50 protein-coding genes, 1 tRNA gene, 1 other RNA gene and 1 pseudogene (1 of these 53 cut by a window edge) are annotated in these 55,345 nt (G+C 64.8%); 24 read left to right on the plus strand and 29 right to left on the minus strand.

From position 1 onward, the window contains the following. On the plus strand, window positions 1–851 hold an 851-nt coding region (locus XcyCFBP4188_RS22930), incomplete at its 5' end, for a hypothetical protein (RefSeq protein WP_104592563.1). Window positions 852–1,097: 246 nt separating this feature from the next. Here XcyCFBP4188_RS22930 and XcyCFBP4188_RS17985 read toward each other — a convergent pair. Both XcyCFBP4188_RS17985 and XcyCFBP4188_RS17990 read right to left on the minus strand, forming a co-directional pair. Then, on the minus strand, window positions 1,098–2,282 hold the full coding sequence (locus tag XcyCFBP4188_RS17985; RefSeq protein ID WP_104592579.1) for a tyrosine-type recombinase/integrase: 1,185 nt from the start codon (window positions 2,280–2,282) through the stop codon (window positions 1,098–1,100). Between the two features lie 163 nt (window positions 2,283–2,445). Next, a tRNA-Arg gene (locus XcyCFBP4188_RS17990) sits at window positions 2,446–2,522 on the minus strand. A gap of 228 nt (window positions 2,523–2,750) precedes the next feature. On the opposite strand from XcyCFBP4188_RS17990, the gene ubiA reads away from it, so the two are divergent. Beyond that, window positions 2,751–3,656, plus strand: coding sequence for a 4-hydroxybenzoate octaprenyltransferase (gene ubiA, locus XcyCFBP4188_RS17995; protein ID WP_046931860.1), 906 nt, complete (start codon window positions 2,751–2,753; stop codon window positions 3,654–3,656). A 267-nt stretch (window positions 3,657–3,923) separates the two neighbouring features. Here ubiA and XcyCFBP4188_RS18005 read toward each other — a convergent pair whose 3' ends face one another. Then, window positions 3,924–4,649, minus strand: coding sequence for a ComF family protein (locus tag XcyCFBP4188_RS18005; RefSeq protein WP_006452455.1), 726 nt, complete (start codon window positions 4,647–4,649; stop codon window positions 3,924–3,926). 49 nt (window positions 4,650–4,698) lie between these two features. Here XcyCFBP4188_RS18005 and bioB point away from each other — a divergent pair, with 49 nt between their 5' ends. The 5 genes from bioB (at window position 4,699) to bioC (ending at window position 10,017) form a co-directional block, all read left to right on the plus strand. Continuing rightward, window positions 4,699–5,733, plus strand: a complete 1,035-nt coding sequence (gene bioB / locus XcyCFBP4188_RS18010) for a biotin synthase BioB (protein ID WP_104592564.1) — start codon at window positions 4,699–4,701, stop codon at window positions 5,731–5,733. A gap of 97 nt (window positions 5,734–5,830) precedes the next feature. Then, window positions 5,831–7,036 carry an 8-amino-7-oxononanoate synthase gene (bioF, locus tag XcyCFBP4188_RS18015; RefSeq protein ID WP_006452457.1) on the plus strand — a complete coding sequence of 402 codons (1,206 nt, stop codon included), beginning with the start codon at window positions 5,831–5,833 and terminating at the stop codon, window positions 7,034–7,036. A 294-nt stretch (window positions 7,037–7,330) separates the two neighbouring features. Next, window positions 7,331–8,092 (plus strand): pimeloyl-ACP methyl ester esterase BioH, encoded by a 762-nt coding sequence (gene bioH / locus XcyCFBP4188_RS18020; RefSeq protein ID WP_006451971.1) that lies wholly within the window; start codon window positions 7,331–7,333, stop codon window positions 8,090–8,092. A 44-nt stretch (window positions 8,093–8,136) separates the two neighbouring features. Then, on the plus strand, window positions 8,137–8,919 hold the full coding sequence (locus XcyCFBP4188_RS18025) for an SDR family oxidoreductase (RefSeq protein WP_006451970.1): 783 nt from the start codon (window positions 8,137–8,139) through the stop codon (window positions 8,917–8,919). A 213-nt stretch (window positions 8,920–9,132) separates the two neighbouring features. After that, the gene (bioC, locus tag XcyCFBP4188_RS18030; RefSeq protein ID WP_006451969.1) at window positions 9,133–10,017 is read left to right on the plus strand and encodes a malonyl-ACP O-methyltransferase BioC; all 885 of its coding nucleotides are present in this window, start codon (window positions 9,133–9,135) and stop codon (window positions 10,015–10,017) included. 171 nt (window positions 10,018–10,188) lie between these two features. On the opposite strand, the gene XcyCFBP4188_RS18035 is transcribed toward bioC, so the two are convergent. Then, window positions 10,189–10,266: non-coding RNA, sX9 sRNA (locus tag XcyCFBP4188_RS18035), on the minus strand. 96 nt (window positions 10,267–10,362) lie between these two features. Between XcyCFBP4188_RS18035 and lpxO the strand changes: the two genes are divergently transcribed. Further along, window positions 10,363–11,268, plus strand: coding sequence for a lipid A hydroxylase LpxO (gene lpxO, locus XcyCFBP4188_RS18040; RefSeq protein WP_006451968.1), 906 nt, complete (start codon window positions 10,363–10,365; stop codon window positions 11,266–11,268). A 217-nt stretch (window positions 11,269–11,485) separates the two neighbouring features. Here the strand turns inward: lpxO and XcyCFBP4188_RS18045 are convergent, their stop codons facing one another. The 3 genes from XcyCFBP4188_RS18045 to XcyCFBP4188_RS18055 form a co-directional block, all read right to left on the minus strand. Next, window positions 11,486–11,905 carry a nuclear transport factor 2 family protein gene (locus XcyCFBP4188_RS18045; RefSeq protein ID WP_006451967.1) on the minus strand — a complete coding sequence of 140 codons (420 nt, stop codon included), beginning with the start codon at window positions 11,903–11,905 and terminating at the stop codon, window positions 11,486–11,488. A gap of 79 nt (window positions 11,906–11,984) precedes the next feature. Next, a complete protein-coding gene (locus XcyCFBP4188_RS18050; RefSeq protein WP_006451966.1) occupies window positions 11,985–12,602 on the minus strand; it encodes a YdcF family protein in 618 nt (205 codons plus the stop codon). After that, window positions 12,587–13,546 (minus strand): pyridoxal-phosphate dependent enzyme, encoded by a 960-nt coding sequence (locus XcyCFBP4188_RS18055; RefSeq protein ID WP_046931859.1) that lies wholly within the window; start codon window positions 13,544–13,546, stop codon window positions 12,587–12,589. The genes XcyCFBP4188_RS18050 and XcyCFBP4188_RS18055 overlap by 16 nt, the downstream gene beginning before the upstream one ends. A 156-nt stretch (window positions 13,547–13,702) precedes the next feature. Between XcyCFBP4188_RS18055 and XcyCFBP4188_RS18060 the strand changes: the two genes are divergently transcribed. From XcyCFBP4188_RS18060 to XcyCFBP4188_RS18075, 3 genes are all read left to right on the plus strand, one after another. Continuing rightward, window positions 13,703–14,185, plus strand: coding sequence for a hypothetical protein (locus tag XcyCFBP4188_RS18060; RefSeq protein WP_043910088.1), 483 nt, complete (start codon window positions 13,703–13,705; stop codon window positions 14,183–14,185). A gap of 581 nt (window positions 14,186–14,766) precedes the next feature. Continuing rightward, complete coding sequence (gene mnmG / locus XcyCFBP4188_RS18065; protein ID WP_006451964.1) at window positions 14,767–16,671, plus strand: tRNA uridine-5-carboxymethylaminomethyl(34) synthesis enzyme MnmG; 1,905 nt, start codon at window positions 14,767–14,769, stop codon at window positions 16,669–16,671. A 444-nt stretch (window positions 16,672–17,115) separates the two neighbouring features. Next, window positions 17,116–17,826, plus strand: coding sequence for a DUF2490 domain-containing protein (locus tag XcyCFBP4188_RS18075; protein WP_080949638.1), 711 nt, complete (start codon window positions 17,116–17,118; stop codon window positions 17,824–17,826). On the opposite strand, the gene XcyCFBP4188_RS18080 is transcribed toward XcyCFBP4188_RS18075, so the two are convergent. The 3 genes from XcyCFBP4188_RS18080 to XcyCFBP4188_RS18085 form a co-directional block, all read right to left on the minus strand. Then, on the minus strand, window positions 17,823–18,794 hold the full coding sequence (locus XcyCFBP4188_RS18080) for an alpha/beta hydrolase (protein ID WP_006451962.1): 972 nt from the start codon (window positions 18,792–18,794) through the stop codon (window positions 17,823–17,825). The two genes, XcyCFBP4188_RS18075 and XcyCFBP4188_RS18080, sit on opposite strands and share 4 nt — an antisense overlap. A 45-nt stretch (window positions 18,795–18,839) precedes the next feature. Beyond that, the gene (locus XcyCFBP4188_RS22685) at window positions 18,840–19,079 is read right to left on the minus strand and encodes a hypothetical protein (protein ID WP_139051610.1); all 240 of its coding nucleotides are present in this window, start codon (window positions 19,077–19,079) and stop codon (window positions 18,840–18,842) included. Between the two features lie 72 nt (window positions 19,080–19,151). Further along, a complete protein-coding gene (locus XcyCFBP4188_RS18085; protein ID WP_006451961.1) occupies window positions 19,152–20,012 on the minus strand; it encodes a PA4780 family RIO1-like protein kinase in 861 nt (286 codons plus the stop codon). A gap of 147 nt (window positions 20,013–20,159) precedes the next feature. Here XcyCFBP4188_RS18085 and XcyCFBP4188_RS18090 point away from each other — a divergent pair, with 147 nt between their 5' ends. After that, window positions 20,160–21,020: an IclR family transcriptional regulator domain-containing protein gene (locus XcyCFBP4188_RS18090; protein ID WP_055828399.1), complete on the plus strand. Its 861-nt coding sequence runs from the start codon at window positions 20,160–20,162 to the stop codon at window positions 21,018–21,020. Between the two features lie 16 nt (window positions 21,021–21,036). Here the strand turns inward: XcyCFBP4188_RS18090 and XcyCFBP4188_RS18095 are convergent, their stop codons facing one another. The 9 genes from XcyCFBP4188_RS18095 to XcyCFBP4188_RS18135 form a co-directional block, all read right to left on the minus strand. Then, the gene (locus XcyCFBP4188_RS18095) at window positions 21,037–21,963 is read right to left on the minus strand and encodes an alpha/beta hydrolase (protein WP_104592566.1); all 927 of its coding nucleotides are present in this window, start codon (window positions 21,961–21,963) and stop codon (window positions 21,037–21,039) included. A 278-nt stretch (window positions 21,964–22,241) separates the two neighbouring features. After that, the gene (gene pcaC, locus XcyCFBP4188_RS18100; protein ID WP_006449044.1) at window positions 22,242–22,628 is read right to left on the minus strand and encodes a 4-carboxymuconolactone decarboxylase; all 387 of its coding nucleotides are present in this window, start codon (window positions 22,626–22,628) and stop codon (window positions 22,242–22,244) included. 73 nt (window positions 22,629–22,701) lie between these two features. Next, window positions 22,702–23,484 (minus strand): 3-oxoadipate enol-lactonase, encoded by a 783-nt coding sequence (pcaD, locus tag XcyCFBP4188_RS18105; protein ID WP_104592567.1) that lies wholly within the window; start codon window positions 23,482–23,484, stop codon window positions 22,702–22,704. Window positions 23,485–23,498: 14 nt separating this feature from the next. Continuing rightward, window positions 23,499–24,848, minus strand: coding sequence for a 3-carboxy-cis,cis-muconate cycloisomerase (locus XcyCFBP4188_RS18110; RefSeq protein ID WP_104592580.1), 1,350 nt, complete (start codon window positions 24,846–24,848; stop codon window positions 23,499–23,501). 117 nt (window positions 24,849–24,965) lie between these two features. Beyond that, window positions 24,966–25,529 (minus strand): protocatechuate 3,4-dioxygenase subunit alpha, encoded by a 564-nt coding sequence (gene pcaG, locus XcyCFBP4188_RS18115; protein ID WP_006449041.1) that lies wholly within the window; start codon window positions 25,527–25,529, stop codon window positions 24,966–24,968. Window positions 25,530–25,533: 4 nt separating this feature from the next. Beyond that, window positions 25,534–26,262, minus strand: a complete 729-nt coding sequence (gene pcaH / locus XcyCFBP4188_RS18120; protein ID WP_006449040.1) for a protocatechuate 3,4-dioxygenase subunit beta — start codon at window positions 26,260–26,262, stop codon at window positions 25,534–25,536. A gap of 114 nt (window positions 26,263–26,376) precedes the next feature. Continuing rightward, entirely contained in the window at window positions 26,377–27,585 is a 1,209-nt protein-coding gene (gene pcaF / locus XcyCFBP4188_RS18125; RefSeq protein WP_074058469.1) for a 3-oxoadipyl-CoA thiolase, read from the minus strand. Next, window positions 27,582–28,370 (minus strand): CoA-transferase subunit beta, encoded by a 789-nt coding sequence (locus XcyCFBP4188_RS18130; protein WP_006449038.1) that lies wholly within the window; start codon window positions 28,368–28,370, stop codon window positions 27,582–27,584. Before XcyCFBP4188_RS18130 ends, pcaF begins: the two co-directional genes overlap by 4 nt. Beyond that, the gene (locus XcyCFBP4188_RS18135; RefSeq protein WP_104592568.1) at window positions 28,367–29,230 is read right to left on the minus strand and encodes a CoA transferase subunit A; all 864 of its coding nucleotides are present in this window, start codon (window positions 29,228–29,230) and stop codon (window positions 28,367–28,369) included. The genes XcyCFBP4188_RS18130 and XcyCFBP4188_RS18135 overlap by 4 nt, the downstream gene beginning before the upstream one ends. 256 nt (window positions 29,231–29,486) lie before the next feature. On the opposite strand from XcyCFBP4188_RS18135, the gene XcyCFBP4188_RS18140 reads away from it, so the two are divergent. The 7 genes from XcyCFBP4188_RS18140 (at window position 29,487) to glpK (ending at window position 37,745) form a co-directional block, all read left to right on the plus strand. Further along, window positions 29,487–30,563 carry an aromatic ring-hydroxylating dioxygenase subunit alpha gene (locus XcyCFBP4188_RS18140; RefSeq protein ID WP_104592569.1) on the plus strand — a complete coding sequence of 359 codons (1,077 nt, stop codon included), beginning with the start codon at window positions 29,487–29,489 and terminating at the stop codon, window positions 30,561–30,563. Window positions 30,564–30,584: 21 nt separating this feature from the next. Then, complete coding sequence (locus XcyCFBP4188_RS18145; RefSeq protein WP_006449035.1) at window positions 30,585–31,388, plus strand: GntR family transcriptional regulator; 804 nt, start codon at window positions 30,585–30,587, stop codon at window positions 31,386–31,388. Next, window positions 31,381–32,364 (plus strand): PDR/VanB family oxidoreductase, encoded by a 984-nt coding sequence (locus XcyCFBP4188_RS18150; RefSeq protein WP_006449034.1) that lies wholly within the window; start codon window positions 31,381–31,383, stop codon window positions 32,362–32,364. Before XcyCFBP4188_RS18145 ends, XcyCFBP4188_RS18150 begins: the two co-directional genes overlap by 8 nt. Window positions 32,365–32,524: 160 nt before the next feature. Continuing rightward, a complete protein-coding gene (locus XcyCFBP4188_RS18155; protein WP_006449033.1) occupies window positions 32,525–33,352 on the plus strand; it encodes a DeoR/GlpR family DNA-binding transcription regulator in 828 nt (275 codons plus the stop codon). Window positions 33,353–33,578: 226 nt separating this feature from the next. After that, entirely contained in the window at window positions 33,579–35,093 is a 1,515-nt protein-coding gene (glpD, locus tag XcyCFBP4188_RS18160) for a glycerol-3-phosphate dehydrogenase (RefSeq protein ID WP_104592570.1), read from the plus strand. 196 nt (window positions 35,094–35,289) lie between these two features. Further along, window positions 35,290–36,111, plus strand: a complete 822-nt coding sequence (locus tag XcyCFBP4188_RS18165; RefSeq protein WP_104592571.1) for an MIP/aquaporin family protein — start codon at window positions 35,290–35,292, stop codon at window positions 36,109–36,111. Window positions 36,112–36,245: 134 nt separating this feature from the next. Next, window positions 36,246–37,745, plus strand: a complete 1,500-nt coding sequence (glpK, locus tag XcyCFBP4188_RS18170) for a glycerol kinase GlpK (protein ID WP_104592572.1) — start codon at window positions 36,246–36,248, stop codon at window positions 37,743–37,745. Between the two features lie 135 nt (window positions 37,746–37,880). Here glpK and XcyCFBP4188_RS18175 read toward each other — a convergent pair whose 3' ends face one another. Further along, on the minus strand, window positions 37,881–38,393 hold the full coding sequence (locus tag XcyCFBP4188_RS18175; RefSeq protein WP_043907893.1) for a nuclear transport factor 2 family protein: 513 nt from the start codon (window positions 38,391–38,393) through the stop codon (window positions 37,881–37,883). A gap of 374 nt (window positions 38,394–38,767) precedes the next feature. Then, window positions 38,768–39,955, minus strand: coding sequence for a 4-hydroxybenzoate 3-monooxygenase (pobA, locus tag XcyCFBP4188_RS18180; protein ID WP_006449585.1), 1,188 nt, complete (start codon window positions 39,953–39,955; stop codon window positions 38,768–38,770). A gap of 98 nt (window positions 39,956–40,053) precedes the next feature. Here pobA and XcyCFBP4188_RS18185 point away from each other — a divergent pair, with 98 nt between their 5' ends. Beyond that, window positions 40,054–40,950, plus strand: a complete 897-nt coding sequence (locus tag XcyCFBP4188_RS18185) for a helix-turn-helix domain-containing protein (protein WP_104592573.1) — start codon at window positions 40,054–40,056, stop codon at window positions 40,948–40,950. A gap of 538 nt (window positions 40,951–41,488) precedes the next feature. Here the strand turns inward: XcyCFBP4188_RS18185 and XcyCFBP4188_RS18195 are convergent. From XcyCFBP4188_RS18195 to XcyCFBP4188_RS18220, 6 genes are all read right to left on the minus strand, one after another. Further along, complete coding sequence (locus tag XcyCFBP4188_RS18195) at window positions 41,489–42,970, minus strand: benzaldehyde dehydrogenase (protein WP_104592574.1); 1,482 nt, start codon at window positions 42,968–42,970, stop codon at window positions 41,489–41,491. A 27-nt stretch (window positions 42,971–42,997) separates the two neighbouring features. Next, window positions 42,998–43,765: a coniferyl-alcohol dehydrogenase gene (locus XcyCFBP4188_RS18200; protein ID WP_006451711.1), complete on the minus strand. Its 768-nt coding sequence runs from the start codon at window positions 43,763–43,765 to the stop codon at window positions 42,998–43,000. A 33-nt stretch (window positions 43,766–43,798) separates the two neighbouring features. Then, window positions 43,799–44,818, minus strand: coding sequence for a SphA family protein (locus XcyCFBP4188_RS18205; protein WP_006451710.1), 1,020 nt, complete (start codon window positions 44,816–44,818; stop codon window positions 43,799–43,801). 138 nt (window positions 44,819–44,956) lie between these two features. Then, complete coding sequence (locus tag XcyCFBP4188_RS18210; protein ID WP_006451709.1) at window positions 44,957–45,433, minus strand: MarR family winged helix-turn-helix transcriptional regulator; 477 nt, start codon at window positions 45,431–45,433, stop codon at window positions 44,957–44,959. Between the two features lie 369 nt (window positions 45,434–45,802). Further along, window positions 45,803–47,047 carry an HD-GYP domain-containing protein gene (locus XcyCFBP4188_RS18215; protein WP_104592581.1) on the minus strand — a complete coding sequence of 415 codons (1,245 nt, stop codon included), beginning with the start codon at window positions 47,045–47,047 and terminating at the stop codon, window positions 45,803–45,805. A gap of 138 nt (window positions 47,048–47,185) precedes the next feature. Continuing rightward, window positions 47,186–48,496, minus strand: coding sequence for an MFS transporter (locus tag XcyCFBP4188_RS18220; RefSeq protein ID WP_043909821.1), 1,311 nt, complete (start codon window positions 48,494–48,496; stop codon window positions 47,186–47,188). Window positions 48,497–49,032: 536 nt separating this feature from the next. Here XcyCFBP4188_RS18220 and XcyCFBP4188_RS18225 point away from each other — a divergent pair. Beyond that, window positions 49,033–49,578 (plus strand): gamma carbonic anhydrase family protein, encoded by a 546-nt coding sequence (locus tag XcyCFBP4188_RS18225; protein ID WP_043909818.1) that lies wholly within the window; start codon window positions 49,033–49,035, stop codon window positions 49,576–49,578. Between the two features lie 46 nt (window positions 49,579–49,624). Here XcyCFBP4188_RS18225 and XcyCFBP4188_RS18230 read toward each other — a convergent pair whose 3' ends face one another. Continuing rightward, window positions 49,625–49,891, minus strand: coding sequence for a YkgJ family cysteine cluster protein (locus XcyCFBP4188_RS18230; protein WP_046933061.1), 267 nt, complete (start codon window positions 49,889–49,891; stop codon window positions 49,625–49,627). Between the two features lie 294 nt (window positions 49,892–50,185). On the opposite strand from XcyCFBP4188_RS18230, the gene ilvD reads away from it, so the two are divergent. Continuing rightward, complete coding sequence (gene ilvD, locus XcyCFBP4188_RS18235) at window positions 50,186–52,024, plus strand: dihydroxy-acid dehydratase (protein WP_104592575.1); 1,839 nt, start codon at window positions 50,186–50,188, stop codon at window positions 52,022–52,024. 115 nt (window positions 52,025–52,139) lie between these two features. On the opposite strand, the pseudogene XcyCFBP4188_RS18240 reads toward ilvD, so the two are convergent. Further along, window positions 52,140–53,158 (minus strand): annotated as a pseudogene (locus tag XcyCFBP4188_RS18240) (integron integrase). Window positions 53,159–54,023: 865 nt separating this feature from the next. On the opposite strand from XcyCFBP4188_RS18240, the gene XcyCFBP4188_RS18255 reads away from it, so the two are divergent. Beyond that, the gene (locus tag XcyCFBP4188_RS18255) at window positions 54,024–54,464 is read left to right on the plus strand and encodes a hypothetical protein (protein WP_104592577.1); all 441 of its coding nucleotides are present in this window, start codon (window positions 54,024–54,026) and stop codon (window positions 54,462–54,464) included. A gap of 462 nt (window positions 54,465–54,926) precedes the next feature. Next, window positions 54,927–55,345 carry the 5' portion of a DUF2846 domain-containing protein gene (locus tag XcyCFBP4188_RS18260; protein ID WP_006451699.1) on the plus strand. Its footprint extends 22 nt past the window's final position, so only the first 419 of its 441 coding nucleotides appear in the window; it begins with the start codon at window positions 54,927–54,929; its stop codon lies off the right edge, out of view.

Below are 55,345 nucleotides of genomic sequence, written 5' to 3' on the forward strand. Positions count from 1 at the left end.
TTGGCCGGTTTGCACTTTGTCGTCTTCACGATCCTGATGCTTGGAAATGCAGCCGCTCTATTTCAAAGTTCATAACACGCTCTAATCAGATCCTTGCCACAAAGATCATCCTAGATTTTCGGCGTGTCCTTGCGGAGACGAAGAAGAAATACGCGAAGATCAGGGTTGCGCAGTTGTCTGACTGCGCTTTTCTTTGGTCGTCAGACGCCAAGACAGTCTCCAAGGCTGGGAAGTTTCTGATGAGAGAGGCAGCTTCGAGGGGTCTTCTTTGCAGGGGCGGCCTAGCGTATGGCGATATTCATGAGCCTAACAAGCTCAACCAATCTCTCGGCGCGTTTGTTGTTGGTGATGCAGTGACTCGTGCTGCAAATAGCGAGTCAATGGGCAAAGGCATGCGCGTTTTCACAGATGCGGAAACGGTCCATCACTTTTCTGAAAGCTGCCAGCACGAGGTGTTCAAGGAGCTTAAGAACTCGCTGACAGGAGAGATCGTTGACGAGTGGAGTTGGTACGCGCTGTCCAGAGAGGAACTGGGTGCGGACAAATCAACTATGGCCGCTGCGCTGCTGAAGCTTGCGACCTGTCACGCCACTCTTCGGTACTCGCCGAAACTTGCATGGAGTGCGACAACCACTGAAGGTCTTCGTCAAATTTCGTGTTCCATTGCTGCCGTATCGGATCACATGTACGAGTTATCGGGCGGGCGTAGTGATTTCGGGTTCACAGTTGACGGACTTATGCAGTCCGACATGAAGCGTTCGGATAAAACCGTAAGGATTGTCAGCAAAGATTTTGCACGCGAACTCGTAGCCGCAAGGAGCCTCAGACGCACTAAGAGCAAGAAGGGCTGACACCTCGTTGCCGCGGATCTGTGGTCTTGGAATACGGGCGGCGCCCGCGCAGTCTTGCATTGCTGGCCTGAATAGTGCAGGCCATCCGCTACATCGGCCAGCTGGAGGTAGCTTGCGGCAGATTCTTCGAACGACAGCTCTCGTGTCGGGCCATGCGCTGCTTACTCATCGATCAGGTATCAGTGAGCATGGGCATAGGTCAGCGACATATGCGGGTATCGCCCACCTACCTCATAGTAAAGCTGCCTACTTCTGTGTCCGTAAACCTTCTAGATAGTCAGCCCAAGCCTGCATCATCTTTCGGCGCTCGGTGAGATGAGCTGTGCGGTTGTATGCCCTGCCATTTGGGTCACGCACAGCGTGTGCGAGCTGATGTTCGATGTAGTCGGGGCGGAAGCCAAGCACCTCATCCAAGATCGTACGAGCCATTGCGCGAAACCCGTGACCAGTCATCGTCTTTGAGTCGAACCCCATCCGCCTCAGGGCGGAATTAATAGTGTTATCGCTCATCGGCCTGCCTTTTCCATGAAGGCTAGGAAATACGAACTCGCTGCTCCTGGTAATAGGCTGAAGCTCACGAAGGATTTCGACTGCTTGCGAGGCAAGCGGGACAATATGTGGAGTACCTGTCTTGGACGCGACGTACCGCCACTCTCTTGCAGCAAGATCGATATTTTTCCATTTGGCGGTTCGCAATTCGCCAGGTCGCGCGAAGACCAGGGGCGCAAGCTTGAGAGCGGCGCATACAACCGGGCTTCCTTCGTATCCCCACAAGGCCCGTAGCAGGGGCGCCACGGCAGTCGGCTCGGTCAAACTGGCGAAATTTTGCACCTTTGGGGTCTCTAGCGCGCCAAAAAGATCGGAGGCCGGGTCGCGCTCAGCCTTGCCCACGGTGATGGCGTAGCGAAACACCATGCTGGCAATACTTCGAGCGCGATGTGCCGTCTCGATGGCACCACGCATTTCTATCTTGCGCAGAACCGCCAGAAGTTCCGGTGCAGATATCTCAGCGATAGGCCTATGACCGAGGTAGGGGTTGAGGTCCTTTTCGACGATCCTGCCATTGCGCTTCATCGTCAGGGCGGAATTCTTCTTGGCATGTAGCTCCAGAAGCTCCGCAGCGACAACCGCAAAGCTGAGCTGGGACCGGTCAACGCCAACCAGCCTGTCGAGCCTTCTCTTCTCCCCTGGGTCGATGCCTGACCGAATGACTTTCCGTGCCTCCAGATGCTGCGCTCGCGCCTCTGCCAGGCTGACCTCTGGGTAGACCCCTAGTGCCAAGCGTTTCTCCTTTCCGCCGAATCGATACTTCCATCGCCAGAGCTTGGCGCCTTTCGGTGAGATCTCGACGTACAGGCCGCCGCCATCGAACAGCCTCACCGGCTTGATAGCGGGCTTTGCACTACGTATTGCAGCATCACTTAGGGGCATGGGGGCATCCGTATCCGTGCTGGGGGCTGATGCCCCCATTTATGCCCCCGATCAGCCTGGATTTCAATGGATCATGGCGGACCTAGCAGGACCTTCAGACAACAAAAAACCCCTGATTTCTCAGGGGTTCTGGACTTTCTTGGATGTCCCTGGAGGGTTCATCTGGTGCGCCCGGAGGGATTCGAACCCCCGACCAATGGCTTCGGAAGCCACTACTCTATCCGGCTGAGCTACGAGCGCCTGGCCGCGCATTATGCCAGAACAGGCGCCCAGGTGACGGCCTGGAGGGGTCCAGCCAGTGGGAAACGGCCGGAGCACGCGGCGCTGGCCCGGCCAGCGGCCATGCCGGCCCATCTTCGCCCAGACCATTGGCTCATGGCCGCGCCACGCACGGCGCGCATCGGCGGCAGGGCTCGACCACCGGCCAGCGCATGACCGCATCCAAGCCGCGCTGCTACCCTTTGCGGTATGAGCAAGCATGGTGTCGAACACGTGCCCGTTGCGGCCGCGCTGACCTGGCCGCAGCGACTGGGCCAGTACTGGAAGTTGATCCGCGGCGATCGCCCGATCGGCAGCCTGTTGCTGCTGTGGCCCACCTGGTGGGCGCTGTGGCTGGCTGCCGATGGCCTGCCGCCGTTATGGACGCTGTGCGTGTTCACCGCCGGGGTCTGGCTGACCCGCTCGGCCGGTTGCGTGATCAACGACTACGCCGACCGCTGGCTGGACCCGCACGTGGAGCGCACCAAGTCGCGTCCGCTGGCCACCGGTGCGGTATCCGGGCGCGAGGCGCTGTGGGTGTTCGTGGTGCTGATGCTGGTGGCGTTCGCGCTGGTGCTCACGCTCAACTGGCTGACCGTGGCGCTGAGCGTGCCCGGCGTGTTCCTGGCCGCCAGCTATCCCTATCTCAAGCGCCACACCCACCTGCCCCAGGTCTATCTGGGCATGGCCTTCGGCTGGGGCATCCCGATGGCCTTCGCTGCAGTGCAAGGCAGCGTGCCACTGCTGGCCTGGCTGCTGTACGCGGCCAACATTCTGTGGGCCACCGCATACGACACCTGGTACGCCATGGTCGACCGCGAAGACGACATCCGCATCGGCAGCAAGTCGACCGCCATCCTGTTCGGCGAGTTCGATCTGGTTGCACAAGGCGTGCTGTATGCATTGATGTTCGCGGCCCTGGTGCTGGTGGGCCTACGTGCCGGACTCGCTACCGCTTACTGGGCCGGGCTGGGCATCGCCGCGCTGCTGGTGGCCTACGAATTCCGCATCGCCCGCCACCGCGAACGCGGCCCCTGCTTCCGCGCCTTCCTGCACAACAACTGGGTAGGCCTGGCGATCTTCGTCGGCATCGCCGCGGCGCTGGCATTGCGCTGACGCGAAACGGCTTGGCGCCACTTGTCAGGTGCCTGCTTCGGTGGGAGGCGACAGCGCGACCGGGAATCGGCTACTCGGCTCGGTCAGACATCCTGTCTGACTCGCCGCCGCGGCACATCCCTGTGCCGCTCTCCGCCAATCCCCGGTCACGCTGTCGCTTCGGCAGGTCATTTTCATGACTTAGGTGGGCTCGCGACTTGATGACCAGTCGCATCAAACAGTGCGGGCGAAGCCTCACGGTGCAGGCTACAACGCGTAAGCCAAGCCTCACGGCACCCGCGCGCATACCCACGCATCCACCCGCTGCACACCCGCGCGCCGCAAGGCCTGCGCCGCCGCATGCAGCGTGGCACCGGTCGTCATCACGTCGTCCACCAACGCCACATGCGCTGGCAACACGCCGCGCGCCACGAACGCATCCCGCACATTGCGTTGGCGTTCGTCCGCATCCAGCTCCGATTGCGGTGCGGTCTCCCGCACGCGGCGCAATAACGGCAGGCAGGGCAACCGCAGCACGCGGCCAATCGGTTTGGCCAGCTCCAACGCCTGGTCGTAGCCGCGCTGGCGCAGGCGCTGCCGATGCAGGCTCACCGGCACCAGCGCCTGTGGGCGCGGCAAGTCCGCACAGCGCTTGGCCATCAACTCACTGAGCAAGCGCCCGGCCGGTAGATCCTGATGAAACTTGAAACGCCGCAGCAAGCCATCCACCGGCCAGCGATAGGTGAAGCACGCATGCACGCGCTGCAGCGGTGGCGGGTGCTGCAGGCAGTGTCCGCATCGCAGCGCCCCATCGGAAACATATAACTGCGTCGCGCAACACAGGCAGGCGTGGCCGTGATCCGGCAGGGCGGCGCGGCATGCCGGGCACAGATCGCAATCGGCAGTGCCGGCCTCTGCACAGACCAGGCACACGCTCGGCAGCAGCAACCGCAACACCCGTTGCGGCCACCTGTAAACCGAGCGCACCCCATCGAAGTTGACAGCCTCTTGCATGCTCACCAGACTGCCTGCCTTCCAAGCCGCTGACTGTCAGGAAACCCCGATGTCTGTTGTCGTACGCCATGACTGGGATCGCAAAGAGCTGCAGGCGCTGTTCGATCTGCCGTTTCCGGAGCTGCTGCACCGCGCCGCCAGCGTGCATCGCGAACACTTCGATCCGGCGGAAGTACAGGTCTCCACGCTGTTGTCGGTCAAGACCGGCGGCTGCCCGGAAGACTGCGCGTACTGCCCGCAGGCGCAGCGCTACGACACCGGCGTGACCGCGCAGAAGCTGATGGAGACCGAAGAAGTCGTCGCCAAGGCGCGGCAGGCCAAGGCCGCCGGCGCCTCGCGCTTCTGCATGGGCGCGGCCTGGCGCTCGCCCAAGGAGCGCGACATCCCCAAGGTCGCGGCGATGATCCGCGAGGTCAAAGCAATGGGCCTGGAGACCTGCGCCACGCTCGGCATGCTCGACGCCGGCCAGGCGCGCGCGCTCAAGGACGCCGGGCTGGACTACTACAACCACAATCTGGACACCGCGCCGGATTACTACGATTCCATCATCCACACCCGCCAGTACCAGGACCGCCTGAACACCCTGGAGCACGTGCGCGATGTGGGCCTGAAGACCTGCTGCGGCGGCATCGTCGGCATGGGCGAAACCCGCGAGCACCGCGTCGGCTTGCTGCTGGCGCTGGCCACGCTGCCGTCGCATCCGGATTCGGTGCCGATCAACCAACTAGTGCAGGTCGCCGGCACGCCGTTGCATGGCACCCAGCAACTGGACCCGTTCGAGTTCGTGCGCATGATCGCGGTCGCCCGCATCGCCATGCCCAAGTCGATGGTGCGCCTGTCTGCAGGCCGCGAAGCGATGAGCGACGAACTGCAGGCGCTGTGTTTCCTGGCCGGTGCCAATTCGATCTTCTACGGCGAAAAACTGCTGACCACCGGCAACCCGGATACCGAACGCGACCAGGCCCTGTTTCAGCGTCTGGGCCTGCGCCCGATGCAGATCACCGTCGACGCCGCCGACCACGACCACCCCGGCACCGTGCATGCGGACATCACCCGCGACGCGGCCTGCGAACACGCCGCGTAACCGGAAATCCTTCGCCCGGCACCGATCGTCGGTGCCGGCTGGGCGCGCTGAGCTGCGCACGCTACGCTAGCGGCCCTTCCCGCCGTTGAACGACTCCATGGCTCGCCCCGATCTGCACGAACGGATTTCGTCGCTGCGCAAGTTGCGTGTGGCCCAGGAACGGGTCCGGGTGCGGCGCCAGGTGGGCCGCCGCGATGGCGTGCGTCTGGAAATCGATGGCCGCTGGCTGACCGGTTTTTGCTCCAACGACTATCTGGGTCTGTCGCAGCAGTTCGAAGTGGTCGCCGCGTTGCAGGACGCCGCCGCGCGCGATGGTGCCGGCGCCACCGCCTCGCATCTGATCTGCGGCCACCACACCGCGCATGAAACGCTCGAACGCGAGATCGCCGACTGGCTCGGCTATCCCTCGGCGCTGTTGTTCGGCAGCGGCTTCATCGCCAATCTGGCGGTACAGCAGGCCTTGCTCAGCGAAGAAGACGATGTCTGCGTGCAGGACCGGCTCAATCACGCCAGCCTGCTCGATGCCACACGCCTGGCCGGCTGCCGGCTGCGGCGGTATCCGCATCTGGATGTGGAAGGTGCGATGCGTCAGCTCAAGGGCGCACCCGAGGGCGCGGCGATGCTGGCCAGCGATGGCGTTTTCAGCATGGATGGTGACGTTGCGCCGCTGCGTGCATTGAGTCTGGTCGCGCGCATGCAGGAAGCGCTGTTCTACGTCGACGATGCGCATGGCGTGGGCGTGCTCGGCCCGCAAGGGCGCGGTTGCGTTGCCGATGCGGGGCTTGGCGTGGCCGAAGTCCCGCTGCAATTGGTGACCCTGGGCAAGGCGCTCGGTGGCTATGGCGCGGTGGTGGTCGGCGACGAAGCGCTGGTGCGCCATCTGGCCGAAACCGCGCGCCCGTACATCTACACCACCGCGCTGCCGCCGGCACAGGTCGCCGCGACCCTGGCGGCCGTGCGCCTGGCGCGGCGCGACGACTGGCGGCGGGCGCGGCTGACCGAATTGATCGGCAGTTTTCGCGATGGCGCGCGCCGGTATGGCTTCGAACTGATGGCCTCCGATACACCGATCCAGCCCTTGCTGTGCGGCGAAGAATCCACGGTGATGGCGATGTCCGCTGCGCTGGAACAGGCCGGCTTTCTGATCGGTGCGATCCGCCCGCCCACCGTGCCCGAAGGCAAGGCGCGCTTGCGCATCACCCTATCTGCATTGCACACGCCACAACAGGTGCAGACGTTGATCGAAGCCCTGGTGCAGGCCCGCGATGTGGTGAGCCGGCAACCGCTGCGCGCCTCCGCCTGAGGGCGGCGATCGAAACGGCGGCACATTAGCGGGACCGCGCAACCGGTGCTCGAGCTAGTAGCATGGACCGCCTAACCATTGCAGCACTGAGCACGCAGTCCACGCCGAGCTGACACATGCTGGATCACTGGTGCTGGTGCTGGTGCTGGTGCTGGCGCGGACATGCGCGCACGTACTGGCTCGCACCCAGGATCAATGCGCCACGCGCAAGCTTCATGCACCGACTCAAGACTCACCGCTCCTCCCGCGCGGATCTGTGCACGCCGATCCGTGCCGATCGGCGACAATGCGCGCATGCATATCGACGTCATCGGCCACGGGCCTGCGCTGGTTCTTCTGCACGGTTGGGCGCTGCACGGCGGCGTGTTTGCGCCACTGGTGGAGCGACTGGCGCCGCACTATCAACTGCATCTGGTAGATCTGCCCGGGCACGGTTTCAGCCGCGACGACAGCACGCCATTGGCGCTGCCGTACGTGGTCGCCGCAATCGCTGCGGCAACGCCGCCGGCAGTGTGGATCGGCTGGTCGTTGGGCGGCTTGTTCGCGCTGCATGCCGCCGCCACCCAACCGCAGGTACGCGGGCTGGCGATGATCGCGGCCACGCCGCGCTTCGTGAAAGGCTCCGATTGGAGCGACGCGGTCGAACGCGAGGTGTTCGCGCAATTCGGCCAGGACTTGTCGCGCGATTATCGCGGCACCCTGGAGCGCTTTCTGGCGCTGGACACGCTGGGCTCGGCGCATGCCCGCGCCGAGCTGCGCAGCCTGCGCGAGACGCTGGTTGCGCGCGGCGAGCCAGCCGCCGACGCCTTGCAACAAGGCCTGAGCCTGCTGGAACGCACCGACCTGCGCCGCGCGCTGCCGCACTTGGCCCGCCCCAGCCTGTGGATTGCCGGCCAACGCGATCGCCTGGTTCCGGCAGCCGGCATGCACGCGGCTGCGGCGCTGGCCCCGCACGCGCAAGCACTCACCATCGCCGGCGGCGGACACGCGCCATTTCTCGGCCACGCCGATCAAGTGAGCGAGGCGCTGCAACGCTTCGTTGCGTCCGTGCCGTGAGCGGATCGCCGATCATGCCAACTCACTGATCGAGGGAGCAGCGCATGGACTTGGGCATCGCCGGACGTTGGGCACTGGTCTGCGCCGCCAGCAAAGGCTTGGGGCTGGGCTGCGCACACGCGCTCGCCAGCGAAGGCGTCAACGTGGTGATCGTCGCGCGCGGCCGCGATGCCTTGACGCAGGCCGCCGATGCGTTGCGCGCACTGCCAGGTGCCGGCGAGGTGCGCAGCGTGGTGGCCGATATCGCCACGCCGCAAGGACGCACCGATGCGCTTGCCGCTTGCCCGCAGGTCGACATCCTGATCAACAACGCCGGCGGCCCGCCGCCAGGCGATTTTCGGCAGTGGGAGCGCGAGGACTGGTTGCGCGCACTGGATGCCAACATGCTGGCGCCGATCGAACTGATCCGCGCCAGCGTCGATGCAATGCGCGCACGGCGCTTCGGCCGCATCGTCAACATCACCTCCAGCGCAGTGAAGGCGCCGATCGACATCCTGGGCCTGTCCAACGGCGCGCGTGCCGGCCTCACCGGCTTCGTCGCCGGGCTGGCGCGCAGCACGGTCGCCGATAACGTCACCATCAACAATCTGCTGCCCGGCCAGTTCGCCACCGACCGGCTGCGCGGCAACTTCGCCGCGATCGCGCAACAGCAAGGCGGCACCGCCGAGGACGTCGCCGAGCGCAAGCGCGCGGGCATCCCGGCCGGGCGCTTCGGCGAGCCGGACGAATTCGGCGCGGCCTGCGCATTCCTGTGCGGCGCGCAGGCCGGCTACATCACCGGGCAGAACCTGCTGATCGACGGCGGCAGCTACCCGGGCACGTTCTAGAGCGCGTTGGCCATGCGGAAGTTGTGGCGACCGCAGCGGACGTCGCGGTTGTTTTCGGCCACGACCCGGCTTGTCGAAACACAGTGCCGGTCCGTTGCGGTCGCCACGCAGTCGCTGGCAGAGCGACCGCTTGCAGAGCTCTCCAGGCCGATTGCCACGCCACACCACACATCGATTCCCTCCGCCGCGCGCAGCGGCGACAATAGCCCCGCAATGAACAGTACCTTCGACCCCCGCCACGTCCGGCGCGCCTTTGCGCGTGCCGCCAGCAGCTATGCCGCCGCCGCCGCACTGCAGCGCGAAGCAGAGACGCGCCTGCTCGAATCGCTCGACTACTTTGACGACCAGTTGCCCAAGGTGGTGCTGGATGTCGGCGCCGGCCCCGGCCATGCCAGCGGCGCGATCAAGAAACGCTGGCCCAAGGCGCAGGTGATCGCCCTGGATCAGGCCATGCCGATGCTGCGCCAGGCGCGCAAGGCCGCGGGCTGGTGGAAACCGTTCGCACAGGTCTGCGCCGATGCGCGCGCCTTGCCGGTGGCCGACGGCAGCGTGGATGTGATCTTCAGCAATCTGTGCCTGCAATGGGTGGAAGACCTGCCGGCGGTGTTCGCCGGCTTCCGCCGCGCGCTGCGACCGGGCGGGCTGTTGCTGTGCTCCACCTTCGGCCCGGAAACGCTGATCGAACTGCGCGAAGCCTTCGCCCAGGCCGACCCGGCCCCGCACGTCAGCCGCTTCCCTCCGATCGCGCAGTTCGGCGATGCCTTGTTGATGTCCGGCTTCCGCGACCCGGTGCTGGACCGCGACCTGTTCACGCTGACCTACAGCGACCTGCCCGCCCTGATGCGCGAATTGCGGGCGATGGGCGCCACCAACGCGCTCAGCGATCGCCGCGCCACCCTGACCGGACGCGGCCGCTTCGCCGCCGCCAGCGCCGCGTACGAGTCGTTACGGCGGCCCGACGGCACCTTGCCCAGCTCCTGGGAAGTGATCTACGCGCACGCCTGGGCACCGGCACCGGGCGCGCCCATCCGCGAACAAGGGCACGACATCGCCAGCGTACCGTTGGCCTCGATCCCGATCCGCCGCCGCATCGACTGAGCGGCGGTACAGATCGCTGGCCGCAATGCAGCTGCTGCCGGTGAGACACACAATCTTGGGCCGATGCCAATGCCGACCTGTCAGGCTCGGCGGCGACACCCGGTAGAATTCAGTCGTTAACGGCCGCATGTTCCTGTGACGGCTCACCTTGTTCAACGCTCCAACCAGAGTGGCTGGCAAAACGTGGCAAGCAGTCGTCGGGTGCGTGCAGACGGCGCGGAGGAACCGGTGTGTACGTGTGCAGTACATGCAGGTTCCGAGCACCGGCGGCGCCCGGCTGCTGCATCGTCGTTTTGATCCCCGCTCTTGCGTTTGCGGCACCCCGCTCCCTAATTGGCCTTCTCCATGTTGAAGTGGCTCATCATCGCGCTGTTCATCGCATCGGCGCTGTACATCCATTACCGCGGTCGCGTGCGGCACCGGCTCAGCCGGCAGTTGCTGGACCATTCCACCTTCATGGCACCGATCAACACGCTGATGTATCTGTGTTCGCGGGTACCGACCACGCCCTTCATCGACCCGGGCAAGGAATTCCCTGAGCTGGCACCGTTGCGCGCCAACTGGTCGCTGATCCGCGACGAAGCGGTGGCCCTGCAGCAGATGCAGAAGATCCGCGCGGCCGACGGCTACACCGACATCGGCTTCAACTCGTTTTTTCGCCGTGGCTGGAAGCGCTTCTATCTGAAGTGGTACGGCACCGCGCACCCGTCGGCGTCCGAACTGTGCCCGCAGACCACCGCCTTGCTGAAGTCCATCCCCACGGTGAAAGCGGCGATGTTCGCCGAGTTGCCGCCGGGCAGCGAACTGCGCCCGCACCGTGACCCGTTCGCCGGGTCCATGCGTCTGCATCTGGGCCTGGCCACGCCTAACGACGATCGCTGCTTCATCGACGTCGATGGCCAGCGTCACAGCTGGCGCGATGGCGAATGGACCATGTTCGACGAAACCTACATCCACTACGCGCGCAACGACACCGACCAGGACCGCATCATCCTGTTCTGCGATATCGAGCGCCCGATGCGCTGGCGCTGGGCGGCGGCGGTGAACCGCTTCGTCGGCCGCAGCCTGCTTTCGGCCGGTGCCTCGCCCAATCAGGAAGGCGACAAGACCGGCGGCATCAACCGCGTGTTCCGCTATTTCTACGCCGGCCGCCTGAAGGCCAAGGCGCTGAAGGAACGCAACAACCCGCTGTACCAGATCCTCAAGTGGGGCATCTTTTTGCTGGTAGTGGTCGGCATCGTGTTGCTGTAGCGCCAAGACCGACCGCGTAGGAGCGCACCTGGGCGCGACCCGCATCGCCGGTAACGCCTCATCGCGCGCAAGCGCGCTCCTACATAGGCATAGGTCCGGCCGCACTACCGCACCAACCACGTAGGAGCGCACCCGGGCGCGACCAGGCATTCCCGGTAGCGCCTCATCTCGCCCAGGTGCGCTCCTACGCAGGTCTAGCCCGTGCCGGTCGATGCAATCAGCGCGAGACCTGCGCGATCCATTCCTGCAGGTTGTAGTAGTTGGTGACGCGGGTGATCTTGCCGTCGCGCACATCGAAGAACGCACCCCCCGGCAGCACGTAGGTCTGCCCGTTGGCCTCCGGCAGGCCTTCGTCGGTGGTGTGGTAGACCCCGTGCACCACGTACTCGGCGCCGACCCGGGTGCCGTCGTCGTTGGCGGTGATCACGATGTCGCGCAACTGCTCGCGGTAACTGTCGTTCATGCGCTGCAGGAAGGCGGCGAATTCCGCCCGGCCGATCTCGCGCGGCCCCTGATTGAGGTCATGCGCAACGTCGTCGGCCAGGAACGCCAACATGGCGTCCCACTCGCCGCGGTTGAATGCTTCGTAGTAGGCCTGGACCAGGCCGGTGGCGCGTTGCCGATTGCTCTCGCTCATGCTCGAACCTGCCGCTGGGAAAGCCGCATCATAGAGCGCGTCTTGCACTGCAACGTCATCGCGCGCTGCAGAGCCGGCATCAGGCGCCCTGCACCACCAGGTCGCGGTGGAAGTAATAGACCTCCTGCAGCAGGAAGCGCCAGCTGGTGTGGAAGCTGCGAAAGCGCGTGCTGGGGGTGGACGAGGCCAGCGCATCCACGCCCAGCTCCTGGCTCAGCCGCAGCGCGCGCGCCATGTGCAGCGGGTCGCTGACGATGATGGCCCGGTGCATGCCGTGACGCTCCATCAGCGCGCGCGCCTGCTGCAGGTTCTGCCGGGTGGTGCGTGATTCGGTTTCGATCACGATCGCTTCCGGCGGGATGCCGTGACGCAGCGCATAGCGCCGAGCGACCTGCGACTCGGCAAAGCGTGCGCCATTGCCGAAGCCGCCGGTGAACAACAGCCGCGGCGCATAGCCCTGCGCGTAGAGATCCAGCGCATGCCGGATGCGCTCTTCGAACACCGGCGAAGGCCGCGCGTCGTAGGCGGCCGCGCCCAGCACGATGATCACATCGGCCGGCGCGGCCTGGTCGCGGTCGCCGATCCACACGATCCAGCCCGCCACGCCCACCAGCCAGATCGCCGCCAGCATGCACAACCGCCAGCCCCAGCCCCACAGGCCGAGCCCGCGCGAGCGCCTGCTCACGCCGCGGCCCATGGCAGCGCGTCCAGATCGACATTGCCGCCGGACAGGATCAGCCCCACACGGCGCCCGGCAAAGCGCGCCGGGTCGCCCAGCACCGCAGCCAGCGCAATCGCCGAGGACGGCTCCACGACTTGTTTGAGGATCTGCCAGATCAGCCGCATCGCCTGCACCACCGCGGCATCGTCCACGGTGATCACCTGCGCGCCGGCCGCCTGCAACAGCGCGAAATTCGGCGCCCCCAGGGTGCCGCGCAAGCCGTCGCAAATGGTGTCGGGGACAAAATCGACCAGGCGCTCGCCTGCCGCCAGCGAGCGCGCGGTGTCGGCCGCGCCGCTGGGCTCGGCCAGCACCAGTGCGCAACCCGGCGCGGCCTGCAGCGCCAAGGCCGCACCGGCAGCCAGCCCGCCGCCGCCGACCGGCGCCACCAACACGTCCAGCCCGCCGCTCTGGTGCAACAGCTCCAGCGTGGCGGTGCCCTGTCCGGCGATCACGGCCGGGTCGGTGTAGGGATGGACCAGCGTCGCGCCGCTGCTGGCCTGCACTTCCGCGCACAGCTGCTCGCGCGCGGCGATAGTCGGCGCGCAGCGCCACAGCGTGGCGCCGTGCCGGGAAATATTGGCCAACTTGGCGGCCACCGCACCCTCCGGCACCACTACATGGCAACCGATGCCACGGGTGCGCGCGGCCAGCGCCAAGGCGGCGCCGTGGTTGCCGGACGAATGCGTGACCACGCCGCGCGCGGCCAGCTCCTCGGGCAACGACCACACCGCATTGCAGGCGCCACGGAACTTGAACGCACCGCTGCGCTGCAGATGTTCGGCCTTGAAGAACAGCTGCGCGCCGCAGAGCGCATCCAGGCTGTGCGAGGTCAGCAACGGTGTCGGCGCGCACTGCGGCGCGATGCGCGCAGCGGCTTGCAGGACGTCGGAATGGGCAAGAGAAACCGTCTCGATCATGCCTGCAAGATTAACGTATCCCCCACTCTTCACGGTTGCGCGCACAATTCCCGCGCATGCTGGATCGATGAAAAAGCGCCACATAGCGACACAGTTAAGGACCGATTCAATGCATCGGTTCGAAAGTGGGACCATGGTTGCAGGAGGGCACCATCCATGAAATTCCGTCTGATCTTCGCCGCCGGGCTACTGGCTCTGAGCGGCTGCGCGACTTACGACTACACCGGCGGTGGGTCGGGCGGCTATTACCGTGGCGCTCCGGCCGTACAGTATCGCTACCCGCCTGGTTACTCGCCGTATTTCTACGGCAATCCGTACGGCAACCCCTATGGCGCCGGTTCGATCGGGTTGTACGACTACCCGGTGTATCCGGTCTATCGCGGCGGTGGCGGCTACTACTACCGGCAGAACGATCGGCGCCCACAATACCGGCCGCCGCGCCCGAACGGCTCGTACCACAATGGCCCGCGTCCGAACGGCCCCCGCCCCAATGGCCCGCGTCCGCAGCAGCCCAATCGTCCACCGGCAACCGGCGCTCCGCCGTCGCGGCCGCCGGCACGCATCGGTGCGCCGCCTGGGGTGATTCGGCAGATTCAACGGCAGACCGCACCCCGCAATACCCGTGAGCAGATCCCCTGAGTTGCTGACTGCGACGCGGCCCACAAATGGATAGATTGGGGGCTTGCGTTCAGCCGGCACTTGGTTGCAAGCTAGGTGCTCTGTGACCCGCCACGTCATTTTTTGACCTGACGCGTTCCACTGACTGACTTATGTCGATGTCCGACAGGGAAATCTGGATCCCCCCTGTTCCGGCCCTGTCGGATATCGGCGCCTTCAATGCATAAAGCTCCGGCATGCCGGGGCTTTATGCGTTTGTCCTTCTGCTTAACCTGACAGCGTTTGACCGCATCAGCTTGGCAGAGCGCATCGGCAGCGGTGCCAACCGCAAAAAAAAATAAGGGTCGGCAGTCCCCCGACTACCGACCCCTACGCTACCCCATCGCACGCGCGGCTGGCCCCTGTTCCAATTCCAGCCTTGCGCCCATGTCGCAATGCCACGACGGGTGCATTAGGGATATCCGCACGGAACATGCCAACTTGAGTGCCACTGTTCGAAAATGTGATTAACATCACATTTTTATCGATTGAGTGACCTCAATCGCCCTTCAGCCGATAATTCTGCGGCCGCTTGTCTTCCTTCCGCTTCCTAGTCCACGCCCATGTCCGAATCCTTTTATCGCTACGACGTCATCGTGATCGGCGGCGGCCATGCCGGCACCGAGGCCGCGCTGGCCTCCGCGCGCGCCGGTGCCCGCACCTTGCTGCTGACCCACAACATCGAGACGGTGGGCGCGATGAGCTGCAACCCGGCCATCGGCGGGATCGGCAAGGGCCATCTGGTCAAGGAAATCGACGCGCTGGGCGGGGCGATGGCGCGCGCGGCAGACTTGGCCGGCATCCAGTGGCGCACCCTCAATGCCTCCAAGGGGCCGGCGGTACGCGCCACCCGCTGCCAGGCCGACCGCACTCTGTATCGCAATGCGATCCGCTGCATCGTCGAGGCGCAGCCCAACCTGACCGTGTTCCAGGCAGCAGTGGACGATCTACTCATCCACAACGGCGCAACCGAAGGCGACAGCGTGCGCGGGGTCATCACCCAGACCGGGCTGCGCTTCGAAGCGCCCGCAGTGGTGCTCACGGCCGGCACCTTCCTGGCCGGCAAGATCCATGTTGGCGAGACCCAGTACGCGGCCGGGCGCATGGGCGACCCGCCGGCCACCACGCTGGCCGCGCGCCTGCGCGAGCGGCCGTTCGCGATCGACCGGCTCAAGACCGGCACCCCTCCGCGTATCGACGGGCGCACGCTCGACTACAGCGTGATGGCCGAACAGCCGGGCGACGATCCGTTGCCGGTGATGTCGTTCATGGGCCAGCGCAGCGATCACCCGCGCCAGGTCAGCTGCTGGATCACTCACACCACCGAACAGACTCACGACATCATCCGCAGCGCGCTGCATCGCTCGCCGCTGTATTCGGGACAGATCGAAGGCATCGGCCCGCGTTACTGTCCGTCGATCGAAGACAAAGTGGTGCGCTTCGCCGAGAAGACCAGCCACCAGATCTTCGTCGAGCCCGAAGGCCTGGAGGTCACCGAGATCTATCCCAACGGCATCTCCACCTCGCTGCCGTTCGATGTGCAGCTGGCGCTGGTGCGCTCGATCCATGGCTTTGCGCAGGCGCATATCACCCGCCCCGGCTATGCGATCGAGTACGACTTCTTCGACCCGCGCGGGCTCAAGGCCTCACTGGAAACCAAGGCGGTGGGCGGGCTGTTCTTCGCCGGGCAGATCAACGGCACCACCGGTTACGAGGAAGCCGCAGCGCAAGGTTTGCTGGCCGGCCTCAATGCCGCGCGTCATGTGCAGGCCTTGCCGGCGTGGTCGCCGCGTCGCGATGAAGCGTACCTGGGCGTGCTGGTGGACGATCTGATCACCCACGGCACCACCGAGCCGTATCGCATGTTCACCAGCCGCGCCGAATACCGGCTGCAATTGCGCGAAGACAATGCCGACGCGCGCCTGACCGGCGTGGGCCGTGCGATGGGCCTGGTCGACGATGCGCGCTGGGCGCGATTTTCGTCCAAGCAGGAAGCGGTGCAGCGCGAAAGCGCGCGCCTGCAGGCACTGTGGGCAACCCCGGGCAATGCGCTGGGCCGCGAAGTGGCCCAGACCCTGGGCGTGGCGGTGAGCCGCGAGACCAACGTGCTGGATCTGATCAAGCGCCCGGAGCTCAACTACGCCGCATTGATGCGTGTGCCGACACTGGGCCCGGGCGTGGACGATACGCAGGTAGCCGAGCAGGTCGAGATCAGCGTCAAATACGCCGGTTATCTGGACCGCCAACGCGACGACATCGCGCGTCAGCAACGCCACGAAACCACGCCGATTCCAGAAGGGTTCGATTATGCCGGCGTGCGTGGCCTGTCGATCGAAGTGCAGCAGAAACTCGAACGCGTGCGCCCGCAAAGTATCGGCCAGGCGCAGCGTATTGCCGGCATGACGCCGGCGGCGATCTCGCTGCTGCTGGTGCATCTGGAACGCGCGCGGCGCAGCCAGGTGGCGTAAGGGGCTTGTGGTTAGTCGATTACGTCGCTGCTCGGCAAGCAAGTGTTCCGACGGATTCCACGATGACGTCGGTCATCCATCGCGCTGCCACTCGGTCGCCAGCGAAGGTCTCGCGTACAGCTAGATCAATCAACCAGCTGTCACTTCTCCCACAGCCACCGACAACAGTCGGTGGTGCTTGCGCGCGTGCCGGCGTGGGACCTTATGCGGCAGGGATGCCGCATAAGCGCCTACAGGGACGTACTTGCGGCGTGTCCCACGCCGGTGCGCGTGCAAGCGCCTCACTGAACCGACGCGCGAAACGTTGCCAACAGATGTCAGCATGCGATGCCATGTCGCCACGTGCGAAGCCACCGGTGCGCGCAGGCTTGCCGCTCGTCCGGCGGCCTCTAGCGGCACGGGGGAAGTTGCTATGCTCGATCAACTATGACGACTTTCTAATTCATGAACAGATCGAGTGCGATGTTGAAGGCAACTGTGCGCAGTGCCTGTGCGCTTTTAGTGCTGATGCTGGCGAACATCGCGCCGACGATGGCCAGTACCGAAGAAGATGGCCGTTACTGGTTAAGTGTGTATGCCCAGGGCAAGTTGCCGGTCGAAAATCTGTACTGGAGCATGGATATCCATCCGCGCTGGCGCGAGGAAGGCGAGCAGTTCGACCAACTGATTCTGCGCCCGGCCGTGTTTTACCGGCTCAATCCCAAAGCCAGTGTCTGGATGGGCTACGACACCATTATCAGCCACCCGGCCGGGCAATCCTCCAACCGCGAAAATCGCTGGTGGGGGCAGTTTCAATATCAGTTCGATCCAATTGCCAATATCACCATTACCAGCCGCACACGTCTGGAGCAGCGCCACCGCGAAGGTTTCAGCGATGAAGGTTACCGGGTGCGCCAGATGATCCGGGCCGTGCGCCCCAGTGCGTTGTCGCCGCAATTGTCGTGGGTGGCGTTCAACGAACTGTTCGTCAATCTCGATCAGACCGAGTGGGGCGCGCGACGCGGTCTCGACCAGAACCGCGTATTCGTCGGTATCAACTGGAAGTTCAACGCCATCTCCAATGTCGATGTCGGGTATCTGAATCAGTTCGTCAATACGCCTGCAGTGGACCGCGAAAACCACGTGCTGATGACCACCTTCCGCTTCAATTTCTAGTCACTCGCCCACCGCCCGATGGCGGGCAGCAAACGCTGGCGCAGCACCAGTGCCGCCAGCGCCAACGTCTCATCGGCGGCGCGCAGTACGCCGCCCATGTTGATGAAACCGTGGATCATGCCGGGGAAGCTGTGCAAGGTGACTTCCACGCCGGCAGCACGCAGCCGCTCGGCATAGGCGCGTCCTTCGTCGCAGAGCATGTCGCGATCGCCCACCACGACCAGTGCGGGCGCAACGCCGGCCACATCCGGCACCAGCATTGGCGAGACGCGCCAGTCCTGTGCAATGGCGGGGTCGGGCAACAGATGTCGATTGAAAAAGCGCACCGCCTCTGCGGTGAGCGGCGGCAGTCCGGCATTGTGCGATCGCGACGGGTACACGCCCGTGTCCTCGCGTGCATCGGTGAGCGGATACACCAACACCTGGCAGCGCAACGCGATCCCGGCGTCGCGCGCGGCCAGCGCTGCAACTGCGGCCATGGCGCCGCCGATGCTGTCGCCAGCAATGGCCAGGCGCTGCACATCGGCACCAACCACATGGGGCTGGGCCACCAGCCACTGCAGGGTAGCAATCACGTCTTCCACGCCGGCCGGTGCGGGGTGTTCCGGCGCCAGACGATAGTCGACCGCAAGCAGCTGACAGCCGGCACGCGCAGCCAGTTGCCGGCAGACGTCGTCATGGGAGTCCAGATCGCCCACCACACCGCCGCCGCCGTGCACGAACAGGCAGGTCGGGGCGGGGCCGGGGGCAAGCTCGGATGGTCGATACAACCGCAACCGCACCGGGCCGGTAGCGGTGTCGGCGTGCAGATCGCGTACCTGCGCCATCTCCACGCGCGGGAAGCCGAGCTGCGCGCCGAGCGCACGCATCATCGCGCGCGCACCTTCGATCGGCAGGGTGTCCATGGCCGGTTGACCGGATTGTTGAAGCTGGGCAAACAGGCGCACGACATCAGGATCAAACGACATGACAGACTCTCCACGGGGCTACCAAGGGACGAGCCTGCCAGATAGTTATGAACAATCACCATTAAATTTCATAAATAATTTCAATGGCGTTGCCTGATGGTTACCTGAGGCACGCCGCAGCGCTGCAAAACCCTTGACCGGCCTCGCATGCGGCAGCAAGAGCGGTGCCTGGCGGGCTTGTCCGACAGTCCACGCAATCAGCGTCAGCTGCTTTTTTTGCTGCGCCGCATCGCGTCTGCACGCGCTTGCATCGGCGCGCTCAGCGCGCACCGACACGTTGCCCATTAACAACGCACGCTGGCAGCGCCATGCCCGCCGCTGTCAGCATCGCGCCGCATAGGGCGCAACAGCCGCTTGCTAATCTTCGTCTTCCGCAGCCGCCTCGCGGCCTTGCTGACGAATGAGATTTTCCTGGCGTGCGTCTTCGATCGAGGCACGGATGGCGCGCACGTCGGCGCGGTGGGTGTCGAACTTGAAGCGTCCGGTCAGCACGCTGTCCGGGCGCAGCTCGCCCTTTTCGAACAGCGCCCACATCTCTTCGCCGTAGTAGGTTTCCAGCAACTCCGGCGCAAAACGGCCCAGACAATCGCGCAGGTTGTGCACGTCGCGCAGCAGCATGTCGCGCGCGGCATTGTTGCCGGCGGCGCTGACCACCTGGGGGAAGTCGATCAACACCGGGCCCTCGGGCGAGACCAGCACGTTGTATTCGGACAGATCGCCGTGCACCAGGCCCAGCGACAGCATCTTGACCACATCGCCGATCAGGCTGGTGTGGAACACGCGCGCCTGCTCCGGTTCCAGCTCCACTTCGCCCAGCCGCGGCGCGCTGTGGCCGGCTTCGTCGGTGACCAGATCCATCAGCAGCACGCCGTGGAAATAGCCGCGCGGCTTGGGCACATGCACGCTGGCATCCATCAGCTGATAGAGCACCTCGGCTTCGGTGTTCTTCCACGCGGTCTCGGCTTCGCGGCGGCCGAACTTGGTGGCCTTGCCCATCGCGCGCGCCTGGCGGCTGCCGCGCACCTTGCGGCCCTCCTGGTATTGCACGCGCGCCTGGAAGCTGCGCTGCGCCATGTCCTTGTAGACCTTCGCGCACAGGATGTCGGCGCCTGTGCTGACCACATAGACGGATGCTTCCTTGCCGCTCTTCAGTGGTCGCAACACTTCGTCGATGATGCCGTCGTCGATCAGCGGTTGCAGGCCCTTGGGGGTTTTCATGGACTAAGAGGACCGATCCGGAACAAACCAGCAGCGATTATGCGGCAAGCAGGGTGAAGCGATTACATGTCCAGGCACAAGCTGCGACCGAGGGCATGCATCGGCGTGAGCGCTTACCATGCGGGAACCTGTCCAACCTGCGACCCAATGCCCGAGCCCGCCGCCAGCCGACGCAAACGCCCCACCGCCGTGCCCGCAGTCGGGAGCGAACGCGGCCTGCCGCATGAGTTGATGCAGCAGATCGCCGCTGCCCAGGGCGACCCGGACTTCATGACCTCGCTGGGACGCGGGCTGGTGGTACTCAGCGTGTTCGCCCAGCACGCGCGCGAGGTGACGATGTCGCAGATCAGCCTGGAGACCGGCATCTCGCGCGCAGCGGTGCGGCGGGTGCTGCATACGCTGGCCAAGCTGGGCTATGTCGGCGAGCAGGGCCGCGGCTATGTGCTGCTGCCGCGCGTGTTGGGGATCGGCGGGGCATATGCGGCCTCTTCATCGATGACCGCGGCAGCGCAGCCGGTGCTGGATGGCTTGCGTGACCAGTTGCACGAATCCTGCTCGCTGGGTGTGCTGGACGGCGACGACCTGTTGTACGTGGCGCGCGCCGAGACGGTGCGCATCATGTCGATCGGGCTGCGCCCGGGCACGCGCCTGCCGGCCTACTGCACCTCGATGGGCCGGGTGCTGCTGGCCGCCCTGCCCGGCGACACCTTGCAGGCGTATCTGGAGCGCACCACGCTGCGCCCGCGCACCGACCGCACGGTGACGCAGGCATCGGCGCTGCTGGAGCTGCTGGCACGTACGCGCCGCGAAGGCATGTGCCTGACCGATCAGGAACTGGAGATCGGCCTGCGCTCGATCGCGGTGCCGGTGCGCAACCTGCGCGGCGAGGTGATCGCCGCGCTCAACATCGGCGCGCAGGCCGGACGCGTGAGCCTGCAGACGATGCAGACGCAGCTGCTGGAACCGCTGAAGCAGGCGGCGCAGCGGTTGGGGGCGTTGTTGAGTTAGGGCTTGTCGAACACGCTCAGCGCGGCCGGCGCAGAAAGCCGACCACCGCATCCACCCAGGCGGCATGCGTGTCTTCGACATGCGCCACATGGTCGGCGTGCGGCAGCGTGACCCAGCTGCGATCTTCGCTGTGCAGGCGTGCGTACAGGTGGGCGTTGTCCGGCTGGGTGGCAATGGGATCGTCGACGCCCCGCAGCAGCAGCACCGGCAGCGTTGCCACCTGCTCGGGCTGGAAGGCGAACTGTTCCATCGCGCGCCAGTCGGTGCGCACCGGGTCGGCCGATACCGCCTGCGCAGCGTAGGCCGCACGCACGCCGGAGGGCGCGGCATTGGCGGTGATGAAATCCTCGCCGGCTGCTTCGACCGTGGTGCGTGCGCGCAATGGCTGCGCGGACGGTGGTGTTGCATCGGGAGCTGCATCGACATCGTCCGGAAAGCCGTACAGCACCAGCGCAGACAGCGCCTGCGGGTGTTGCTGGCCGATCAGCAGCGCCACCCGCGCGCCGTTGGAATAACCGAGCAGCGCCGGCGGCGGCAAGTGCGCGTGCTTGCGGGCGATCCAGGCCAGCACCTCGGCGACGTCGGCCACCGCGCGCGCCGGTGTGTTCCAGCCGCTGCCATCGCGCGCACTGCCGCCATAGCCGCGCAGGTCCACCGCGTAGGCGGCATACCCGGCCTGCGCCAAGGCCGCGAGCACCGAGCGCGAATCGCGCGCTTCGCCGGGAACCTGCAGGTCGAAATTGGGCAGCGCACTCCAGGTGCGTCCATGCACCAGCAGGGTCGTGCCACGCGGTTGTGCCGGTACGCGCGACCACACCGCCAGCGTCTGGCCATCGTCGGCGCGAACCTGCGACAACTGCGTGCCCGGTCCGGGATGCGGCTGTGCCTGCAGCGCACAGGTGGCGAGCAGCAGCATCAGCAGGCAGGCGATGCGCAAGGTCATGAGTAATCCCTTTGGGAAGTGATGTCCGATAGCGGCCATCTTGCCTGCGATGCTTGGCGGGTTGCGAGTGGCACATGCCGATTCCTGGCACTTATCGTGCCCACCTGGCGGCTGCGTAATCGTTTTTTGTCCGCTCTTGCTGCTCGCGCCTCGAGCACGACACACACACGTGGTTGCGCTGCCGGCATGCACAGCGTCTTCCGTTTCGGCTTCGCTCGGTCGCTTTGTCGCTTTGTCGCTTTGTCGCTCGTCAGAGTGTCTGACGCGATGCGAGCGGCTCAGCCTTCGGCGGCCTGTTCTTCGAGAATCGGTTTGGCCAGCGCGAATGCGTGATTGGCCGCCGGCACGCCGCAATAGACCGCCGCCTGCAACAACACCTCCTTGATCTGATCGGGCGTGACGCCGTTGTTGCGCGCGGCGCGCACGTGCAGCTTGAACTCTTCGTCATGGCCCAGCGCCACCATCATCGCCAGCGTCAGCAGCGAGCGGGTATGCGCCGGCAGGCCGTCGCGGGTCCAGATGCTGCCCCAGGCGTAGCGGGTGATCAGTTCCTGAAACTCTTCGGTGAACTCGGTGCGTGCGGCCAGCGAGCGGTCGACATGCGCATCGCCGAGAACGCGCCGGCGCTCGTGCAGGCCGGCCTGATAACGCTCGTCTTCGTGCATTGGATCTCTCTTGCTTAGGGAATGGTTGGAGCGGCCGTGCAGCGCAGGCGTGGCAGGCGTGTTGGCAGCTGCTTTAGTCGGCCTGGAGAAAGCGCAGCACGATGTCGTTGAACGCGGCCGGCGATTCCAGATTGCAGATATGCCGGCCGGGCACCTGCGCGTAATGGCCGTGCGGAGCGGCAGAGGCGATCTCGCGCAGATCGTTGGGCGTGCAGACCGGGTCATCTTCGCCAGCGACTGCGAGCAATGGCAGCGCCAGCGTGTCGAGCGCGCCACGGAAATCCGCATCTGCCACGGCCTGGCAGCAGGCGATATAGCCGTCCGGCGAGGTTGCCACGAACGCGGCCACGATCATCTCCAGCCGTTGCGCGTGGCTGATGGCAAACGGCGGGGTGAACCAGCGCTGCAAGGTGGTATCGACCAGTACGGCCAGGCCTTCGCTGCGCACCTGTGCGATGCGCGCGTTCCAGCTCTCGCTGCTACCGATCTTCTGCGCAGTGGCGCAGACCACCAGCCGCCGCAGCCGTTGCGGTGCGTGCAGGCCCAGCCACTGCCCGGTGAGGCCGCCGATCGACACGCCGCAGAAGTCGCTCTGATCGATCTGCAACGCATCCCACAGGGCCAGCACGTCCTGGCCCAGGTCGGCGACGCTGTAGGGGCCGGGCGGCGTGTCAGAATCGCCATGACCGCGGCGGTCGTAGCGAAGGATGCGGTAGTGCGGCGCAAAGGCCGCGATCTGCGTGTCCCACATCTGCAGGTCGGTGCCGAGCGAGTTGCAGAAGGTCAGCCAGGGGCGGCCTTCGGTGCCGTCCAGCCGATAGTGCAGGCGGTGCGTGGGCAACTGCAGATAGGCCATCGAAGTACCTTCAGCTAAGAGGAAGAAGCGGCAAGCACGCGATCGATCCAGACCGAGGACATGCCGCGCCAGCTGTCCACATCGAACAGCGCCTGCAGTTGCACATGCGTGAGCACCGCACTGACCAGTGCATCCTCGGCGAGCACCTCGCGCAGATGCCGCTGCTGCGCCTGCGCGCGTGCCACCGCCTGCTCCACCACCGCATGCGCCTGCGCCTTGCCGAGCTGCGCTGCGAGCGCGAACACCACCGCTTCGGCATACAACACACCGCCGTGGCTATCCAGATGCGCGCGCATACGCTCGCGGTCCAGTTCCAGATCAGCCAGGCACAACTGCATCTGCGCAAGACTTCCGGCAGTGAGGCACACGATCTGCGGCAAGGTCTCCCATTCGGCATGCCATTGCCCGGCAGCGCGCTCATGCGGCTGCGCCATCGCACTGAACAAGGTCGCCACCAGGCCGGGCACACGCGTGGCGGCGGCAATCGCGGCGACACTGGAGACCGGATTGCGTTTGTGCGGCATCGCCGAGGAGCCGCCCTTGCCGGCAGCGGCAGGCTCGAACACTTCGCCGACTTCCGATTGCATCAGCAGCACCACATCGCCGCCGATCTTGCCCAAGGTGCCGGCCAACAGGCCGAAGGCGCAGCCGACCTCGACGAGGCGGTCGCGCGCGGTGTGCCACGGCAATGCGGGCAACGGCAGCGCCAGCGTCGTGGCCAGTGCCTGGGCGACATCGAGGCCGCGCTCCTGCAACGACGCCAACGTACCGGCGGCGCCACCGAACTGCAGTACCAAGGCATCGCGCTGCAAGGCCTGCAGGCGGTGGTGCGCGCGCTGCAACGCATCCAGCCAGCCGGCGACCTTGAGCCCGAAGGTGACCGGCACCGCCTGCTGCAACAAGGTGCGACCAGGCAGGCCGGTATTGCGCTCGCGTTCGGCCAGTGCGGACAGATCGGCGCACAGGTGTTGCAGACGCGGTAGCAACAGGTCGAGCGCAGTGCGCAGCTGCAGCACCGTGCCGGTGTCGATGACGTCCTGACTGGTGGCGCCCCAGTGCACCCAGCGCGCGGCTTGCGCATCGTGTTCGGCCACGCGCGCAGTCAGCGCCTTGACCAATGGAATGGCAGGGTTGCCGGCCAGTGCAGTGGCCTGCGCCAACGCGGCCAGATCGTAGTGCTGCACGTCGCAGGCATTGGCAATGGCCTGCGCGGCCTCGGCCGGAATCACGCCGCACTGCGCCTGCGCGCGGGCGAGCGCCGATTCGAACGCCAGCATCGCCTGCACACGCGCCGCGTCGTCGAACAACGCATCGCACGCGGGCTCGCCAAACAAGGATCCCAACAGGGAAGACGTCGCAGTCATGCATGGCCTCTCTTGACGTGCGGGCAGCATGGCACCGATGCGCAGGAGTGCCAACTGGCATGCGCGGCGCGCACGCGCGCGCATCGCAGCATGGGCAAACGCGCAATGACGCTGCGATCAATAATGGAAGAACACCGTTTCCGCATCGCCCTGCATGTGGATGTCCCACACGTAGTTGCCACTACCGCGCGATTGCGCCAGCAGCGTGGCGCGACGCTCGGCCGGCACCAGGGCAAGGATCGGATCGCTGCGCAGTTGCGGATCGTCGGCGAAGTACAGCCGTGTCGACACGCCGCGCAGCAGCCCGCGCATGAACACCAGCACGGTCAGATGCGCGGCCTGCAGCTTGCCGTCGGGCCCGGCGACCTGGCCTGGCTTGATGGTGCTGAAGGAAAAACATCCTTGCGCATCGGTCGGCACGCGACCCCAGCCATCGAAGCCGGGGTCGTGCGTTTCAAAGCGGGTGTCCGCGGCATGCGCATAAATGCCGGCCGCATCGGCTTGCCAGAGTTCCAGCACCGCGTCGGCCACCGGAGTGCCGGCGCCATCGAAGACACAACCGCTGATCTGCACCTGCGTGCCTGTGGCCTGCGCAGGTGCAAGCTGGTCGCGATACAGCGGCTCCAGCCCAAGCCGGTAATACGGGCCAACGGTTTGCGACGGGGTGGTGTGCAGGCTCATCGATTCACTCCCAGACCGTTTGCTTGCGACCGCGCAACACGATGTCGAAGCGGTAGGCCAGCGCGTATTCGCTCACCGCGTTTTCCCAGTCGAAACTGGACACCATGCGTTCGCGCGCCAGCGCATCGTCCACGCAGTTGTAGATCGGGTCGTGCGCCAGCAACGGGTCACCGGGGAAGTACATCTGGGTGATCAAGCGCTGTCCGATGCCATCGCCATGCAGCGAAAAATGGATATGCGCCGGCCGCCAGGCGTTGTAGTGATTGCGCCACGGATACGCACCCGGCTTGATGGTCTTGAACGCATAGCGGCCGTGGTCGTCGGTGAGCACCTGGCCGGTACCGCGGAAATTGGGATCCAGCGGCGCATCGTGCCGATCGCCCGCATGTTGATAGCGGCCGGCCGCGTTGCATTGCCACACTTCCACCACGCTGTTGCGCACCGGCTTGCCGTTTTCGTCCAGCACGCGGCCGGAGACGATGATGCGCTCGCCCAACGGCTCGCCGGCAAAGCCGGCAGTGAGATCGGCGGCATGCTCGCCCAGCGTGAGCCGATCCAGTCGCGGCCCGGTGACTTCCGACAGCGTGACCGGGATGTCGATCGGCGCGCGTGTGGGGCCGCGCAACGCGGTGGATGCATAGGGAAGATGCAGATACGCCGGCTGCGTGCCGATCCGGGTGCGGCGATAGCCAAGCAGCGGATCGATTGGCGTGTCAGAGCTGGGGTCGCGCATGCGGGATCTCCATCGGTTGCGCTGCGGCGCGGTCGAGAATGCTGGCGTCAACGCTGCAAGCGTCGAGAACGCTATGGGTGTGCGGTAACGGCAGCGGTGGTTGCAACGGGCGCACTACACGCGCTCGATCGCCAGCGCCACGCCCTGCCCCACGCCGATACACATGCTGGCCAGGCCAAGCCGTCCGTTGCTGGCTTCCAGTTGCCGCAGCAAGGTCAACGCCAGCCGCGCGCCGCTCATCCCCAATGGGTGGCCGAGTGCGATGGCGCCGCCGTTGGCGTTGACGTGCGGCGCATCGTCGGCCAGCCCGAACGCGCGCGTGCAAGCCAGTGCCTGCGCGGCGAAGGCTTCGTTGAGTTCGATCGCATCGAACTGCTCGATGGTCAGGCCCAACCGCGCCAGCAAGCGCTGCGTGGCCGGCACCGGGCCGATCCCCATGAAGGCCGGCTCCACACCCGCCGAGGCGAAGCCGAGCACGCGTGCGCGCGGGGTCAGCCCATGCGTCTGCACCGCCTGCGCGGAGGCCAGCAACAAGGCGGCAGCGCCATCGTTGAGGCCCGAGGCATTGCCGGCAGTCACCGTGCCAGGCTGGCGGAAGACCGGCTTGAGCTTGGCCAGCATCTCGGCGGTGGTATTCGGGCGCGGGGGCTCGTCGCGATCGACAGCGGTTGCTTCGCCACCTTTGCGTGGGGCCACGGTCACCGGCGTGATTTCTCCATCGAAGAACCCGGCCGCCTGTGCAGCGGCAACGCGTTGCTGACTGCGCAATGCAAAGGCATCCTGGTCTTCGCGCGCGATGGCATGGCGCTGCGCCACGTTCTCTGCGGTTTCGCCCATCAACTCCACGCCGTAGGCGCCCTGCAGACGCGGATTGACGAAACGCCAGCCCATCGTGGTGTCCTCCAGCTTTTGCGAGCGGGCGAAGGCGCCCTCGGCCTTGCCCATCACCCATGGCGCGCGCGTCATCGATTCGACCCCGCCAGCGATCGCCAGCCCCAGTTCGCCGGCGCGGATGCCGCGCGCCACCGTGCCGATCGCATCCAGCCCGGACCCGCACAGGCGATTGAGCGTGCTACCCGGCACCGAAGACGGTAATCCCGCCAGCAACAGACTCATGCGCGCGACATTGCGATTGTCTTCGCCGGCCTGGTTTGCGCAGCCCAGATACACGTCTTCGATCAGCGCAGGTTCCAGTTGCGGATGACGCGCCATCAACGCGGCGATCGGTACCGCGCCCAGGTCGTCGGCACGCACGCTGGCCAGGGCGCCGCCGTAACGGCCGATCGGCGTGCGGATGCCATCGATCAGATAGACCTCGCTCATGCCTCGGCTCCCGCAGCCTGCTTGCCATGCGCCGCATCGGTGCGTGCCTGCAGCGCGCGCAGCGCCTGCAATTCCGCAGCGCTCGGTGGCGTGGTCTGCGCCAGATCGGCGGCGAAGCGGATCGGCCAGCCGGTGGCCGCACTCACCTGTTCGCGGGTGCTGCCGGGGTGCAAGGCGGTGACGGTGAGTTCGCGGGTCACGGGGTCGGGCTCCATCACACACAGGTCGGTAACCACCACGGTCGGGCCGGCGCCAGGCAGGCCGGCACGCTGGCGCGCATCGCCACCGTCCAGATGCCCGACCGTGGTGATGAAGTCCAGCACCGGCACGAAGCTGCGTGTGGATTGGCGAATGATGATGAACACCTGCTTGGCGCTGGCCGCAATCTCCGGCGCGCCACCGGCGCCGGGCAGCCGCGTTCTCGGCGCATCGTAGGGGCCGATCACCGTGGTGTTGAGGTTGGCATGGCGATCGATCTGCGCCGCGCCCAGAAAGCCCACATCCACGCGACCGCCCTGCAACCAGTAGCGAAAGATCTCCGGCGTGGAGACCACGGTGTCGGCGGTGTCGGCCAGTTCGCCATCGCCGATCGACAGCGGCAGCACGTCCGGGCGCGCGCCGATCGGGCCGGATTCGTAGATCAGGGTGACGTCCGGCGCATGCGTCAGCCGCGCCAGGTTGGCGGCAGTGGATGGCAGGCCGATGCCGACGAAGCACACCGCGTTATCGGGCAGGCGCCGCGCGGCCGCCACGGTCATCATTTCATTGGTGCTGTAGTCGCTCATGCGGCCACCTGCAGCTGCGATTGCGCGTACACGCGCTGGAAGGCAGCGAAATCCTCGGTGTCGACAATATGCGTCTGGATCCAAGCCTGAAAGCGTGCACGGTCGCGTGCGATCGCATCCCAGGCCAGATAGAAGCGGTTGTCGCGGGCGTAGTAGCCATGCGCATACGAGGGCGCCGCGCCGCCGGGCACATGGCAGACCGCATCGACTACCCAACGCGGCAGGATGCAGGCGTTGGGCGGCGCATCCAGCGTGTCGACGATCTCTTCCACCGTCACGATCACCTTGCGCGCCGCCAATGCGGCCTCTTTCTGCACGCCCAGAATGCCCCATAGCAGCACATTGCCGCGGCGGTCGGCCTGCTGCGCATGGATCACGGTGACATCGGGATTCACTGCCGGCGTGGTGGCCAGCGTTTCGCCGGTGTAGGGACATTGCAGGAACTTGATGCTGTCGTTGACGCGCGGCAGGTCCGAGCCGACATAACCGCGCAGCACCGCAAACGGCAGGCCCGAGGCACCGGCCACGTACGCGTTGGCCATGTCGGCATGGCTGTGTTCGCGGATCTGCAGCGGCTGCGGCCAGGCATGTTCGACCGCATCGCGCAGCCGGTGCAGCGAGCCGACACCGGGATTGCCGCCCCAGGAAAACCGCAATGCCGCCGCGCACCCGGCGCCGATCAGCTGGTCATAGATCAGATCCGGCGTCATGCGCACCAGGCGCAGGTCGCGCTTGCGCTGGCGGATCACCTCATGGCCGGCGGCGTGCGGGATCAGATGGGTGAAGCCTTCCATCGCCACGCACTCGCCGTCAGCGATCAGTTGGGACACCGCTTCTGAAAGGGAGACGATTTGGGCCATTGCAAGAGTCCTGCACAGCGAGCGTGCGGTCACGGTAGGCGCAGCGGCACAGCCCGGTCAATCCGATTATCGGTGTGCATATTCGATAATCGCACAATTTCGCATGGCGACTGACGCTCCAACATTGTCTCCGGTGTATACATAACTTCGCTTGCAAGCAGACGCCAGCGCTGGCAAGCGCGTCAACTGGTTGCCAGCCGGCGTACCACTGCCGATCCGCACCCCAGGTTGTATACAAACCCCAGGAGTCACGGTCATGTCCCAGTCTAAGCAGCTGTTTCCCCTCAACGCGTGGTATGCCGTCGCCTGGGACCACGAGATCAAGCACGCGCTGGCCCCGCGCAAGGTCTGCAACCTGGATGTGATGCTGTATCGCAGCACCGCCGGGGCCGTGATCGCACTCGAAGACGCGTGCTGGCATCGCCTGGTGCCGCTGTCAATGGGCAAGCTGCGCGGCGACGATGTGGTGTGCGGTTATCACGGGCTGGTCTACAACACCCAGGGCCGCTGCGTGCACATGCCCTCGCAGGAGACCATCAACCCGTCCGCATGCGTGCGCAGTTTTCCGGTGGCCGAGAAGCATCGCTATGTGTGGATCTGGCCCGGCGACCCGGCGCAGGCCGACACCAGCCTGATTCCCGATCTGCATTGGGCGCACGACCCGGCCTGGGCCGGCGACGGCCGTACCATCTACGCCAAGTGCGACTACCGGCTGGTGCTGGACAACCTGATGGACCTGACCCACGAGACCTTCGTGCATGGCTCCAGCATCGGCCAGGACGAGATCGCCGAAGCGCCGTTCGATGTGATGCACGGCGACCGCTCGGTGGTGGTGTCGCGCTGGATGCGCAATATCGACGCGCCACCGTTCTGGGCCAGCCAGATCGCGCGCCATCTGGATTACCACGGCAAGGTCGATCGCTGGCAGATCATCCGTTTCGAAGCGCCCGGCACCATCGCCATCGATGTCGGTGTAGCCATCGCCGGCACCGGTGCGCCGGAGGGCGACCGCAGCCAGGGCGTCAACGGCTACGTGCTCAATACCATCACGCCCGAAACCGACACCACCTGCCACTACTTCTGGGCGTTCATGCGCAACTACGCGCTGCACGACCAATCGCTGACCACGCTGACCCGTGCGGGCGTCACCGGCGTGTTCGGCGAGGACGAGGCGGTGCTGGAAGCGCAGCAGCGCGCCATCGACGCGCATCCGGATCACACCTTCTACAACCTCAACGTCGATGCCGGCGGCATGTGGGCGCGCCGCGTGATCGATCGGCTGATCGCACAGGAACAGCGCGCGCAGGAATTGTCGCTGCGCATGGTGGGCTAAAGCACCGCGACGGAGGTTCGCATGTCACCGACCACCCCGTTTCGCAGCAGTGCCGCGCAGACCACGCGCGCACTGCTGTCGCTACGCGAACTGATTCTCGACGGCACCCTGCCGGCCGGCGCGCGGCTGTCCGAGCTGGCGGTGGTGCAGCGGCTGGGCATGTCGCGCACGCCGGTGCGCGCCGCGTTGCAGCGTCTCTGCGAAGAAGGCCTGGCCAGCGCACTGCCGGGCGGCGGCTACGCGGTGCAGGCCTTCAGCGAACGCGATGTGCACGATGCGATCGAACTGCGCGGCACGCTCGAAGGCCTGGCCGCGCGCATGGCCGCCGAACGCGGGGCATCCGCCGCATCGCTGGCTCAGGCTCGCCAGTTGCTGGACACGCTCGACGGCATCGTCGGCTCGCCACTGCACGCCATCGACTTCACCGCTTACGTGCAGGCCAACGCGCAGTTCCACGCGTTGCTGGTGGCCATGGCCGGCAGCGATGTGCTGGGCCGCGAACTCACCCGTGTGCTGCAGCTGCCGTTCGCCTCGCCCAACAGCCTGGTCATGGCGCAGACCACCAGCGCCGAAGCACAACTGATTCTGACGCTGGCGCAAGACCAGCATCGCGAAGTCATCGCTGCCATCGAATACCGCCAGGGCGCGCGTGCCGAAGCGCTGATGCGCGAACACGCACGGCTTGCGCATCGCAATCTGCGTCACGTACTGCAAACCCCGGCGGCGATCACCCAGGTGCGCGGTGGCGCCTTGATCGGCCGCGCCCATCCGTCCAACGCTGGCAGCAGCCAGCACCCCCTTCTGCCCGGAGTTCCCCATGCGTAAAGACACCCAGTGGCACCGCGCCCATGTCGTCAGCATTGCCGATGCCTGCGAGGGCGTGCGCGAGATCGTGCTCGATCCCGGCACTGCGGCGCGCCCGTTCGAGGTGGGCAGTCATCTGGATTTTCGCGTGCAGCTGCATGGCCGTGCCGATGTGCGTTCGTACTCGCTGGTGGGCGAACCGCGCTCCGATGGCTATTACCAGATCGCGGTACGGCAGATGCCCGACAGCCGCGGCGGCTCGCGGCATATGTGGACCCTGCAGCCCGGCGACGTGGTGGAGATCTCGCCGCCCAGCAACAACTTTGCGCTGGATGAGAGCGGCGAGGAAATCCTGTTGATCGCCGGCGGCATCGGCATCACGCCGATCATCGGCATGGCGCAGCGTCTGTCACGTCGTCACCGGTCCTTTCGCCTGCTGTACGTCGGCCGCTCGCGTGCTGCGATGGCGTATGCGGACGAGTTGGAAACCTTGCTCGGCGAGCGCCTGCAGCTGCATTGCGACGACACCGCAGGGCAGCCGGATCTTGCCGCCGAATTGGTGCGCCTGTCGCCCAATGCCGAGGTGTATGTGTGCGGGCCACTGGGCATGCTCGAAGCGGTGCGCCAGCACTGGCACGCCGCCGGACGTTCGCGCGCACGGCTGCATTTCGAAACCTTCGGCAACAGCGGGCGAGTGCCGGCGCAGGCCTTCGTGGTCAAGTTGCCCGGGCTCGGCCTGGAAGTGCCGGTGGCGGAAAACGAATCGATGCTGGATGCCCTGGCCGATGCCGGGGTGGAGCTGATCGCCGAATGCCGGCGCGGCGAATGCGGGCTGTGCGCGGTGGAAGTGCTGGACAGCGCGGCCGATATCGACCACCGCGATGTGTTCTTCAGCGACGAACAACGCCGCGAGAACCGCAAACTGTGCGCCTGCGTCTCGCGCGCGGTGGGTGGCAGCATCAGTATCGATACGGGGTATCGCGGCGAGCTGGGCTGAGAGCGCAGCAAAACTGCCGCGCCAACCATCAGCCAGGCGCGGCAGGCGCTCGCTGCGACGAGTGCCACGCACGCACTGCGGTTTCTGCGTGCGCCGTGCACGCCCGCCTGACGACTACTCGCTACCGCTTGCATGCTGCCGTGTTTGCATCCTCACGCACATGCGCGATCATCTGCGCATGGAGTCGACTCACTACAGGACGGTCCCGGCGCCGGCGCTCAACCCGCGCCAGGAGCAATTGGTGGCATTGGTGCGGCAGCAGGGCTTTGCCGAAGTGGAAGGGCTGGCAACGCGCTTCGACGTCACCCCGCAGACCATTCGCCGCGACCTCACGTTGCTGTGCGATGCCGGCGTGCTGCGCCGCTATCACGGCGGCGTCAGCATGCCCTCGAGTGTGGAAAACCTGGCCTACACCGCGCGCAAGGCGCTACAGGCGCGCGAAAAGCAGCACATCGCCGCCCAGGTCGCCCGCTTCATTCCCGACGATGCCTCGCTGTTCATCAACCTGGGCACCACCAACGAAGAAGTGGCGCGCGCCTTGCTGCAGCACCGCGGCCTGCGCGTGATCACCAACAACCTCAACGTGGCGGTGATGCTCAGCGCCAACCCCAGCTTCGAGGTCATCGTGGCCGGCGGCGTGGTACGCGGACGCGACCAGGGCGTGACTGGCGAGGCGACGGTGGAGCTGATCCGTCAGTTCAAGGTGGACTTCGGGGTGATCGGCATTTCCGGCATCGACCTGGACGGCACCCTGCTGGATTTCGACTACCAAGAGGTGCGCGTGGCCCAGGCCATCATCGAGCACTCGCGGCAGGTGCTGCTGGCTGCCGACCACAGCAAGTTGGGTCGCAACGCCATGGTGCGGCTGGGCGCGATCACCCAGGTGCACGACTGGTTCACCGACCGGCCACCGCCGCAGGAACTGGCCGCCGTGCTGGCCGAGGCCGGCACCCGGGTGCATCTGGCAAACCCTGGCGATGCCAGCTGAGCCGATTGTTCGTTTTTGTGCGTTTGCGATAAGCGCACATTCCTGGACCGTCATTTCTGATCCAGAATAGCGATCGAAATCCCGCTTCCAATAGCTGCCCCAACGGGGGCCTATCCTGAAACAGGGGTTTGACGTCCCTTCACGTCCCGACAAGGTTTGATGTTCGAATATGTTCGAACATGACAACTTGGGTTCGCTCTTGTGGCGTACCCGGACGGAGACACCGATGGGCGAGATATACGATCTTCTGGTGATAGGCGGTGGTATCAACGGGGTCGGCATCGCCCGCGATGCGGCCGGGCGCGGCTTGTCGGTGTGCCTGTGCGAGCAGGACGATCTGGCTGCGCATACCAGCAGCGCCAGCACCAAGCTCATTCACGGCGGCCTGCGCTACCTTGAGCAGTACGAGTTCGCGCTGGTCGGCAAGGCGCTGGCCGAGCGCGAGGTGCTGCTGCGGCTGGCCCCGCACATCATCTGGCCGCTGCGTTTCCTGCTGCCGCATCAACCGCATCTGCGTCCGGCATGGATGATTCGTGCCGGCCTGTTTCTGTACGACCATCTCGGAGGCAGCAAGCGCAGCCTGCCGCGCTCGCGCCGGCTGTCGCTGCGCACGCACCCGGTGGGCCAGCCATTGCAGGAGTCGCTGCGCACCGGTTTTGTGTACTCCGATGCCTGGGTGCAGGACGCGCGGCTGGTGGTGCTCAATGCGATGGACGCTGCCAAGCGTGGCGCGCAGATCCATACGCGCACGCGCTGTGTCGGTGCCTGGCGCGATGCCGGTTTCTGGTATGCCGAACTCGAAGGTCGCGACGGCCGCCGCCGCACCGTGCAGGCGCGTGCGCTGGCCAATGCGGCCGGTCCGTGGGCGGTGTCGTTCCTGGACAAGGTGGCCGCGGTGCCGCACAAGCATGCGCTGCGCCTGGTCAAGGGCAGCCACATCGTGGTGCCCAAACTGTTCGACCACGACCATGCGTACATCTTCCAGCAACCGGACCGGCGCATCGTGTTCGCCATTCCGTACGAGCACGACTTCACCTTGATCGGCACCACCGATGTCGACCACGAAGACGACCCCGCCACGCCCAAGATCGACGCGGCCGAGGTGCAGTATCTGTGCGAAGCGGTGAACCTGTATTTCCAGCAGCAGATCAGCCCCGCCGATGTGGTGTGGAGCTATAGCGGTGTGCGCCCGCTGCTCGACGATGCCGAGGACAACGCCGCCGAAGTCACCCGCGATTACCAACTGGAAGTGCTCACCGACGGGGCGCCGTTGCTCAATGTGTTCGGCGGCAAGCTGACCACGTATCGCAAACTCGCCGAAGAGGCGGTCGACCGCCTGACGCATGCGCTAGACGCACGCAAGCCGGCATGGACGGCGCGTGGCGACGCGCTGCCGGGCGGCGAACAGCGCGATATCGCCAGCCTGCTCGAACGCGTCAGCAGCGCGCGGCCGTGGCTGCCGGCACCTACCGCACAGCGGCTGGTACGCAACTACGGCACCTGTGCGGAGCAGCTGCTGGGCGAGGCGCGGGACATCGCGGCATTGGGTACGCACTTCGGTGCCGATCTGTACCAGGCCGAGGTGGACTACCTGCGTGCCCACGAGTGGGCCGTGACCGCCGACGACATCCTGTGGCGCCGCAGCAAACTCGGTCTGCGCATCGATGCGGCCGGGCGCCAGCGTCTGGAAGACTATCTGCAGACGCAATCGGTCCAGCAGGTGGACGTGGTACCGGCCTGATCGAACAACGTTGCCGGCGAGGACGGGTCGTTCGGCAACGTATCCTGGCGCATTCGCCAGCATCATCCCGAGTCACGTGGAGGGCAACCCAGATGAGCACCAACCAACACCCCTGCGCGCCAACATGCGCGCCGCACCACCCTGCCTGCGTCATTGAGACCAGCATCCGCACTGTCGCAACCATGAGGTCGCGCGCATGAGCCGCCAACTCGTAGGTGAGTTGATCTCCGAAGCGGTGGCGATGTTCATCATCATCGCGCTCGGCGATTCGGTCGCGGCGATGTACATCCTCTACGACCCCAGCCCGTATCAGAACGCCTACTGGGGCGTGTGTATCGCCTGGGGCCTGTCGGTGACGCTGGCGATCTATGTCACCGGCTCGGTGTCCGGCACGCATGCCAATCCGGCGGTGACGCTGGCGCTGGCGTTGTTCCGCGATTTCTCCTGGAAGAAAGTGCTGCCGTACTGGGGCGCGCAAGTGATCGGTGCGTTTCTGGGCGCGGCCATCGTCTACCAGATGTACGGGCCGGTGATCGATCACTACAACCAGGTGCAACAGCTCACCCGCGAAGCCGGTGGCGCAGCCGGGGTGCTCTTGACCGCACCCGGCCTTGCGGTCACGCCGATGCATGCGTTGGTGGACCAGATCATCATCACTGCGTTCCTGATCTTCGGCATCTTCGCCATCACCGAACAGTTCAACGAAGCTGCGCCGACCGCCAACTCCGGCGCGCTGATGATCGGTTTGCTGGTGGCCACGCTGGGCGCGTCGATGGGCTATCTGGAAGCCTGGGCGATGAACCCGGCGCGCGATTTCGGCCCGCGCCTGTTCGCCTACTTCGCCGGCTGGGGCGAGGCCGCGTTGCCGGCCAAGGACAATTACTGGTGGATCCCGATCGCCGGCCCGTTGATCGGCGGCCCCATCGGCGCGCTCGCCTACCAGTGGCTGATCCTGCCATTTCTGCCGGCACGCGTGCGGCATCTGCAGGGCGGCAAACCGCCGCTCGACCCGCAGTAATCGCACTGCTGCGCGACTGACAGCACAGCGCCGCTGTTGAGCAGGTCTTGAGTGTTACCGGCCTCTCATACAACGGCATGCATCACCCACTTTCTCGCCGTGCGCCAGCGCCGGCCTTGTTTGAGGAATCTCCGATGGAAAAGCAATACGTCCTTGCGATCGATCAAGGCACCACCAGCTCACGCGCGATGTTGTTCGACCGCCAGGGCAAGGTGGCCGGTGTGGCGCAGCGCGAGTTCGGCCAGATCTTTCCGCAGCCGGGCTGGGTGGAACATAACCCGCGCGAGATCATGACCAGCGTCTACACCACCATCACCGAGCTGCTCAACAACGCGCAGATCGATGCGCGTTCGATCGCCGGTATCGGCATCACCAACCAGCGCGAAACTGCAGTGGTGTGGGACAAGGCCACCGGCCAGCCGATCTACAACGCCATCGTGTGGCAATCGCGGCAGACCAAGGACATCTGTACGCAGCTCAAGGAAGCCGGGCACGAGCAGATGGTGCGCGACAAGACCGGCTTGCTGATCGATGCGTATTTTTCCGGCACCAAGGTCAAATGGATTCTCGATCATGTGGAAGGCGCACGTGAGCGGGCGCAGAAAGGCGAGCTGGCCTTCGGCACCATCGACAGCTGGCTGATCTGGAACCTCACCGGCGGCAAGGTGCATGTCACCGACTACACCAATGCCTCGCGCACGCTGATGTACAACATCCACACGCTGGAGTGGGACGCCGAGCTGCTGGCGATGCTCGACGTGCCCGCGGCAATGCTGCCGGAGGTGCGCTCGTCCAGCGAAATCTACGGCATGACCCAGACCCAGTATTTCTACGGCGAGCAGGTGCCCATCGCGGGCATCGCCGGCGACCAGCAGGCCGCGTTGTTCGGCCAGGCCTGCTTCGAGCCGGGCATGGCCAAGAACACCTATGGCACCGGCTGCTTTGCATTGATGAACACCGGCGAGAAGGCGGTCGCCTCCAAGGCCGGGTTGCTGACCACCATCGCCTGGGGCATCGACGGCAAGGTCGAATATGCGCTGGAAGGCTCGATCTTCGTTGCCGGCTCGGTGGTGCAATGGCTGCGCGACGGCCTGCGCATGCTGGGCAAGGCCAGCGACTCGCAGGCCTATGCCGAGCGCGCCGGCGACAACGACGGCGTGTATCTGGTGCCGGCCTTCGTCGGCCTGGGCGCGCCGTATTGGCGTAGCGATATCCGCGGCGCGGTGTTCGGGCTGACCCGCGGCACCACCAAGGAACACTTCGTGCGTGCGGCGGTGGAATCGATGGCGTATCAGACCCGCGACGTACTCACTGCAATGCAGGCCGATTCGGGCATCGAGCTGAAAGAGCTGCGTGCCGACGGCGGCGCGATCGCCAACGACTTCATGGCGCAGTTCCAGAGCGACATTCTCAACGTACCGGTGCTGCGTCCGGAAGTATCCGAAACCACCGCGCTCGGCGCGGCCTATCTGGCAGGGCTGGCGACCGGCTTCTGGAGCAGCCGCGAAGAGATCGCCAAGCAGTGGGCAGTGGATCGCCGGTTCGAGCCGAACATGGCCGACGACAAGCGCGAACAACTGTATGCCGGCTGGCAGCAGGCGGTGGAAGCCACGATGGGCTTCCGCATCAGCTAAACACTGCCACCGAAACGACTGCGCCCACCATCCGGTGGGCGCAACGTTAGGTTAGCAACTCGCGTGAGTTACGCACTGCAGGGCTACACGCTGCTGCCCTGCAGTGTCGCATCCAGCCCTGCAGTGCCGCAGCACTTACTGGCCGCCGGTATTGGCGCGGCCGGCAATCGTGTCCGGATCCCAATGTTCCTTGATCAGGCCTTTTTCGATGCGGAACATGTCGAACCAGGTGGTGGTGTAGGTCTTGCTCGGATCACGCGGATCCGGCAGCGTGCGCACCGACACCAGCGTGACCAGATCACGATCTGCGGTGATGGCCACCAGCGGCAACTGCACGCGTTCCTGCACCGGCGTCGGCGGCACGAAGGCGGTCAGAAATGCAATGAAGGCGTCGCGCCCGTTGGCCACATTCGGGTTGTGCTGAATGTAGTTCTTGTCCATGTACATCGGCGCGTACTGCACCTGACCGGCTTCGAACACGGTGCGCCAGAAATCGTAGACCAGGCGCTTGTTGGCGGTTTCGAACCAGGTGGAACCGACCAGCATCTTCTGGTGGTTGGGATTGGCGGTCACTGCGGTCTGCGCGAACGCAGCCACGGGCGCCACCAGCATGACCAGTAACAAAGCGCGGGAGAACAGCTTATTCATGGAGTACTCCTGGGTGGAGACGGGCACTGCGCTCGCTGCAGACAGCAGCACGATGCTCCGCTGATTGGGGGAATGACGCGCCCTTGCACACAGCGATTTCTACGCGTCACCAGCAGCCTACCGGCCGCGCTCGCTCACCCGCTAGCCGCCTTAAAGTGCACCAGGGCACTTCTGAAATGGGTGGTGAGCAAAACATCACCATTCAATGTGATGCGCGTCATGTCATCAGGCGCGGCGAACGCATGCCGGTAGCGTTTCGGCGTGTGAGCGTGGGTGCTGCGTAGGACGCACAACGCACTAATCCGTGCCGATTCCGAGCAACAAGAATACTTGCCTGACGGCCGCGCAGCGGTGGGTCGATCGCCCTGGTCAGGTCACTCGTCAGGCAACTCCACCAACGGCAGGCCGGCATAGTTTTCTGCCACCGTGGCGCGACCGGCCTCGCTGCTCAGCAGATAATCCAGCTCGGCCGCGCGGATGCGTGCAGTAAATGCATCTTCGTCGTCGAAGGTGTGCAGCAAGGTGGTCATCCACCATGAAAACCGCTCGGCCTTCCAGACCCGTTGCAGCGCGAGCGCCGAATACTGCTGCAGCACGCCGGCATCGCCGGATGTGTTCCAGCGTTCGAACAACTGTGCGAGCAGGCCGACATCGGCCAGCGCCAGGTTTAAACCCTTCGCGCCAGTCGGCGGCACGATATGCGCCGCGTCGCCGGCCAGAAACAGGCGACCGTACTGCATCGGTTCGGCAACAAAACTGCGCAACGGCGCAATGCTCTTTTCGATCGATGGGCCGGTCACCAGTTGCGTGGCCAAGGTGTCTGGCAGCCGCGCACGCAATTCATTCCAGAATGCCTGGTCGCTCCAGGCCTCCACACGCGCATCGGCAGGCACCTGCACGTAATAGCGTGAGCGTGTGGGCGAGCGCATCGAACACAACGCAAACCCGCGTGGGTGACGTGCGTAGATCAGCTCATCGTGCACTGGCGGTGTGTCGGCAAGCACGCCCAGCCATCCGAACGGATACACGCGCTCGAACAGGCGCAGTCGCTCGGGCGGAATGCTGGCGCGGCTGATGCCATGGAAGCCGTCGCAGCCAACGATATAGTCGCAGGCGATACGCTGGCGTTGGCCATCATGGGTGAATTCCACTGCGGGCGCATTGCTTTGTACCTCGCACAGGGTGACGTCCTGGGCGTTGTAATAGGTCGGCGCAGCGCTACGCGCACGTGCCTGCATCAGATCGGCGGTAACCTCGGTCTGGCCGTAGACGGTGACGCCACGCCCGCAGCCGCGCAGCAGGTCGATGCGCTCACGCTGGCCATCCAGCGACAGTTCGAAGCCGTGATGCAGCAAGCCTTCGCGCTGCAGGCGCTCGCCGACGCCTGCGCGCTGCAGCAGCTCCACACTGCCCTGCTCCAGCACGCCGGCGCGAATGCGGCCGAGCACGTGCTCCGGTGTCTGCCGTTCGATAATGACGGTATCGATGCCGGCGCGCAGCAACAGCTCGCCAAGCAACAGGCCGGAGGGACCTGCGCCGATGATCGCAATCTGGGTTCGCATGCAATGCTCCTGCCTCAGCGGGCTGATGCAGGCCAGTGTCGGTAGCCAAGCGTGCGCTTTGAAGGGATGATTGCGTGCAGTGCTTAGACTTTTCGACGATGCCGACACGCGCGCCCGATATTGCTGCAGCCACCCACGTTCCCGCCTTCGGCATGTACGGCGAGCACGACGCCGACGCGCCGGAGTTATTGCACTGGGAGTCGATCGCCGCACGTAGCCGGTTGCACGATTGGCATATCGTGCCGCACCGCCACGAAGACCTGGCGCAGCTGCTCTACGTGCAGCGCGGGCCGGCAACGCTGCAGCTGGATGGCCGCAGCCAGCGCGTGCGCGGCGCAACCGTGGTGTGGCTGCCGCCGTTATGCGTGCACGGCTTCGGATTCGATCCACAGGTGCGCGGGCACATCATCACCTTGTGCATGCCGTTGGTACGCAGTGCACTCAGTGCCACACCACTGCTGCAGCGCGCATTGGCGGCGCCTTTGGTGCTGCAGGTCAATCAAGCACGCGGATTGCTCGACGTGTTGTTCGCCACCATTGCCGATGATCACGCACGCCAGCGCATCGGCCACGAGGCCGCGTTGCAGGCGGCTGCGGCGCAGCTGTTGATCTGGACGGCGCGCACGGCACTGGAACGCGCACAAGATGCAGCTGCGGTAAGCCCGCAGGCCGATCCGGCATTGCGCCATCTACGTGGCTACCAGGCCCTGATCGACCAGCACTATCGCGCGCATTGGCCGATCTCCCGCTACGCCGATCAATTGGGACTGACCCCGGGCCATCTCAACGCACTGTGCCAGCGACTGGCAGGTGCTTCGGCATTACGCTTGCTGCAGCGCCGGATCATGCTGGAAGCACGCCGCAGCCTGCGCTACACCAGCCTGAGCGTGCAACAGATCGCGGCCAGCCTTGGATTTTTCGACGCTGCGTATTTCAGCCGCTACTTCGCCCGCCACACCGGCTGCTCGCCTACGCGCTTCCGTGCTGGCGATTAAGAGCGGCTGATCTGCGGGTTGGCTGCAGGGCCCTTGCCCGCCCACCATCGCAGGACACGCCGCAAGTACGTCCATGTAGGCTCTTACGCGGCATCCATGCCGCGTAAGGTCCCGCGACGGTGGGCGGGCAAGGACCAGTCGAGAGTGTCGGTGTGCAGGGTTGCAAACAATGCATGACGTGCTTCTGATTTGCTAGCTATCGTGTCGTTCTGCGACCCGCACCAGCAAGGACACGCTACTTGTGGGGCCCTCAGCTTTTTACCCAGCGACCGACCAACATTCTGGTGCGGTGTCCTCACCGCTTGCGGGACCGTGTGGCGGCATGGATGCCGCCACCGAGCCCCCAGGGATGGGTTCACGGCGTGTCCCGCGAGCGGTGAGGGCACCGCGCCCTCGACTAACCATGCTTTCGGCTGCATCAAAACGACGCCAGGAATACATCAAAACAACGAAGTCAGGTGCAACCAACAGGCTGCAGCCATCAATGCAGCGTTAGAGAGGTTTTGTCAGCAACTCCAAGTCGGTTGCGCTACGCAGATCAGAATGGGTACTGCGGCACCGTGTTCTTGATCGTCAGCCACTGCCAATGCGTGTACTGCTCCCAATCAGCCGGGCCGCCGACGCTGGTGCCATTGCCCGACGCACCGGTGCCGCCGAACGGATTGATGACTTCGTCCACCACCGTCTGGTCGTTGATATGCAGCGAGCCGATGTACAGTTGCTCACCCAGGTTCATCGCACGCGACACCGATGCCGACATGATGCCTGCAGCCAACCCATACTCGCCGTAGTTGGCCAGTTCCGCCGCTTCGTCGTCGGTATCGAACACGGTGATGTTGATCACCGGGCCGAACACCTCTTCGTCGAATGCGCGCATGCCCGGGCGCACATTGGACAACACGGTCGGCGCATAGAACAAGCCTTCGTTTGTCGCGCCGGCTTCGACCACCGCACCGGCAGCGACACTGTCGCGCACGATATCGATCACGCGTTGCAGCTGGCGTTGGTCGATGATCGGGCCAAGCGCCACGGTGCCGCTGACCGGATCGCCGACCGGTAGATGACGGGCTTTTTCGGCCAGCCGCTGCGTCAATGCCTCGGCCACACTGCGCTGTACCAGCACCCGGCCGGTGGCCATGCAGATCTGGCCTTGATGCATGTAGGCGCCAAACGCGATTGCCGATGCGGCCTTGTCCAGATCGGCGTCGTCGAGCACGATCACCGCGTTGTTGCCGCCCAGTTCCAGCGCAACCTTCTTCAAGTGCCGCCCTGCAATCTCGCCGATGCGTCGGCCGGCAGCGGTGGAACCGGTAAAGGCAATCATCGGCACATCCGGCGATTCGACCAGCGCCTGACCGATCTGCGCGTCGCCATGCAGCACATGCAGCAAGCCCTTTGGCAGACCGGCTTCTTCCAGCACCTGCGCGATGATCACGCCGCCGGTATACGGCGTGCGCGGATCGGGCTTGAGCACTACCGCATTGCCCATCGCCAGCGCCGGTGCGACCGAACGCAGCGACAGGATCAACGGGAAGTTGAACGGCGAAATCACCGCAATCACGCCCAACGGCAGATGCCGCGCCAGGCTGAGCTGCCCGGCACCGGTCGGTAGTACCTGGCCCACGGCCTGCAGCGGCAGCGCCGCAGCCTGCTGATAGAACACCACCGACTCATTCACTTCGCGCTGGGCCTTGGGCAAGATGCCGCCGGTTTCGCGCGCAATCAGCAGCGCGGCTTCTGCACTGCGCGCTTCCATCAGCTGCGCGGCACGGTGAAATATCGCAGCGCGCTCACGCGGCGCGGTGGCGGCCCACGCACGCTGCGCGTGTTTGGCTTTCGCCACCGCAGCTGCAACATCGGACAGATCGGCCTTGCTCACTTCATGCAATCCGTTGCCAGTGGCAGGCTCGTAGATCTGCAAGGTACCGCCGTTACCGGGCACCCAATCGCCATTGAAAATGCAGCCGTGCCACGCCGGGGTGGTGGGCGCGGATACTGCAACGTTGGGGAGAGCATTCATGGTCTAGCCTCCTGCTGTGGGGTGGAGTTACAGAGTGGTCGACGCCAGCCCGCCATCAACCGGCAGCGTGATGCCGTTGATCCAGCGCGCAGCATCGGACGCAAGAAACACGATGGCATCGGCCACTTCATCGGCATACGCCGGGCGGGTCATGCGCTTGGCATCTTCCTTGACGCGCTCTTCGCCAAGCATGGCGGCAAAGTCGCCCAAAATCGGCGTGAAAACCGGCCCTGGCGAGACGTTGTTGACGCGCACGCCACGCTCGGCAAACCAGGGCCGCGATTGCAGCAACGTCCACACGATCAGCGCTTCCTTGAAGTACTGGTAGCAGGTGTCGTGTGCCACCGGATGTTCCGCCAACCATGCGCTGCCGGCAGCAAAGCTGTCGGTGGCGGCCAGTTGCTTGTGCAGGTCCAGCCGCTGTGGCCATTCGGCGCCCAGAATCGAGGCAACGTTGATGATGCTGCCGCCCGGCACGATACGCGGCAGCAAGGCCTGGCTGAGATGACGCAGGCCCAGATAGTTGACGCGTGCCACCAGCTCAAGCGGTGCGGTGCCGGGGACGCCGGCCACGTTGGCCAGCGCGTCGATATGCTCCGGCAAGGCCTTCACCAGCGCATCGATGGAGGCCGGGTCGCCGAGGTCGGCCTGGTGAAACCCATGCAGCGTCATCTGCACCGGTGTGCGGTCGATGCCGATCACGGTGGCGCCATGAAACCGCGCCAGCCGCGCGACTTCTGCACCGATACCCGAGGCCACACCGGTGACCACGATCGTCTTGTTCTGCAAATTCATTGCCACTCTCCGAAGAGGCCGGCCACGCCGGCACTAGAACACATGGACGTACTGCAGGTTGACGTTGTTGCCGGAGGCGGCGTTCTTCACTTCCACCGGTAGATAGAGATTGGCGAACACGATGTTGCTGGCATCCAGCCGCCATGAGCCGCCTGGTCCGGCGTAGAACACGCTTTGACGCGTGTCTGCAACGCGCTGCCCATTGGTGCGGTTATCGCGGAACTGAGTGAGGTAATACGCATTCACGCCCAGATGGATATCCGGTGCCACTTCCCAGGAGGTGGCGAAGTTGATCCAGCCCGCATCGCCTGCCTGCCCATCGCGGAATTCGAAGCCGGGCGGCAGATTCGGACGACGCTCGCTGCGAAAGTTGTAGATGTAATTCAGGCGCGCACTGATTTCCCAGCTCGGCGTCGGCAGCCAGGTCAATGCGTAGTTCGGCACCACCGACCAATAGCCTGCACTTTGATTGAGGTCGCGGTCGCGATCGAACTTGCCGATCGGTGCGATGGCATCGATCTCGAAACGCTGTGAAAACACCGGCCTGCCATCGCGTATCACCGGCAGCATCTGCAGATACGGCCCGAACGTCAGATCGCCCACGCCTGCGCCGTTATCGCGCAGTGTGGCGACGCTGTTGCGGCCGAACGAGGCATCCAGGTTGATCAGCGGAACCAGCGTATTGATGCCCAGTGCGCCGCCAAAGAGCTTGTAGGGCGTGACATAGGCGATCTGCGTCAGCAACAGGGTGGAATCGATGCGCGGATTATCGAACACCGGTACATCGTTGCCACGCGCGTCCTTGATCGCATCCAGCGAACTCTGACGCAGATAGGTGATCACCGCCCAACCCGGCGTGGTGCGCGTGAACCCGTCGAAGAAGCTGGTGCCGCCGGTGTTGATGCCATTGGTCAGCGTTGCACTCTGCGGCACGCCCTGCGCAAACGCAGGCCCGGCTGCCAGCAGCGACATCACCCCGAGCAGGACACTGCACTGCAGTAACCCACGCCAACCCACCTGGCGCACAACCGATAAATAACTCACTGCGAACATCTCCAACGTTGAGAGGAAAACAGCGGTAGATAGGACGTGGCAACGGTCAGGCAGGCGCGATCGCCGCGCCGCTCACGGCACGTGCGATGGTCAAGTTGGTGGGACGGTACTGCCTAGCACTGGCTCGGCAGTGGCGGATCACTGCGTGTCGAGACGATCCAGCCGGTCGAGTGCGCGCAGCAACGGCGCTTCGCTGCTGCCAAGCACCGCGCTGAGTTGCTGTTCCATGCGCAGCACCTCGGCTTCGGCATCGGTCAGCAAGGCCACGCCGGCAGCGGTCAGCGACAGATGCTGCATGCGCCGGTCCTGGCGTCCACGCACCTGCCGCAGCAGGCGGCGCTTGACCAGCCGCGCCACCACGATCGCCAGATTGGGAGGCGACACGTGCAGCACATCGCCGATCTGGCGCTGGTTGATGCCCGGGTTGCCGTCCACCAGCATCAGCAGCGAAAAATCCACCGGCTTGAGGTCGAACGCCGCCACGCAGTCCTGAAACATCCGCCGCACCAGCAGTTCGGTGCGGGTGATGCGGTAGCCCAGCAACCGCAGCAGGCGCGCCTGGTCCACCGTGGTGACGGCATCGGGCAGCAGTGCGGCATTGGCAGTGACGGACATGACGGTTCTCGCAACGATGGCAGCGGGCGGACCGGTGCGCGCAACACTCCCCGCCCGCAACGCCGATCCGCGGCGTGAGCTGCATTGTAGACGTGGCCGGGGGTACCGATGCGGGCGTGTGCGTTGCCGATGCTGCCCGTTGCTGCCTGCAGACCCGTGCAGCCGGCCAGCAGCCGGCGGGCGCCAGCGCATGGCAGCCGCGTGCGACAGCTGCAACACGTAGGGAACGGCGGTGATCCAGGCACGGCGTGGGCATGAAATCCGGGGCGGCATTGATTGCGTTCCGGAATAGTTATGGATCATAACTACATTGCCAAGCTGCAGCGCAGCATGGTCGCGCTCGCCAGCGTGTTCACGCGGTGCAGCCGCTTACGGCAGCCAGAGTTTTTCGAGATCGCGAAAGCCCCAGTCGGTGGGGCTTTCCATCTGGGCGATGCGATCCTGGCAGTCCGGCCGCGACAGATCGATGTCCTGCACCAGCACGTGGCTGCGCAGCTTGGCCGAATAGAACACGCGCACCTTGGGCTTGAGCAGCGCATCGGGCGTCTGCTCGATCACCACCGCCAGTTTCTGCGACTCCAGCCGCACCAGCGAACCGACCGGATAAATACCCAGCCGCCGCACGAATGCCTGAAACACCGCCGGGTCGAAATGCCCCTGCCACGATGCCATGCGCTTGAGCGATTCGGCCGGATCCCAGGCCCGTTTATACGGGCGATCCGAGCTGATGGCGTCGTACACATCGCACACCGCACCCATCCGCGACATCAACGAGATGTTCTCGCCCGCCAGCTGATTCGGATAACCGCTGCCGTCCATCTTCTCGTGATGATGCAGCGCGATCTCCAGCACCACCGCGTTCTGCACACCGCCGGCCATCAGCAGGCGATGCCCATCCAGCGGATGCTGGCGCATGACCTCCATTTCCTCGTCGGTGAGCTTGCCGGGCTTGTTGAGAATGTCCAGCGGCGTCACCGCCTTGCCCATGTCGTGCAGCAGGCCGCCCATTGCCGCTTCCACCACCTGCGCCTCGGGCAAGCCGAGCTGACGCGCCAGCCCGCTCATCAGGCCGGCCACGGCCATCGAATGCAGATAGGTGTAGTCGTCGGCAGTCTTGAGCCGCGCCACGCTGATCAAGGCCTGCGGATGCCGCAGCACCGAATCGTTGATGGCCTGCACCAGCGGCATCGCCGCCTCGGTGTCGACGGTGCGGCCAAGCCGCACATCGCGGAACATTGCCTCGACCATGTCGCGGCCGTCTTCGAAGATCTTGCGGGCACGTACCACTTCGGACTCGATGCCGACCTGTGCGGTGACGCTGTTGGTGCGCGCGGTGCGGGAGGTGCCTGCAGGCTTGGGCGGCTCCGATGGCTCCGGCAGTTCCGGTTCGGGCGCTGCATCCGCTGCTGCGTGCGCTGCGGCCGGCGTTTCCAGATCCAACCCACGCGCGGTATCGATCACCAACTGCTCGATGCGGCTGCCATGGATCTTGTCCACATCATCGGAGTCGACCAGAAACGAGGTCTTCCAGAACGGGTGGTGCACCCACGCGCCCAGCAGCTTGTAGACATACATGCCGGGGCGGAGTTGATCTGAGTCGATGGTTCTGAGCATGCCGGCGCTGGTCTGTTTGAAATCCGCGGAAGAGCCCGCCACGGGGATGGGGGGTCTGACGAGTTATCGGCAGTGCAGTGGATTTCTTTGGCGCGGTCGACTCCGCTAGCGGCACCCGGCTGACGCAGCGTGAGCGGTTCAGCGAGGGGGCAGACGCATGCTCAGCACGGCCGCCGCAGCCAGCAGCAGAGGCAAGCTGCAGGCCAGGTAGAGCGTGGCCGGCGACCACCTTGCATCCACCAGCACGCCCACGCACAGCGGCGAGGCAATCGCGCCGAAGCGGCCCACGCCGATCGCCCAGCCCATGCCGGTGGAGCGCACCGCCGCCGTGAAGACCACTGGCGCTACCGCATACAGGCCGGCAATGGCGGCAAACATGGCCGCACCGGTCAACAGCGCGATCACGAACGCCCAGCTCAACACCGTGCTGTAGAGCCCGAACGCAAGCATGGCCAGCGCCGACAACAGCAGCGCCCCGGCCGTCAGCCGCGACAACCGCGCACGCGTCGCCAGCCAGCTGAACATCCCACCGCCAGCGATGCCGCCCAGATTCAACAGCACCCCGCCAGTGACGCCCTGCTCCGCCGACAGCCCGGCCACCACCAGCAGCTTTGGTGTCCAGCTGAGCACGAAGTAGAACGCGAACATCAGCAGGAAGAACGCCAGCGCGATCAGCAGCGACTGCCGCCGCAAGCCAGGCACGAACAGGGCCGCGTAGCCCTGCGCATCATCGGCAACCTGTGGCGGCGGCAATGGCAATTCCGCACGCGGCGGCATGCCCATGCGGGCCAGCACCGCGTTGAAGCGTGCAGATGCGCCGGGCGGGCGACGGGCGATCAGAAATTCCAGCGATTCGGGCAGCCAGGCCAGCACCAATGGCACGCACAGCAGCGAGCCGGCCGCACCAAGCAGGAACACCGCGTGCCACGACCATTGCTGCAGCAACAACGCCGCGATCACACCGCCCAGGGTCGCACCGATCGGGTAGCCAGTGGCCTGCAGCGCCAATGCGGTGCTGCGCCAATGCGCGGTGGAGTATTCGGCGGCGATCACCGCAACGCAGGCCAGCATGCCGCCGATCCCGATACCGGTGAACGCGCGCAGCGCACCGAGCTGCCACGCGCTGCTGGCCAAGGCCGAGGCGCCCATGCCGACGGTCAATATCGCCAGGCACACCAGGATCATCGCCCGACGCCCGATGCGGTCGGCCAACGGCGCCAGCAACAACGACCCCACCGCCATGCCGACCAGGCCGGCACTGAACAACACGCCGAGCAACTTGCCCGACAACTGCCACTGCGCCGACACATGCGGCGCGGTGAAGGCCATCGCCATCACATCGAAGCCGTCGAGCATGGTGAGCAGCACGCACACCGCCACCGCTCTCCACTGGAAGGGCGTCATCCGCTGCAGCACGAAGCTTGCGGGTGTTGCTGCGCTATGCGGCATGCGTAAATCCTGTGATGGAGATGGGTGATTGCTGCAGTACGCCAACCTGCATGCAGGTCGCCCGAGGGCGCCGCACAGTTGCGGCGCAGATCGAACTCATGGATGCAGCCGACGCGGTTACACGAATCAGCAGTTTCGACGACATGTCGCGTTGCGATGCAGTGGCAAACCAACACCGCTGCAACAGTGCGTGGCCACGCTAGGCCGATCGCAGGCAGCGTTCAAGACGACTGCCTGCACTGGTGTGCGCTTATCGGACAGGCCGGCACGTCGCTTCGTTTCGAAGCTCACGCGTTCGTTGCTGGTGACTGCAATCAAGCGCCTGCGTCGTGTGCATCGCATGCACTACAAAAGGGAGGCGTAGCCACTCTGTCTTTGCAGCCTTGATGGCTTCGATGCGCAGCCACCGTGTCGTGCATGACCGCAGCCACGCGGCACACCCAACACGCGCAGCCTGTTCCGCACACCCGCAGACGGCCAGTTATCATGCAAGCAGTGCATGCATTGGGCGGCACGCTGATTTGCCGGAGAGTGCCGTGACCCCGATTCGCTCGTTCCTGGACCACACCCCGCAGCTGGGCGCACGCGTCTATATCGACCCCGCCTGCACCATCATCGGCAAGGTGAGCCTGGGCGATGACGTCTCGGTCTGGCCGGGCACGGTGATTCGCGGCGACGTCAATCATGTGCAGATCGGCGCCCGCACCAACGTGCAGGACGGCACCATCATCCACGTCAGTCACCATAGCCCGTTCAACAAGGCCGGCTATCCCACCGTGATCGGCGAAGACGTCACCGTTGGCCACGGCACCATCCTGCATGCCTGCACCATCGAAGACCTGTGCCTGATCGGCATGGGCGCCTGCGTGCTCGACGGCGCCACCGTCAAACGCTACGGATTCGTCGGTGCCGGTGCGGTGGTCGGCCCGGGCAAGGTCGTTGGCGAAGGCGAACTGTGGCTGGGCAATCCCGCGCGCCTGGCACGCACGCTCAGCGACAAGGAAATCGAAAGCCTGCATTACTCCGCACAACATTATGTGCGGCTCAAGGATCAGTATCTGGGTGTGCCCACCGGCGATTGATTGAGGGTCTGCGAGGCGGGCTCGCGCCTGGCGTTGACGCACCGGTTCAAGGCTGGGTCGCACGCTCCAAGGTCGTCAGCATCGTCAACGCCTGCTCGCGCGAAGCGCCGCACATCTCCAGCGATGGCCGCAGGCTGCCGCATACCGCCGGGCGCTGCGGCGAGCCGAACAAGCGGCAGCCCAGCTGCGCATCCAGCTGCACGCACGCCACCCCGGCCGGCTTGCCATCGGGCATGCCGGGAATCGGCGAGCTGATCGAGGGCGCGATGCAGCAGGCAGCGCAGCCCAGGCGGCAGGAAAGCGTGGAAGACATCGGCACAGTGTAGCGGCGCGGCGCAAGTGCGGCGCTGGCAAAAAACCACATTTGCCGAGCAACCTAACCGGAACGCCGCCAGCCGGGCGCGCTGCCCGTGCACTCCACTTGCGTTGAAACCAGCCCACTGCAGCCTGATCGCCCGGCAGCGTGCACGCTGCAATGACGGCCGCGCCGAACAGCTGCGTGCTAACGTGCCAGATCACCGGAACGCGCCGCGACGGTTGCAGCAGCAACAGTTGTGACGCGCTCTAATTGCCAGCCACCGCTCGCCAATCAGCCGTCGAATTCGCCATGCCCGAGTACCGCTCCAAGACCTCCACCCACGGCCGCAATATGGCCGGCGCCCGCGCACTGTGGCGCGCCACCGGCATGCGCGATGGCGACTTCCACAAGCCCATCATCGCCATCGCCAATTCCTTCACCCAGTTCGTGCCCGGGCATGTGCACCTGAAGGATCTCGGTCAGCTGGTCGCGCGCGAGATCGAGCGCGTCGGCGGCGTGGCCAAGGAATTCGACACCATCGCCGTGGACGACGGCATCGCCATGGGCCACGACGGCATGCTGTATTCGTTGCCCAGCCGCGAGATCATCGCCGACTCGGTCGAGTACATGGTCAACGCGCATTGCGCCGACGCGCTGGTGTGCATTTCCAATTGCGACAAGATCACCCCCGGCATGTTGATGGCCGCGCTGCGGCTCAATATTCCCACCGTGTTCGTCTCCGGCGGCCCGATGGAAGCCGGCAAGACCAAGTTGTCCGAACATAAACTCGATCTGATCGATGCGATGGTGATCGCCGCCGACGACAGCGCCTCCGATGAAAAGGTGGCCGAGTTCGAACGCAGCGCCTGCCCCACCTGCGGCTCGTGCTCGGGCATGTTCACCGCCAACTCGATGAACTGCCTGACCGAAGCGCTAGGCCTGTCGTTGCCGGGCAACGGCACCGTAGTGGCCACGCACGCCGACCGCGAGCAGCTGTTTCTGCGCGCCGGACGCGTGGCGGTGGAGCTGTGCCATCGCTGGTACGGCGGCGAAGATCCCACCGCCCTGCCGCGCGGCATCGCCACCTTTGAAGCCTTCGAAAACGCGATGACCCTGGATATCGCCATGGGCGGCTCGACCAACACCATCCTGCATCTGCTCGCTGCCGCGCAGGAAGGCGAAGTGCCGTTCGGCATGCGCGATATCGACCGCCTGTCCAAGCGCGTGCCGCAGCTGTGCAAGGTCGCGCCGAACACGCCGAAGTACCACATCGAAGACGTGCATCGCGCCGGCGGCATCATGGCCATCCTCGGCGAGTTGGCACGTGGCGGCCTGCTGCATACCAACGCGGCCACGGTGCACGCACGCACGCTGGCCGACGCCATCGCGCAGTGGGATGTCACCCAGACCGACGCGGAAACAGTGCACACGTTCTACAAGGCCGGCCCAGCCGGCATCCCCACGCAGATTGCCTTCAGCCAAGCCACGCGCTGGGACAGCCTGGATACCGATCGCAGCGAAGGCTGCATCCGCGATGTCGCACACGCGTTCTCACAGGAAGGTGGCCTGGCCGTGCTGTACGGCAATATCGCCCGCGACGGCTGCGTGGTGAAGACCGCAGGCGTGGACGAATCCATCCACGTGTTCGAGGGCAATGCCCGCGTCTACGAAAGCCAGGATTCGGCGGTCAAAGGCATCCTCGCCGACGAAGTGAAGGCAGGCGATATCGTGGTGATCCGCTACGAAGGCCCCAAGGGCGGCCCCGGCATGCAGGAAATGCTCTACCCCACCAGCTATCTCAAATCCAAGGGCCTGGGCAAGCAATGCGCCCTGCTCACCGACGGCCGCTTCTCCGGCGGCACCTCGGGCCTGTCGATCGGCCACGCCTCCCCGGAAGCCGCCGCAGGCGGCGCGATCGGCCTGGTACGCGACGGCGACAAGATCCTGATCGACATTCCTAACCGCTCGATCAACCTGCTGATCTCGGACGAGGAACTTGCTCTTCGTCGCGCAGAGCAGGATGCCAAGGGCTGGAAGCCGGTGGAAGTGCGTCCGCGCAAGGTCACCACGGCGTTGAAGGCGTATGCGTTGCTGGCGACCAGCGCGGATAAGGGTGCGGTGCGCGACAAGGCACTGCTGGACGGCTGAGCTGTTGCAGCGTTGCACCGGCCGCGGTACCTGTCGCCGCATGCGTGAAACGCACCGGCAGCGGAGCGGCGCTTGCGAGCCAAAGCGGCAAGCGCCTATCGCCGGCATGGCAGCCTCACTCGTCGCCAACCACGCGGCCGAGCCCATCCAGCGGACTGCGTACCGCAGACGCACCGCAGCCCAGGACATGCGTATAGATCTGCGTGGTGGCCACGTCCTTGTGACCCAACAGCTCCTGCACCGTGCGGATGTCGTGGCCATCCTCCAGCAGATGGGTGGCGAACGAATGCCGCAACGTGTGGCAGGTGGCAGATTTGGCGATGCCGGCACGCCGTCGCGCCACTTGCACCGCACGCTGCAGGACTTCCTCGGACACGTGATGGCGACCGACCCGGCCACTGCGCGGATCGCGCGACTGGCGCGCAGACGGAAACAGGTATTGCCACCCCGGCTCGGCGTCGGCATTGGGATACTTGCGTGCCAGTGCATGCGGCAGGAAGACCCGTCCGGTACCGGCCGCCAGATCGGCGGCATGCACCACCAACGCCCGTTCGCGTTGCCGTTGCAGCGCCTCACGCAGGCTGAGCGGTAGCGGCACCCGGCGGTCCTTGCCGCCTTTGCCATCGCGCACCACGATCTCGCCGCGCGCGGCGTCCACGTCCTTGATGCGCAGCCGCAGGCACTCCATCAACCGCATTCCGCTGCCATACAACAGGCTGGCCATCAACCAACACGGACCCTCCAGCACTGCCAGCAGCCGTGCAACTTCCGCGCGCGCGAGCACGACCGGAATGCGCCTCGGTCGCTTGGCGCGCACCAGGTTTTCCATCCACGGCAGCTCGATGCGCAAAACCTCGCGATAGAGAAACAACAGCGCCGCCAACGCCTGGTTCTGCGTGCCCGCAGACACCTGCCCATCAGTAGCCAGCCGGGTGAGAAACGCCTCGACCTCCGCCTGCCCCATCTGCGCCGGATGGCGCTTGCCGCTGGCCAGGATAAACGCCGGATCCAACTGATATACGCCTGCTCGGTGCGCAGGCTGTAGTGCTTTACACGCAGGCGGTCGCGCACCTGATCGAGCAGCCGGACCGGTGGACACGCTGTTACGCCCTCGTTTTTGTAGGTGTATTTCATACTCCTGCGTCCTTGCTGGATAACGCAACAAGCATCCGCATGGTCGCGCCCGCTTACTATCGTGCGATCCCTTGACTGGGGATAAGAGTTACCCCATTCACAAAGCGCTCGCGATCGAAGATACTCGCCACAACACCGCGTTTCGGCGGTCCAATAGTAGTTAGGCCGTGGTGGAGCAAATGCATTGGTGGTCGCCGCTTCGGTGAGTTCGCAGGCATGCATGCGGTTGGCTCCGGACAGCAGTCATCACCGTTGCTGGTAGCGGTAAGTTCGGTGCTTCGCCTTGGCATGCCGTTCCCGCGCTGCGCTCGTTGCGGTTGGCTTCGGTGACACCACGCGCCACTGCATCGCTGGGCAAGCTCCATCCCGCAAGCTGTGGCACACTCGGTCCAGGCGGCAGTGCTGGGGAGCATGGTTGCACCATCCAACCTTCGCGGCCACTCACTGCCTAACAACTCATTCAAGCCGAAGTTGCTTCGCAACTCGGCTTAATTCAAGCGTTAGGCCGTGGTGGAGCAAATGCGTTGGTGGTTGCCGCTTCTGTGAGTTCACAGGCGTGCATGCGCTTGGTTCCGGACAGCAGTCATCACCGTTGCTGGTTGCGGTAAGTTTGGTACTTCGCTTTGGTACGTCGTTCCCGCGCTGCGCTCGTTACAGTTGGCTTCGGTGGCATCACGCGCCGCTGCATCGCTGGGCAAGCTCCCTCCCGCAAGCTGTGGCACACTCGGTCCAGGCGGCAGTGCTGGGGAGCATGGTTGCACCACCCAACCTTTGCGGCCACTTACTGCCTAACAACTCATTCAAGCCGAAGCCACTTCGTGGCTCGGCTTAATTCAAGCGTTAGGCATCAGAAGGAGACTTATTTGTGCTGAAAGGGATCGTGCTGTTTGCTCTGGGGGTTCTCATCGGCGGCGTGGCCTCATTGGCAATCACCAATGCGAAGTGGGACGAGGATCAGAGATTTCGCATCACTTCTTACCGAGAAATCAATGACAAGTACAACGCGCTTTCTGCAGAGAGCCACGCAAGGCCAAGAAGAGATGAGTCTCTCGCCAACAATAGCTACGATAGGAGATCCATTAAATCTTGCATGCTTAACTCCACAATTCGCAGCCAAGCAATCGAGATGCATCTTGCAAACCGCGCGATGAGCGATGTGGAGAAGGGCTTGTTTCAGCCATTGGTACCTGTAGTCTTGAGTTCAAAAGAGAAGAGCAACCAGTCTCGCAGAATCGACCTCACACAAGAGGCAATCAAGCTTGATGATGAGTGTCTTGACCAAGCTAGAATTCGGCACAATCCTTGATAGCAAGGACACGAGCTGATGCCTAACAATTCATTCAAGCCGACGCCGCTTCGCGGCGCGGCTTAACTCAGCCGTTAGGCACAGGGAGAGAACGATTGGAAATCATTGCAGCCATTGTGGTCGCGGCCATTGCGATTACCATAATTAGGCTTCCCGCAAGAATGCTCGGTGAGCATTTGTATGAGCGAGGAGTTCGAGATCAATCCAAGTGGAGGCGCGACCTTGGAGCTGCAATTTATGCTCATAGCCTTAGATTCACTATTGCACTTGTCGGCCTACTCGTAATCCTCTTGCCGCAGCTCATATTTGGCGTCAGCCTATTGGACATCTAGGATCCCGGCCGAGATGCGATCAATGCCTAACAACTAAATCAATCCGAACCTGCTTCGCAGGTCGGCTTATCTCGTGCGTTAGGCGGCAGTTCCAGCTTCATCTCGATCCATTACAAACAGGGGAATACATATGTTGAGGGGAAAATTTGTTGCGGTGTTGGCGGCCATTCTGCTGGCTTCCGGTTGCGCTTCGGTTCCTATGGCGCCTGCATCTCAAGATGCAGAGCTAAAGACTTTCGCACCACCGCCTGCGGGAAAGGCTGGCGTTTACATGTACAGGAATAGTTTTGTGGGTCAAGCGCTCAAAAAAGACATCTACATGGATGGCAAGCGGCTTGGGGAAAGCGCTAACAAAACCTACTTCTACAATCAGGTCGACCCTGGCGAGCACACAGTGTCAACGGAGTCCGAGTTTAGCGATAATGATTTCAAGTTCACGGTTCAATCAGGAATGAACTACTTCATCCGCCAATACATCAAAATGGGTGTTTTCGTGGGCGGGGCAAATGTCGAGCTGGTTTCCGAAGAAGAGGGGAAAAAAGGTGTTTT

Source organism: Xanthomonas hortorum pv. cynarae, from assembly GCF_002939985.1.
In the GTDB taxonomy this organism is placed as follows: Bacteria; Pseudomonadota; Gammaproteobacteria; order Xanthomonadales; family Xanthomonadaceae; genus Xanthomonas; species Xanthomonas hortorum_D.

What these genes read in the sequence shown, in the direction of transcription:
- XcyCFBP4188_RS17985 (WP_104592579.1), bottom strand. Translation starts at nt 2,282, where the DNA reads ATGCCCCTAAGTGATGCTGCAATACGTAGTGCAAAGCCCGCTATCAAG.
- ubiA (WP_046931860.1), top strand. Translation starts at nt 2,751, where the DNA reads ATGAGCAAGCATGGTGTCGAACACGTGCCCGTTGCGGCCGCGCTGACC.
- XcyCFBP4188_RS18005 (WP_006452455.1), bottom strand. Translation starts at nt 4,649, where the DNA reads ATGCAAGAGGCTGTCAACTTCGATGGGGTGCGCTCGGTTTACAGGTGG.
- bioB (WP_104592564.1), top strand. Translation starts at nt 4,699, where the DNA reads ATGTCTGTTGTCGTACGCCATGACTGGGATCGCAAAGAGCTGCAGGCG.
- bioF (WP_006452457.1), top strand. Translation starts at nt 5,831, where the DNA reads ATGGCTCGCCCCGATCTGCACGAACGGATTTCGTCGCTGCGCAAGTTG.
- bioH (WP_006451971.1), top strand. Translation starts at nt 7,331, where the DNA reads ATGCATATCGACGTCATCGGCCACGGGCCTGCGCTGGTTCTTCTGCAC.
- XcyCFBP4188_RS18025 (WP_006451970.1), top strand. Translation starts at nt 8,137, where the DNA reads ATGGACTTGGGCATCGCCGGACGTTGGGCACTGGTCTGCGCCGCCAGC.
- bioC (WP_006451969.1), top strand. Translation starts at nt 9,133, where the DNA reads ATGAACAGTACCTTCGACCCCCGCCACGTCCGGCGCGCCTTTGCGCGT.
- lpxO (WP_006451968.1), top strand. Translation starts at nt 10,363, where the DNA reads ATGTTGAAGTGGCTCATCATCGCGCTGTTCATCGCATCGGCGCTGTAC.
- XcyCFBP4188_RS18045 (WP_006451967.1), bottom strand. Translation starts at nt 11,905, where the DNA reads ATGAGCGAGAGCAATCGGCAACGCGCCACCGGCCTGGTCCAGGCCTAC.
- XcyCFBP4188_RS18050 (WP_006451966.1), bottom strand. Translation starts at nt 12,602, where the DNA reads ATGGGCCGCGGCGTGAGCAGGCGCTCGCGCGGGCTCGGCCTGTGGGGC.
- XcyCFBP4188_RS18055 (WP_046931859.1), bottom strand. Translation starts at nt 13,546, where the DNA reads ATGATCGAGACGGTTTCTCTTGCCCATTCCGACGTCCTGCAAGCCGCT.
- XcyCFBP4188_RS18060 (WP_043910088.1), top strand. Translation starts at nt 13,703, where the DNA reads ATGAAATTCCGTCTGATCTTCGCCGCCGGGCTACTGGCTCTGAGCGGC.
- mnmG (WP_006451964.1), top strand. Translation starts at nt 14,767, where the DNA reads ATGTCCGAATCCTTTTATCGCTACGACGTCATCGTGATCGGCGGCGGC.
- XcyCFBP4188_RS18075 (WP_080949638.1), top strand. Translation starts at nt 17,116, where the DNA reads ATGAACAGATCGAGTGCGATGTTGAAGGCAACTGTGCGCAGTGCCTGT.
- XcyCFBP4188_RS18080 (WP_006451962.1), bottom strand. Translation starts at nt 18,794, where the DNA reads ATGTCGTTTGATCCTGATGTCGTGCGCCTGTTTGCCCAGCTTCAACAA.
- XcyCFBP4188_RS22685 (WP_139051610.1), bottom strand. Translation starts at nt 19,079, where the DNA reads ATGGGCAACGTGTCGGTGCGCGCTGAGCGCGCCGATGCAAGCGCGTGC.
- XcyCFBP4188_RS18085 (WP_006451961.1), bottom strand. Translation starts at nt 20,012, where the DNA reads ATGAAAACCCCCAAGGGCCTGCAACCGCTGATCGACGACGGCATCATC.
- XcyCFBP4188_RS18090 (WP_055828399.1), top strand. Translation starts at nt 20,160, where the DNA reads ATGCCCGAGCCCGCCGCCAGCCGACGCAAACGCCCCACCGCCGTGCCC.
- XcyCFBP4188_RS18095 (WP_104592566.1), bottom strand. Translation starts at nt 21,963, where the DNA reads ATGACCTTGCGCATCGCCTGCCTGCTGATGCTGCTGCTCGCCACCTGT.
- pcaC (WP_006449044.1), bottom strand. Translation starts at nt 22,628, where the DNA reads ATGCACGAAGACGAGCGTTATCAGGCCGGCCTGCACGAGCGCCGGCGC.
- pcaD (WP_104592567.1), bottom strand. Translation starts at nt 23,484, where the DNA reads ATGGCCTATCTGCAGTTGCCCACGCACCGCCTGCACTATCGGCTGGAC.
- XcyCFBP4188_RS18110 (WP_104592580.1), bottom strand. Translation starts at nt 24,848, where the DNA reads ATGACTGCGACGTCTTCCCTGTTGGGATCCTTGTTTGGCGAGCCCGCG.
- pcaG (WP_006449041.1), bottom strand. Translation starts at nt 25,529, where the DNA reads ATGAGCCTGCACACCACCCCGTCGCAAACCGTTGGCCCGTATTACCGG.
- pcaH (WP_006449040.1), bottom strand. Translation starts at nt 26,262, where the DNA reads ATGCGCGACCCCAGCTCTGACACGCCAATCGATCCGCTGCTTGGCTAT.
- pcaF (WP_074058469.1), bottom strand. Translation starts at nt 27,585, where the DNA reads ATGAGCGAGGTCTATCTGATCGATGGCATCCGCACGCCGATCGGCCGT.
- XcyCFBP4188_RS18130 (WP_006449038.1), bottom strand. Translation starts at nt 28,370, where the DNA reads ATGAGCGACTACAGCACCAATGAAATGATGACCGTGGCGGCCGCGCGG.
- XcyCFBP4188_RS18135 (WP_104592568.1), bottom strand. Translation starts at nt 29,230, where the DNA reads ATGGCCCAAATCGTCTCCCTTTCAGAAGCGGTGTCCCAACTGATCGCT.
- XcyCFBP4188_RS18140 (WP_104592569.1), top strand. Translation starts at nt 29,487, where the DNA reads ATGTCCCAGTCTAAGCAGCTGTTTCCCCTCAACGCGTGGTATGCCGTC.
- XcyCFBP4188_RS18145 (WP_006449035.1), top strand. Translation starts at nt 30,585, where the DNA reads ATGTCACCGACCACCCCGTTTCGCAGCAGTGCCGCGCAGACCACGCGC.
- XcyCFBP4188_RS18150 (WP_006449034.1), top strand. Translation starts at nt 31,381, where the DNA reads ATGCGTAAAGACACCCAGTGGCACCGCGCCCATGTCGTCAGCATTGCC.
- XcyCFBP4188_RS18155 (WP_006449033.1), top strand. Translation starts at nt 32,525, where the DNA reads ATGCGCGATCATCTGCGCATGGAGTCGACTCACTACAGGACGGTCCCG.
- glpD (WP_104592570.1), top strand. Translation starts at nt 33,579, where the DNA reads ATGGGCGAGATATACGATCTTCTGGTGATAGGCGGTGGTATCAACGGG.
- XcyCFBP4188_RS18165 (WP_104592571.1), top strand. Translation starts at nt 35,290, where the DNA reads ATGAGCCGCCAACTCGTAGGTGAGTTGATCTCCGAAGCGGTGGCGATG.
- glpK (WP_104592572.1), top strand. Translation starts at nt 36,246, where the DNA reads ATGGAAAAGCAATACGTCCTTGCGATCGATCAAGGCACCACCAGCTCA.
- XcyCFBP4188_RS18175 (WP_043907893.1), bottom strand. Translation starts at nt 38,393, where the DNA reads ATGAATAAGCTGTTCTCCCGCGCTTTGTTACTGGTCATGCTGGTGGCG.
- pobA (WP_006449585.1), bottom strand. Translation starts at nt 39,955, where the DNA reads ATGCGAACCCAGATTGCGATCATCGGCGCAGGTCCCTCCGGCCTGTTG.
- XcyCFBP4188_RS18185 (WP_104592573.1), top strand. Translation starts at nt 40,054, where the DNA reads ATGCCGACACGCGCGCCCGATATTGCTGCAGCCACCCACGTTCCCGCC.
- XcyCFBP4188_RS18195 (WP_104592574.1), bottom strand. Translation starts at nt 42,970, where the DNA reads ATGAATGCTCTCCCCAACGTTGCAGTATCCGCGCCCACCACCCCGGCG.
- XcyCFBP4188_RS18200 (WP_006451711.1), bottom strand. Translation starts at nt 43,765, where the DNA reads ATGAATTTGCAGAACAAGACGATCGTGGTCACCGGTGTGGCCTCGGGT.
- XcyCFBP4188_RS18205 (WP_006451710.1), bottom strand. Translation starts at nt 44,818, where the DNA reads ATGTTCGCAGTGAGTTATTTATCGGTTGTGCGCCAGGTGGGTTGGCGT.
- XcyCFBP4188_RS18210 (WP_006451709.1), bottom strand. Translation starts at nt 45,433, where the DNA reads ATGTCCGTCACTGCCAATGCCGCACTGCTGCCCGATGCCGTCACCACG.
- XcyCFBP4188_RS18215 (WP_104592581.1), bottom strand. Translation starts at nt 47,047, where the DNA reads ATGCTCAGAACCATCGACTCAGATCAACTCCGCCCCGGCATGTATGTC.
- XcyCFBP4188_RS18220 (WP_043909821.1), bottom strand. Translation starts at nt 48,496, where the DNA reads ATGCCGCATAGCGCAGCAACACCCGCAAGCTTCGTGCTGCAGCGGATG.
- XcyCFBP4188_RS18230 (WP_046933061.1), bottom strand. Translation starts at nt 49,891, where the DNA reads ATGTCTTCCACGCTTTCCTGCCGCCTGGGCTGCGCTGCCTGCTGCATC.
- ilvD (WP_104592575.1), top strand. Translation starts at nt 50,186, where the DNA reads ATGCCCGAGTACCGCTCCAAGACCTCCACCCACGGCCGCAATATGGCC.